This window comes from Faecalicatena contorta, assembly GCF_022835095.1.
In the GTDB taxonomy this organism is placed as follows: Bacteria; Bacillota; Clostridia; order Lachnospirales; family Lachnospiraceae; genus Faecalicatena; species Faecalicatena contorta.
Window position 1 is genome coordinate 3,861,595 of the sequence record NZ_BQNQ01000001.1, and the last position, 57,671, is coordinate 3,919,265.

General features: G+C 47.3%; 52 protein-coding genes and 1 other RNA gene (2 of these 53 only partly in view). 6 read left to right on the forward strand and 47 right to left on the reverse strand.

Going from position 1 to position 57,671, the window contains the following annotated elements:
* The 16 genes from MWG26_RS17305 to MWG26_RS17380 form a co-directional block, all read right to left on the reverse strand.
* Nucleotides 1-281, reverse strand: the 5' portion of a protein-coding gene (locus MWG26_RS17305) for an MATE family efflux transporter (RefSeq protein ID WP_025656469.1). 1,141 nt of this gene lie to the left of the window's left edge; the window shows 281 of its 1,422 coding nt (coding positions 1-281); the start codon lies at nucleotides 279-281; its stop codon lies beyond the left edge, outside the window.
* Nucleotides 268-1,509: a GTPase HflX gene (gene hflX / locus MWG26_RS17310; RefSeq protein ID WP_025656468.1), complete on the reverse strand. Its 1,242-nt coding sequence runs from the start codon at nucleotides 1,507-1,509 to the stop codon at nucleotides 268-270. The genes MWG26_RS17305 and hflX overlap by 14 nt, the downstream gene beginning before the upstream one ends.
* A 55-nt stretch (nucleotides 1,510-1,564) precedes the next feature.
* A complete protein-coding gene (locus tag MWG26_RS17315) occupies nucleotides 1,565-1,978 on the reverse strand; it encodes an RrF2 family transcriptional regulator (RefSeq protein ID WP_025656467.1) in 414 nt (137 codons plus the stop codon).
* A 95-nt stretch (nucleotides 1,979-2,073) separates the two neighbouring features.
* On the reverse strand, nucleotides 2,074-2,640 hold the full coding sequence (gene mnmM, locus MWG26_RS17320; protein WP_025656466.1) for a tRNA 5-(aminomethyl)-2-thiouridylate-methyltransferase MnmM: 567 nt from the start codon (nucleotides 2,638-2,640) through the stop codon (nucleotides 2,074-2,076).
* 25 nt (nucleotides 2,641-2,665) lie between these two features.
* Nucleotides 2,666-3,256 (reverse strand): tetratricopeptide repeat protein, encoded by a 591-nt coding sequence (locus tag MWG26_RS17325; RefSeq protein ID WP_025656465.1) that lies wholly within the window; start codon nucleotides 3,254-3,256, stop codon nucleotides 2,666-2,668.
* A gap of 11 nt (nucleotides 3,257-3,267) precedes the next feature.
* Nucleotides 3,268-5,127, reverse strand: coding sequence for a heavy metal translocating P-type ATPase (locus tag MWG26_RS17330; RefSeq protein WP_117440871.1), 1,860 nt, complete (start codon nucleotides 5,125-5,127; stop codon nucleotides 3,268-3,270).
* Between the two features lie 32 nt (nucleotides 5,128-5,159).
* Nucleotides 5,160-5,519 carry an ArsR/SmtB family transcription factor gene (locus MWG26_RS17335; protein ID WP_025656464.1) on the reverse strand — a complete coding sequence of 120 codons (360 nt, stop codon included), beginning with the start codon at nucleotides 5,517-5,519 and terminating at the stop codon, nucleotides 5,160-5,162.
* A gap of 195 nt (nucleotides 5,520-5,714) precedes the next feature.
* A complete protein-coding gene (locus MWG26_RS17340) occupies nucleotides 5,715-8,180 on the reverse strand; it encodes a heavy metal translocating P-type ATPase (RefSeq protein WP_117440872.1) in 2,466 nt (821 codons plus the stop codon).
* Between the two features lie 362 nt (nucleotides 8,181-8,542).
* A complete protein-coding gene (locus MWG26_RS17345; protein ID WP_044927099.1) occupies nucleotides 8,543-9,274 on the reverse strand; it encodes a GTP pyrophosphokinase in 732 nt (243 codons plus the stop codon).
* Between the two features lie 1,007 nt (nucleotides 9,275-10,281).
* Nucleotides 10,282-11,337 carry a PTS sugar transporter subunit IIC gene (locus tag MWG26_RS17350; protein ID WP_025656462.1) on the reverse strand — a complete coding sequence of 352 codons (1,056 nt, stop codon included), beginning with the start codon at nucleotides 11,335-11,337 and terminating at the stop codon, nucleotides 10,282-10,284.
* 291 nt (nucleotides 11,338-11,628) lie between these two features.
* Entirely contained in the window at nucleotides 11,629-12,363 is a 735-nt protein-coding gene (locus MWG26_RS17355; RefSeq protein ID WP_240285819.1) for an amino acid ABC transporter ATP-binding protein, read from the reverse strand.
* 39 nt (nucleotides 12,364-12,402) lie between these two features.
* Nucleotides 12,403-13,068 (reverse strand): amino acid ABC transporter permease, encoded by a 666-nt coding sequence (locus MWG26_RS17360; RefSeq protein WP_117441245.1) that lies wholly within the window; start codon nucleotides 13,066-13,068, stop codon nucleotides 12,403-12,405.
* 12 nt (nucleotides 13,069-13,080) lie between these two features.
* The gene (locus MWG26_RS17365; RefSeq protein ID WP_025656459.1) at nucleotides 13,081-13,740 is read right to left on the reverse strand and encodes an amino acid ABC transporter permease; all 660 of its coding nucleotides are present in this window, start codon (nucleotides 13,738-13,740) and stop codon (nucleotides 13,081-13,083) included.
* Between the two features lie 95 nt (nucleotides 13,741-13,835).
* On the reverse strand, nucleotides 13,836-14,702 hold the full coding sequence (locus MWG26_RS17370; RefSeq protein ID WP_025656458.1) for an ABC transporter substrate-binding protein: 867 nt from the start codon (nucleotides 14,700-14,702) through the stop codon (nucleotides 13,836-13,838).
* Between the two features lie 45 nt (nucleotides 14,703-14,747).
* Complete coding sequence (locus tag MWG26_RS17375) at nucleotides 14,748-15,920, reverse strand: M24 family metallopeptidase (protein ID WP_025656457.1); 1,173 nt, start codon at nucleotides 15,918-15,920, stop codon at nucleotides 14,748-14,750.
* 45 nt (nucleotides 15,921-15,965) lie between these two features.
* The gene (locus tag MWG26_RS17380) at nucleotides 15,966-16,667 is read right to left on the reverse strand and encodes an asparaginase (RefSeq protein WP_025656456.1); all 702 of its coding nucleotides are present in this window, start codon (nucleotides 16,665-16,667) and stop codon (nucleotides 15,966-15,968) included.
* A 157-nt stretch (nucleotides 16,668-16,824) separates the two neighbouring features.
* On the opposite strand from MWG26_RS17380, the gene MWG26_RS17385 reads away from it, so the two are divergent.
* Nucleotides 16,825-17,793, forward strand: coding sequence for an AraC family transcriptional regulator (locus MWG26_RS17385; protein ID WP_025656455.1), 969 nt, complete (start codon nucleotides 16,825-16,827; stop codon nucleotides 17,791-17,793).
* A gap of 163 nt (nucleotides 17,794-17,956) precedes the next feature.
* On the opposite strand, the gene MWG26_RS17390 is transcribed toward MWG26_RS17385, so the two are convergent.
* Both MWG26_RS17390 and MWG26_RS17395 read right to left on the reverse strand, forming a co-directional pair.
* Nucleotides 17,957-18,916, reverse strand: coding sequence for an aminopeptidase (locus MWG26_RS17390; RefSeq protein WP_240285820.1), 960 nt, complete (start codon nucleotides 18,914-18,916; stop codon nucleotides 17,957-17,959).
* Between the two features lie 103 nt (nucleotides 18,917-19,019).
* Complete coding sequence (locus tag MWG26_RS17395; protein WP_055154935.1) at nucleotides 19,020-19,964, reverse strand: DUF1177 domain-containing protein; 945 nt, start codon at nucleotides 19,962-19,964, stop codon at nucleotides 19,020-19,022.
* Between the two features lie 97 nt (nucleotides 19,965-20,061).
* Between MWG26_RS17395 and MWG26_RS17400 the strand changes: the two genes are divergently transcribed.
* A complete protein-coding gene (locus MWG26_RS17400; RefSeq protein ID WP_025656453.1) occupies nucleotides 20,062-21,213 on the forward strand; it encodes a PucR family transcriptional regulator in 1,152 nt (383 codons plus the stop codon).
* A 10-nt stretch (nucleotides 21,214-21,223) separates the two neighbouring features.
* Here MWG26_RS17400 and MWG26_RS17405 read toward each other — a convergent pair whose 3' ends face one another.
* Nucleotides 21,224-22,909 carry an OPT/YSL family transporter gene (locus tag MWG26_RS17405; protein WP_044927087.1) on the reverse strand — a complete coding sequence of 562 codons (1,686 nt, stop codon included), beginning with the start codon at nucleotides 22,907-22,909 and terminating at the stop codon, nucleotides 21,224-21,226.
* Nucleotides 22,910-23,207: 298 nt separating this feature from the next.
* Here MWG26_RS17405 and MWG26_RS17410 point away from each other — a divergent pair, with 298 nt between their 5' ends.
* Complete coding sequence (locus tag MWG26_RS17410; protein ID WP_025656451.1) at nucleotides 23,208-24,263, forward strand: S-methyl thiohydantoin desulfurase domain-containing protein; 1,056 nt, start codon at nucleotides 23,208-23,210, stop codon at nucleotides 24,261-24,263.
* Between the two features lie 877 nt (nucleotides 24,264-25,140).
* On the opposite strand, the gene rd is transcribed toward MWG26_RS17410, so the two are convergent.
* Nucleotides 25,141-25,302, reverse strand: a complete 162-nt coding sequence (gene rd, locus MWG26_RS17415) for a rubredoxin (protein ID WP_025656450.1) — start codon at nucleotides 25,300-25,302, stop codon at nucleotides 25,141-25,143.
* A gap of 236 nt (nucleotides 25,303-25,538) precedes the next feature.
* Here rd and MWG26_RS17420 point away from each other — a divergent pair, with 236 nt between their 5' ends.
* A complete protein-coding gene (locus tag MWG26_RS17420) occupies nucleotides 25,539-25,805 on the forward strand; it encodes a hypothetical protein (protein ID WP_025656449.1) in 267 nt (88 codons plus the stop codon).
* A gap of 479 nt (nucleotides 25,806-26,284) precedes the next feature.
* Here MWG26_RS17420 and MWG26_RS17425 read toward each other — a convergent pair whose 3' ends face one another.
* The 4 genes from MWG26_RS17425 to MWG26_RS17440 form a co-directional block, all read right to left on the reverse strand.
* Complete coding sequence (locus MWG26_RS17425) at nucleotides 26,285-27,706, reverse strand: ABC transporter permease (protein ID WP_025656448.1); 1,422 nt, start codon at nucleotides 27,704-27,706, stop codon at nucleotides 26,285-26,287.
* Nucleotides 27,675-29,201: a COG1361 S-layer family protein gene (locus tag MWG26_RS17430; protein ID WP_025656447.1), complete on the reverse strand. Its 1,527-nt coding sequence runs from the start codon at nucleotides 29,199-29,201 to the stop codon at nucleotides 27,675-27,677. The genes MWG26_RS17425 and MWG26_RS17430 overlap by 32 nt, the downstream gene beginning before the upstream one ends.
* Nucleotides 29,188-29,910, reverse strand: a complete 723-nt coding sequence (locus tag MWG26_RS17435) for an ABC transporter ATP-binding protein (RefSeq protein ID WP_025656446.1) — start codon at nucleotides 29,908-29,910, stop codon at nucleotides 29,188-29,190. Before MWG26_RS17435 ends, MWG26_RS17430 begins: the two co-directional genes overlap by 14 nt.
* Before the next feature lie 250 nt (nucleotides 29,911-30,160).
* Nucleotides 30,161-30,415 (reverse strand): hypothetical protein, encoded by a 255-nt coding sequence (locus MWG26_RS17440; RefSeq protein WP_025656445.1) that lies wholly within the window; start codon nucleotides 30,413-30,415, stop codon nucleotides 30,161-30,163.
* A 107-nt stretch (nucleotides 30,416-30,522) separates the two neighbouring features.
* Here MWG26_RS17440 and MWG26_RS23065 point away from each other — a divergent pair, with 107 nt between their 5' ends.
* A complete protein-coding gene (locus MWG26_RS23065) occupies nucleotides 30,523-30,741 on the forward strand; it encodes a helix-turn-helix domain-containing protein (protein ID WP_081733133.1) in 219 nt (72 codons plus the stop codon).
* Between the two features lie 296 nt (nucleotides 30,742-31,037).
* Here MWG26_RS23065 and ung read toward each other — a convergent pair whose 3' ends face one another.
* The 10 genes from ung to MWG26_RS17495 all read right to left on the reverse strand — a co-directional run bounded on the left by ung (nucleotide 31,038) and on the right by MWG26_RS17495 (nucleotide 43,465).
* Nucleotides 31,038-31,706, reverse strand: a complete 669-nt coding sequence (gene ung, locus MWG26_RS17450) for a uracil-DNA glycosylase (protein ID WP_025656443.1) — start codon at nucleotides 31,704-31,706, stop codon at nucleotides 31,038-31,040.
* 73 nt (nucleotides 31,707-31,779) lie between these two features.
* Nucleotides 31,780-32,541 carry an imidazole glycerol phosphate synthase subunit HisF gene (gene hisF, locus MWG26_RS17455; protein WP_025656442.1) on the reverse strand — a complete coding sequence of 254 codons (762 nt, stop codon included), beginning with the start codon at nucleotides 32,539-32,541 and terminating at the stop codon, nucleotides 31,780-31,782.
* Complete coding sequence (gene hisH / locus MWG26_RS17460; protein ID WP_025656441.1) at nucleotides 32,541-33,161, reverse strand: imidazole glycerol phosphate synthase subunit HisH; 621 nt, start codon at nucleotides 33,159-33,161, stop codon at nucleotides 32,541-32,543. The genes hisF and hisH overlap by 1 nt, the downstream gene beginning before the upstream one ends.
* Nucleotides 33,162-33,176: 15 nt before the next feature.
* Entirely contained in the window at nucleotides 33,177-34,589 is a 1,413-nt protein-coding gene (locus tag MWG26_RS17465) for an alanine/glycine:cation symporter family protein (protein WP_025656440.1), read from the reverse strand.
* A gap of 378 nt (nucleotides 34,590-34,967) precedes the next feature.
* A complete protein-coding gene (locus MWG26_RS17470) occupies nucleotides 34,968-36,479 on the reverse strand; it encodes a sensor histidine kinase (RefSeq protein WP_025656439.1) in 1,512 nt (503 codons plus the stop codon).
* Nucleotides 36,476-37,156 (reverse strand): response regulator transcription factor, encoded by a 681-nt coding sequence (locus MWG26_RS17475; RefSeq protein WP_025656438.1) that lies wholly within the window; start codon nucleotides 37,154-37,156, stop codon nucleotides 36,476-36,478. The genes MWG26_RS17470 and MWG26_RS17475 overlap by 4 nt, the downstream gene beginning before the upstream one ends.
* Before the next feature lie 129 nt (nucleotides 37,157-37,285).
* Nucleotides 37,286-40,372: an ABC transporter permease gene (locus MWG26_RS17480; protein WP_025656437.1), complete on the reverse strand. Its 3,087-nt coding sequence runs from the start codon at nucleotides 40,370-40,372 to the stop codon at nucleotides 37,286-37,288.
* 9 nt (nucleotides 40,373-40,381) lie between these two features.
* The gene (locus tag MWG26_RS17485) at nucleotides 40,382-41,086 is read right to left on the reverse strand and encodes an ABC transporter ATP-binding protein (protein WP_025656436.1); all 705 of its coding nucleotides are present in this window, start codon (nucleotides 41,084-41,086) and stop codon (nucleotides 40,382-40,384) included.
* Between the two features lie 235 nt (nucleotides 41,087-41,321).
* Nucleotides 41,322-42,566 carry an MFS transporter gene (locus MWG26_RS17490; RefSeq protein ID WP_025656435.1) on the reverse strand — a complete coding sequence of 415 codons (1,245 nt, stop codon included), beginning with the start codon at nucleotides 42,564-42,566 and terminating at the stop codon, nucleotides 41,322-41,324.
* 77 nt (nucleotides 42,567-42,643) lie between these two features.
* On the reverse strand, nucleotides 42,644-43,465 hold the full coding sequence (locus MWG26_RS17495; protein ID WP_025656434.1) for a zinc dependent phospholipase C family protein: 822 nt from the start codon (nucleotides 43,463-43,465) through the stop codon (nucleotides 42,644-42,646).
* 978 nt (nucleotides 43,466-44,443) lie between these two features.
* On the opposite strand from MWG26_RS17495, the gene ssrA reads away from it, so the two are divergent.
* Nucleotides 44,444-44,788: a transfer-messenger RNA gene (ssrA, locus tag MWG26_RS17500) on the forward strand.
* A gap of 140 nt (nucleotides 44,789-44,928) precedes the next feature.
* Here ssrA and MWG26_RS17505 read toward each other — a convergent pair.
* From MWG26_RS17505 to MWG26_RS17565, 13 genes are all read right to left on the reverse strand, one after another.
* Nucleotides 44,929-45,144, reverse strand: coding sequence for a type II toxin-antitoxin system RelE family toxin (locus MWG26_RS17505; protein WP_025656433.1), 216 nt, complete (start codon nucleotides 45,142-45,144; stop codon nucleotides 44,929-44,931).
* Nucleotides 45,141-45,353, reverse strand: a complete 213-nt coding sequence (locus MWG26_RS17510; protein WP_025656432.1) for a hypothetical protein — start codon at nucleotides 45,351-45,353, stop codon at nucleotides 45,141-45,143. Before MWG26_RS17510 ends, MWG26_RS17505 begins: the two co-directional genes overlap by 4 nt.
* A gap of 121 nt (nucleotides 45,354-45,474) precedes the next feature.
* Nucleotides 45,475-46,437 carry a Gfo/Idh/MocA family protein gene (locus MWG26_RS17515; protein ID WP_117441244.1) on the reverse strand — a complete coding sequence of 321 codons (963 nt, stop codon included), beginning with the start codon at nucleotides 46,435-46,437 and terminating at the stop codon, nucleotides 45,475-45,477.
* A gap of 32 nt (nucleotides 46,438-46,469) precedes the next feature.
* Nucleotides 46,470-47,336 carry an alpha/beta hydrolase gene (locus tag MWG26_RS17520; RefSeq protein ID WP_025656430.1) on the reverse strand — a complete coding sequence of 289 codons (867 nt, stop codon included), beginning with the start codon at nucleotides 47,334-47,336 and terminating at the stop codon, nucleotides 46,470-46,472.
* Between the two features lie 15 nt (nucleotides 47,337-47,351).
* Nucleotides 47,352-49,043, reverse strand: a complete 1,692-nt coding sequence (locus tag MWG26_RS17525) for an alpha-amylase family protein (RefSeq protein WP_117441243.1) — start codon at nucleotides 49,041-49,043, stop codon at nucleotides 47,352-47,354.
* Entirely contained in the window at nucleotides 49,040-49,981 is a 942-nt protein-coding gene (locus MWG26_RS17530; protein WP_025656429.1) for a nucleoside/nucleotide kinase family protein, read from the reverse strand. Before MWG26_RS17530 ends, MWG26_RS17525 begins: the two co-directional genes overlap by 4 nt.
* Before the next feature lie 60 nt (nucleotides 49,982-50,041).
* Nucleotides 50,042-50,650 carry a YesL family protein gene (locus MWG26_RS17535; RefSeq protein WP_117441242.1) on the reverse strand — a complete coding sequence of 203 codons (609 nt, stop codon included), beginning with the start codon at nucleotides 50,648-50,650 and terminating at the stop codon, nucleotides 50,042-50,044.
* Between the two features lie 21 nt (nucleotides 50,651-50,671).
* Entirely contained in the window at nucleotides 50,672-51,553 is an 882-nt protein-coding gene (locus MWG26_RS17540; RefSeq protein WP_025656426.1) for a polysaccharide deacetylase family protein, read from the reverse strand.
* 68 nt (nucleotides 51,554-51,621) lie between these two features.
* A complete protein-coding gene (locus MWG26_RS17545; RefSeq protein WP_025656425.1) occupies nucleotides 51,622-53,100 on the reverse strand; it encodes a CE1 family esterase in 1,479 nt (492 codons plus the stop codon).
* Between the two features lie 79 nt (nucleotides 53,101-53,179).
* On the reverse strand, nucleotides 53,180-54,052 hold the full coding sequence (locus tag MWG26_RS17550; RefSeq protein ID WP_025656424.1) for an alpha/beta hydrolase: 873 nt from the start codon (nucleotides 54,050-54,052) through the stop codon (nucleotides 53,180-53,182).
* Nucleotides 54,053-54,069: 17 nt separating this feature from the next.
* Nucleotides 54,070-55,425, reverse strand: a complete 1,356-nt coding sequence (locus MWG26_RS17555) for an MATE family efflux transporter (protein WP_025656423.1) — start codon at nucleotides 55,423-55,425, stop codon at nucleotides 54,070-54,072.
* The gene (locus MWG26_RS17560; RefSeq protein ID WP_025656422.1) at nucleotides 55,422-56,942 is read right to left on the reverse strand and encodes a serine hydrolase domain-containing protein; all 1,521 of its coding nucleotides are present in this window, start codon (nucleotides 56,940-56,942) and stop codon (nucleotides 55,422-55,424) included. Before MWG26_RS17560 ends, MWG26_RS17555 begins: the two co-directional genes overlap by 4 nt.
* Nucleotides 56,929-57,671, reverse strand: the 3' portion of a protein-coding gene (locus MWG26_RS17565; RefSeq protein ID WP_025656421.1) for an MFS transporter. Its footprint extends 460 nt past the window's final position; the window shows 743 of its 1,203 coding nt (coding positions 461-1,203); the start codon falls outside the window, past its right edge; it ends in the stop codon at nucleotides 56,929-56,931. The genes MWG26_RS17560 and MWG26_RS17565 overlap by 14 nt, the downstream gene beginning before the upstream one ends.

Below are 57,671 nucleotides of genomic sequence, written 5' to 3' on the forward strand. Positions count from 1 at the left end.
CCAGCTCCCATTTCCAGATTATAGTTCGAAGCGCTTCCTATTCCCAGCAGAAGCGCTGTCGCCGTCGCAATTGTTGTAACAGGAAATGCGATATTTGTTGCGGCATTTCCCAGCATACCGACTCCCTGGCCGATAAATATTTGATCTACTATATTATATAGTGCACTTACCAGCATACTGATGACTGCCGGTACGGCAAACTTTCCAATCAGTCTGCCAATAGGTTCTGTACCCAGCGGATTTTGATTTTTGTCCGCGGCGCTCTTCTCATATTTTTCCATAAATCTCCTTTGTAACGTAGGCCTTTACCGAAATCCCCTCCGCCACATATTCTTCCTCCAGAAGCTGGCCATGCCTTCGGATCAGCTGTATTTTCCCGGCTTCCTCAAAAGGATACATTTTTTCGATATAAATTTGGCCGCTGCGTATGATTTCTAAAAGTGCTGTTTTCAGTTCCTCAAGCCCCTGCCCGGTCTTTGCGGATGTCCTGATCGAATACTGTGCCTGGAAATCCCTGAAACTGCCTGCTTCCTCCAATTTGTCCTGCTTGTTAAACAGTGTGATCACCGGTTTGCCTTCCACGCCCAGCTGGCGCAGCGTCTCATATACCACGTACATCTGGCTGTCCATCTGTGGATTGGAGGCATCCACTACATGTATGATAATGTCTGCATATTTTGCTTCCTCAAGCGTGCTCTTAAACGCCTCTATCAAATGGTGGGGCAGCTTCCGGATAAAACCAACCGTATCCGTCAGCAGAATCTCCTGCTTTCCCTCCAGCTCCAGTACACGCGTTGTCGTGTCCAGTGTCGAGAAAAGCATTGCATCCGCCAGGATTCCGGCCCCAGTCAGCGCATTTTCTATACTGCTCTTTCCGGCGGATGTATAGCCCACCAGAGCGGCGATCTTCTTCTGTGACGCCTTCCGCTGGGTGCGTATCAATTCTCTGTGCTGTTCCACTTCACAGAGCTCTTTCTTAAGCCGGCTGATCCGTTCCCGAATCAGTCGCCTGTCCATCTCCAGCTTCTTTTCTCCGGGGCCGCGTGTTCCAATCCCCCCGCCAAGCCGTGACAGGGAATCTCTGAGGCCAACCAGACGCGCAGCCCGATATTTCAGCTGCGCCAGCTCCACCTGGATCTTCCCCTCGCTGCTGACCGCCCTGGCTGCAAAGATATCCAAGATAAGAAGCGTCCGGTCAATCACCTTGCACTCCAGCTCCCGTTCCAAATTGTGGAGCTGCACGGACGTGAGTTCGTCATCACATACGATACCGGTTGCTTCGGTCTCCCACAGAACTTCTTTCAATTCCAGAAGCTTTCCCTTCCCCACATATGTGACCGGATGCACTGCCTCGCGTTTTTGGATCACACGCCCGGCCACTTCCGCCCCCGCGGTCTTCGCCAGTTCTGCCAGTTCATCCAGCGATTCCTCCGTCCGCTCATTCTCATAGAGCTGAATGCCTACAAGAATCATGGATTCCTTTTGTTCCTCAATTTCATATAACGCCATATTGTAATCCCATCAAAGGGGTCTGACCCCTTTGCCCTTCATTTTCAGAATATTCTCAAGTTTTAAAGATCTGTTTGTCCAGATCCGCTATTGTAATCTGCCGCAGACGCCTGCGGCACTGCTGGTCTAAGTCTTTATACAAATCTTCCATGACACCCGCCATGCCGGAAGCTATCAGACATTTCATCTCCGAGCTGCCGCTCTTCCATCCTGATGTTACAAAGGAAAATTCCAGCGCATCTGCGATTGTACAAAGGTCTGTTTCCTCACTATTTTTCACAAAAAGGTATCCACCGTCTATTCCTTCTTTTGTCTCCACCAGTCCGGATTTTTTTAGTTTTACCATAATCTTTCGTATCCTTGCGGCATTCGTACAAATATTTTCTGCCAGCCCTTCACTCGAATATACAGTTCCTTTATGATTTAAAAAAACAAGTGCATGCACTGCGATAGAAAATTCACTGGTCATCTCTCTCTCCTGTTTCACTGATAATTTCTGCTGATTTTCATATTATAAATCTTTTCCCTGGATATTTCACCTGTTTTATGCACTATGATATGAATTTATTTCAGCCTGATGAGAAAGACAGGAATCGGCGGGTCATTCTGCCTGTTGTAAAACTGATGAACGATTACAAGCCACTTTCTTGGATCCACGCCTTTCAGGTAATCGAGAACGGCTTCTTTCTCCTCATATCCCGAATCCTTCCCGCTGTATATGCAGAGGCTCATCACGCCCTCTGCCTTCAGAAGCTTCATTCCCTCCTCGACTGCAAGTATGCTTGTCTCTGCTTTTGTGGAGATCCGGTGATCCCCGCCAGGAAGATATCCCAAATTAAAAACGATGGCAGATACGTCTTCTTTCACGTAATCTCCCATCTTTTCATGTCCGTCCCGGATCAGGCAGGCCCTGGATCCCAATCCCAGCCTTTCCAGTCTCTCTGCTGTATGTGCCAATGCCTCCTGCTGGATATCAAACGCATACACCTTTCCTGTGCTTCCTGCCAGCCGGCACAGAAACTCTGTGTCGTTCCCATTCCCGGCCGTAGCATCGACACAGACATCTCCCGGTTCAATATACATCTCCAGAAACCGATGACAGTACTCCGTTATCTGATAACTATATTTCATACCCTTCTCCTATTGTTCATGTTCTCTATCTGGTGCTGAGAAAAGCTGCCTCTTTCTGTGCATCCTGGTCATCAGGATACTCGCTGACATACTCCTGTATTTTAATCTTCGCATTCTCCCAGTCATGTAACTTTTCATAACATACGACTTCATTAAACTTCATTTCCCGGATCACCTCTGCATCGTCCGTCTCTTGCGCCCCCGCTGTATCCCCAGCCAACTTAATTCCCTCACCAAATGCGTCCAATGCCCCCTGCGGGTCATTCAAATGCATAGAACAGACTCCTATAAAATTATAAAGAACCGCTGTTGCTTTTCCGTCATGATCCAATACCTTCTGAAATGCATCCCTGGCCTTCTCATAATCCTGAAGCTCATAACGTGCCATCCCGAGTCCACGGTAGGCTTCAGCCACATCTATCTTTTCCGCTTCTTCCTTCTTTGAAGAACCGGCTGCCTGCTCAGATAAACGGATCGCCTTCTCAAAAGAACCGGCTGCCTCCTCATACTGATGTTCCTGCAAATGCGCGGTACCCTCGGACACATAGTCCATTCCGCCGCTGCACCCTGTCAGCAGAAAAACAGCCAGCACAGCGTATATTATAACTTTTCTCATATATGCTCCTTTTATTCCGGATATTTTAATACCCAGAATGAATTCAATATATTAATCAACATCACAGCCATATCCGCAATAATGGCATTCTGCATCGTCACATAGCCAAGCGCCGCCAAAAATAAGAGAATAACCTTCATGCCTATGGCAAACACCAAATTTTGTTTTACTGCGCGGATCGTGCCCTTTGAAATCTTAATCGCATTCACAATCCTAGAGGGTTCATCTTCCATAAGGATAATATCTGCAGCCTCCAATGCGGCATCCGCTCCCAAACCGCCCATGGCAATCCCGATATCTGCCAGCGCCAGCCCTGGTGCATCGTTAATACCATCGCCGACAAATGCGAGTTTTTCCGATTCCATCTGGCTTTCCATAAACTCTTTCACCTGCTCTACCTTATCTTCCGGCATCAGGTTCGCATAAACATACTCAATCCCCAGTTGTTTTGCTGCATCATCCGCCACTCTCTGGTTATCTCCGGTGAGCATGACTGACTCAATCTGGTGTTTCTGCAGCCAGCGGATCGTCCATTTTGCATCCGGACGGATCACATCTGCAATCAGAATATATCCTTCATATTCCCCATCCACAGCCACATGCACTGCTGTGCCGATCTCCTGTACCGGCTGATAGAAGAAGCCCCGCTGGTTCATAAACTTGGAACTCCCAATGTATACCTGCCTGCCGTCAATCTGTGCACAGACGCCAAAGCCGGAGGACTCCTGGATAGACTCCACCCTGCTGCTGTCGATCGACTTGCCGTAGGCAGCTCTCAGAGACACCGCAATCGGATGGTTGGAATAGGACTCCCCGTAGGCAGTAATTTCCAATAGGTCAGCGTCCTCCATATGCTTCGGACAGATAGCCTTCACATGGAAAATACCTTCCGTCAGCGTACCAGTCTTATCAAAAACAAACGTCTCTGTTTTCGAAAGCGCCTCCAGATAGTTGCTCCCTTTGATCAGCACTCCCTGACGGGATGCTGCACCGATTCCTCCGAGAAATGCAAGAGGTACCGAGACAAGCAGGCCGCATGGACATGCCGCTACCAAAAAAATAAGTCCCCGGTAAAGCCAGGTCTCCTGATCCGCTCCCTGCAGCATCAAGGGCGGAAGAATCATAACAAGTACACCGATCAGCGTAACCACCGGCGTATAAAAACGGGAAAATTTGTCTGCAAAACTTTCACTCTGTGCCTTATTATTGTTGGCATTCTCCACCAGTTCCAGAATCCTGGATGCAGTAGAATCTTCATATACCTTGGACACTCTGGCCTCCAACACGCCGCTGATGTTAATGCTGCCACTGTAAAGCCGGTCCCCGATCTTCACTTCTCTTGGCTCCGACTCCCCCGTAAGGGCTTTTGTATCCACCATGCTCATTCCCTGCGTGATAACCGCATCCACCGGGATCCGTTCTCCCGGCTTAATTACAATAATTTGCCTGAGCCGCAGTTCCCGGGGATGTACCTTTTCCTCTTTGCCACGTATCTTACGGTTCGCATATTCCGGACGTATATCCATAAACTTCGCAATAGACTTCTTTGTTGCGGACAGAGAAATGACTTCTATTGTCCTGCCAAACTGGAAGAACAGGATTGCGCCGACTGCTTCCGTATGTTTGCCGATTGCTAAAGCGCCGACAGTCGCAAGGATCATCAGCAGATTCTCATCAAAAATATGTAATCTTTTTACGTTCTTCAATATGTCCCAGAATATTCCCAGTGACATAACCAGATATGGGAGCAGGAACAAAAGCAATTCTGTCCTCCCCGTCATATCCCAGTGCCTGACCGAAAACAATGCATTGATGTATAATAGCAGGCCGATTCCGATTTCAATGCATTTCTTTCTAACTTCCCTTGCCATCTTGGCCCCCTTATTTTCCTTTCTCCATGATTCTATTCTCTGATATGTTCCAATCCCTGGTTCATAATAGTCTTGATATGACCGTCAGCAAGAGAATAGAACACCGTCTTCCCTTCCCTGCGGTTCGTAACCAGCTTCATCTGCTTCAATACCCTGAGCTGGTGTGAGATCGCTGACTGCGTCATACTCAGTGACTGTGCAAGATCGCACACACACATCTCTGACTGCCACAGCATACATAAAATTTTAATCCTGGTAGAGTCTCCAAACACTTTAAAAAAATCTGCCAGATCCTGAAGCTCCTCCGGTCCCGGCATGTTCTCCTGGACCTTCTTTACAATATCTTCGTGTACATGCATGAAATCACAATGTTCCACTTCCATTTTTCCCATATACCGAATCTCCCTTCATGTGAACAACCGTTCAGATATTATTATACGAAAAATACGCTGCCGGGTCAAGCAATGCAGGCCCGTCTGTCCTTTATATCATTCCCATTTTTCTGGATACTTATAAAAAAGAAACGCATACTCAACGGTCTGCGTTTCTTTCTTAAGTTTTATTATTTATTTCCCGGAACGTTCGTGTTACAGCTTCTTATAAAGCACTCTCACAGAATTCAAAATGCAGAGCACCGCCACTCCCGTATCCGCAAAAACTGCCATCCACATGTTGGCGAGGCCTGCAAGGCCCAGTATCATAACCAGGATTTTGATAGCCAGGGCAAACACTACGTTCTGCCGCGCTATGGATCCTGTTGTCCTTGCAATCTGGAGTGACTGGGGAATTGCCTCCATAGATGAAGTCATAAATACCACATCCGCCGCCTCTATGGCCGCATCTGCCCCGCTTCCCATCGCGGCGCCTACGTCAGCCCCCGCAAGAACCGGTGCATCATTAATCCCGTCACCAACAAACATTACGCTGCCATGGGCCTCGCGAATACGCTTCAATTCTTCCACCTTATTCTCAGGAAGCAGTTTTGCATGGATTTCATCGATTCCGGTCTCTCTCCCCACCGTCTCGGCGCTCTTTCTGGCGTCTCCCGTCAACATAGCGGTAAGAATTCCCATCCGTTTCATAGCAGCCACCGCCGGTTTCGCGTCTGTCTTGATCGTATCCGCAATCACAAGTTGCCCTGCATACACTCCATTCAGCGCCAGCAGTACTTCCGTACCGTATGAGGCATCTGAATACTGGCCTAACTCCACGTCATATGCTTCCAGCAATTTTCTATTGCCGCATAGTACAATTCCTTCGTCCAACTGCGCCCTTACCCCTTTCCCAGAAATCTCTTCCACGGATAAAGGGTGCTGCAGGCCGATTGTTTTCTCCTCAGCCGCAGTTACGATACTCACAGCAATCGGATGTGTGGATGTCATCTCGCAGCTGCCCGCAAGAGCCAGCAGCCTTTCTTCGTCAAATCCGGCCGCCGGCACCACATTCTGAAGGACAAAGTTTCCTTCCGTAATGGTTCCGGTTTTATCCATAACAATGGACTTTACACCCTGCAGAGCCTCAATGGCGACCCCGCCCTTAAAAAGAATGCCTTTTTTGGAACCTGCACCGATTCCAGAGAAGAATGCCAGCGGTACGCTAAGTACAAGTGCACAGGGACAGCTAATCACAAGAAATGTAAGCGCTGTATATACCCAGTAGTTCCAGTCCCCTGTTATCAGGGAAGGAATCACTGCCGTTGCGATTGCAAGAGCCACTACGAAAGGAGTATACACTCTTGAGAACCTGGTAATAAACCGGTCAATCTTCGGTTTGCTTGCCGCCGCATTTTCCACAGAATCCAGAATTCTGGTGACCATGGAATCCTCCAAAATCTTATCAGCACGTATTTTCAAGAGCCCCGATGTATTTACACACCCCGATGTAACCGCATCCCCGGCCTTGGCTGCGACAGGGACGGGCTCTCCTGTCACCGGTGACGTATCAATCCGGCTTTCCCCCTCTACGATGGTGCCATCCAGAGGAATCCTGTCACCGGGCCGCACCAGAAGGATATCACCTATGCACGCTTCCTCCGCAGGAATCACCAGAATCTCTTTCCCAGCCACCTTGTTGACTACTTCCGGCCGCATGTCAACTGCATCCATAATCTGGCTGCGGCTTCTGGAGACTGCGATTTCCTCAAACAGTTCCCCCACGCGGTAGAAAAGCATAACTCCGACAGCCTCCGGGTATTCGCTAATCAGAAATGCCCCCAGCGTCGCAATGCTCATAAGGAAATTTTCATCAAACACATGGCCTTTGCCCAGGTTTTTTGCTGCAGTAAACAGCACAGCCCTTCCCAGTACGAGATACCCGGCTAGAAACAGGATCAACGAGAGATTTCCACTTACCGTTTCTGTCAGTATCCCTCCTGCCATAAAAACAGCTCCAATGCCGATCTCCCAGAAATCCTTCTTATTCTCACTGAATTTCCCCTTAGATGCGGTTTGCTGCCGGGTCGGTTTTCTATCTCTTTTCAAGACAGTAACTTCATTCTCTATGGAAGAACAGATTTCCTGAAATACCGGAAGCAGTTCCTCCTCCGTATTGGTAACCACCTGCAGCTGCTTTGTTGCAAAAATAATGTTTGCAAAATCAACCTGAGGCAGCTCCTGTATTTTCCGTTCTATTTTAGCTGCACAATTTGCACATCCCAGGTTTTCCAGAATATAAACCTGCTTCTGTACATGGTCAAATGCATGATTCACCTCACGCTGTTCCAGCGCATCATGACTATGTCCGTCACCGCTGTGTCCGCTGTTTTCATGGCTGTGTCCGTCACTGCCGTGTCCACTGCTTCCATGAGTATGTCCGCAGCTGCAGTTTTCGCCGTGATGATGCTCATCCTGTCCATGGCTGCTGTGGTGATCATGATGACAGCCGCATACTTCTCCATGTTCATGTTTGTGCTTATGCTGATGCTCCTGTGCTTCCTCGTGCTGATGTCCTCTTAGATCCCCGTAACAATGTTCTTTTCCGGAATTGTGATCATACCCACATCCGCAAGCCGTATTCTCTGGATACGTCTTTTTATTCAAAGCCTGTTGTGCCATAGTCGTACCTCCAATGCTTATACATATGAATACCTGTTCATATGTTCATATAATCACACTCAGCACAAAATGTCAATACCTATCTATAAAAATTTAAAAAATTTCCCTGTCAAATACCTAAACACTTCTATTTTTATGCCACAGTCCTTATCAAGCCGGCAGTGCTTTTTAATAAATAAAAAGCCAACATGTTGACCAACGCCGGCAAACACAGCGGTGCAGCCTGCACTCCCGTATATTCCGGCATTGTTCAACATGTGGCTTTTATTATATTGAGATACTGTTACGCGTCAGCTCCACGTCCATGGAATCCTGCTTCAGATCTCTGCAGCGGTCTGATACCGTCGCCTAGAATCCCCTATTTATCGTCCAATGATCTCATTACTTTTTTCACTTCTTCTCCCCCCAATGACATTAGCCGTAATGTCATCGAGCCGCTCTTTCTCTTGCTCGCTGCTTTCCTCTACAAGGCATGCCTGAATCGCCTCATTCAGAGAAAGCATCTTATCATCAAGTTCAGCAACCATCTGTGCACATTCCCGGAGATCCCGGCTAATATAGTCCGGCGCATTCCCTTCGAACTTATAATAAATCTTATGCTCCAGACTTGCCCAGAAATCCATAGCAATTGTCCGGATCTGTATCTCAACTTTGGTATCCACGACACTGTCAGATAAGAAAATGGGCACTGAAACCAGCATATGATAGCTCTTATAGCCGCTCTCCTTCGGGTTCTTTATATAATCTTTAATCGAAAGAACCTTCAGATCGCTTTGATTCCCGATCATCTCGGCCAGACGGTAAATATCAGATGTAAAAGAACAGATCAGACGAACCCCCGCAATATCATTAATATATTTAACCATATTCTCAATAGATGTCTCATGTCCATACCGTTTTAGCTTCTTTACGATACTCTCCGGAGTTTTAATACGTGTCTTAATATGTTCTATCGGATTATACTGATGTACATGCTGAAATTCATCGTTCAGAATCTCCAGCTTTGTCCCAACTTCTTTCAGCGCAGCATTATATAAAAAAATAACCGTTTTCCAGCTATCTACATCTTCATAATTTTTGATAGCATCGTGCATCTGCAGTTCTCCTCTCAATTTGGAAAATCCCCCTTTCCCAATCCTTTCTAGTATATCATAAAACAGACTTCGTGTCAGCCAGTTCATTTTTTTTTAACAAATCGGGATTTAGTCGGCAAGCTTTAGACTTGTCGACGGACGGGGACGCTTCATGACAGGGAGGCCGGGGAGGCGCTGGGGCTGTATATGCCGTTGCGATATGCACCCGTGCTGCTAAGTGATTCTAGAACACCCGATGCCGGATAGGCGGGTACGCTGAACACATCACGGGAAATCTGATGATTTCCCGCGCTGGGTTCATCAAAAACTTGATTTGGAGATCAAGTTTTTCCCCGCCTATCCGGCATCGGCTGTTCAAGAATCACTAAGCGCACTCCAGCATATCGCAACGGCATATACAGCCCCAGCACCTCCCCGGCCTCCCTGTCATAAAGCTGGCTCATCCAATCGGCAGGAAAGCTCGCCAACCGGGTGGGATCCCGGACCAGGGCAGCGGATGTGGATTGGCTATGCGTATCTTTTCATCTTCAAGATGTGTATTGAATTATTTTGATACTGGAACCGTATCCCAACATAAAAGTCCCGCCAATTTAATACCATACGCTGCCCCCGTTTGAGGCCCCACCTTAGGAACGAGTCCTTTTCCTACCGGTTGGATGCGCCAGCTCCATGAAGGGATAGCTGAAAGCCTCCCGGAGAACATCCATGTCCTTTCAAAAACGCTCAAAGCGGATCTTAGAAATTCTTGGTGGGAAACAGCCCGGAAAATGGAGAGATTTTTGGATTCCGAATCCAAAAATCAGCTGACCCAGCGCGAGAAATCATCGGATTTCGCGTGATGTGTCAGTGGTGCTCCATTTTCAGGGCTGTTTCCCGCCTAGAATTTCTTAGGTCCGCGGCCGCGTTTTTGAAAGGACATGGATGTTCTCCGGGAGGTTTTCGGCTATCCCTTTATGGAGCGCCCCCATCCGCGCCGAGACTAAAGCTCGTCACTAAATCCCGATTTCTTATAGTTCCAGCTTCATATCCCCAAATTTAATCCATTTTCGTTTCCGCATGAATTCGGATATGCCCAGCGTCACAAGCGCTGGAAGCAGGATCTGTATTACAAGTATTTTAATCAATACCATCATGGGGGGTTCCGTCTGTGTCATCACCTGCCAGGTCATGATCTGCCCCACAAGCCCTGCTGTTCCCATTCCCGATCCGGTTGCGTTGTTTGTCATATGCAGTACCATAGTCCCCACCGGCCCGAGCACCGCGCTGGATAATATGGCCGGCAGCCAGATAATTGGCTTCCTTACAATATTAGGTACCTGCAGCATAGATGTTCCAATGCCCTGTGCGAGCAGTCCGCCGATTTTATTCTCCCGGTAACTTGCTACGGCAAAACCAACCATGTTGCAGCAACAACCTATCGTAGCGGCACCTGCTGCCAATCCCGAAAGATTCAGTATAATTCCTAACGCCGCAGAACTGATCGGCAGAGTTAGGATCATCCCCATAAGCACGGATACTACGATTCCCATAAGGAATGGCTGCTGCTCAGTCCCCCAGTTAATCAGTGAGCCCAGCCAGTTCATAAACCTGGATATCGGAGGACCCAAAAACAGCCCTACTGCGGAGCCTGTCCCAATGCACACCAGCGGGGTCAGTATAATATCCAGCTTCGTCTTTCCAGAAATTAGAATACCAAATTCAATCGCTATGTAAGCCGCAACAAAAGCCCCCAGAGGCTCACCTGGTCCTGCAAAGACCATGGCGCCGTCCTGTATCACTTGTCCAGCCAGAAGTTTTCCTGCAAAAGCGCCCACCATACCTGCCGTAGCCGCCGATACCGTCACCAGCTGGCCGGCATCCAGCTTCCTGGCCACGCCAACTCCGATTCCGGCCCCCGTCAAAGCAGCCGCCACCTTCCCTACCGCATAAACCAGGTCTCCCCCAGTCCCGCCCATAAAAGTGCCGATCTGCTGAATTATTGTTCCTATAATTAAAGTAGCAAAAAGCCCCTGGGCCATCCCGCTGAGCCCGTCTATGAAAATCCTGTCAAGCAGCTTCTTCATCCGAAAATCCCTCCTGCACATACACTTGTCTTGTCATTCCCCGCTATTCTACCACAAATCCCCCCTCCCGTCCATAACCTCTGTAAATACTCCACAGTCATGTAAGCCTCTGTGTTACAGTTACCCCCTGCGGGCGCGCACAGTAACAATCCTCAAAATCACAAACACCGTCTTAGATAGAAAACCCTTTCTCCGCTCCAAATAGATATCCGCACTGTCGGAAGTCCCTAGTATGTTCAAAAAAAGAATGAGGGTCAGCCCTTTTTAGATAAGGGGGCTGACCCTCATAATTCACTCCCCGATAAACTGAAGGAATTTGGCGATCCGTTCATTTTCTTTTCTTACAATAGAGAAGAAGTTTTCTGCAGTTTCGTCTGCAGCCGCGATTCCTTTATCCATAAAGATGATCCTGCTTGCAACATGTCTTGCAAACTGCATTTCATGCGTTACACATAACATACAGACCCCTTCCCCTGCAAGTGTCTCGAGTATCTTGAGCACCTCGCTGGTCATCTCCGGATCCAATGCGGACGTTACCTCGTCCAGAAGAAGCGCCTTCGGATTCATCATCAGCGCCCTTGCTATCGCAATCCTTTGCTGCTCGCCGCCGGAAAGTTCATTGTGCATGGCTTGTGCTTTTGATTCCAGGCCAACCTTTTTCAGATAAAGATTCGCTTTCTCCTCTGCTTCCTTTTTATTCATCTTCAGGAGCTTCACCGGGCTCATGGTCAGATTCTGCATGACGTTTAAGTGCGGAAACAACACGGTTCTCTGAAAGACCATGCCGCAGTCCAGACGTATCTGCCGCAGATTCTTTTTCTCTTTTACTGACAACCCGTTTACGAAGATATCTCCGCTGTCAATCGTTTCTAAAGCGTTAATGCATCTCAAAAGGGTACTTTTCCCCGTGCCGCTGGGACCGAGCAGAACGGTTACGCCCTCCTGGTTAAAATCGACGCTAAAGTCTTTCAAAACGGTCAGGTCACCAAAGCTTTTGGTAACGCTCTTTACTTCAATCATAGACATTTTTTATGTCACCTCTCTTATCCTGGTAGCAGTACTGTTTTAATAGTGGAACGATAATTTCTTCTCCAGACTCTTTGCCAGCCTGGACAGCGGACTGGATATTACGTAATAGATCAGAAATACAATTCCATAGATCAGGAATGGCTTTAAGGTACGAAGAGCCAAATTCTGTCCCAGTTTTGTCAGATCCATGATACCTATCAGTGCAACGAGTGAAGAACACTGTAATTGTGATATATAGAGTGTAATGGCCTGAGGCACAAGAAGTCTCAGGGCCTGTCTGGAAATTACATTTATAAAAGTCGATATTCTGCTGTGCCCCAATGCCATTCCTGCCTCCCACTGCCCTTCCGGTATCGCGGACACGCTGTTGTGTACCAGAACAGCCATAAATGCCGCTGTATTCAAAGACAGCGCCAGTATTGCAGCCGGAAACGGATCCAGCATGATCCCCCCGATCATCGGCAGGCCATAAAACACCAAAAACAGCTGTGTAACAAGGGGCGAATTCCGCAGAGGCTCAATTACTACCAGGGGCAGTACGCTCACTACTTTATTCCTGGAACACCGGATCAGCCCGAGGATCACTCCCACGATAGTTCCAATCAGCAGGGACATGAATGTAATATATAGGGTAACTCTTGCAGCCCGAAGGAACTGCATGGCATCATTGCCGGTCAGATTTGCATAATCATAAAATGACATCTCAGTCCCTCCTTATAATACAATATGGATTTTTCTATCGATGAGCTTCGCAATAAATGAAATGATATATGTAAAAATGCAATAACATAGTAATATCATCAGATAAATCTCGAAGGGCCTCGAAGTCCTGCCAACAATAATTTTAGCCGCTCCCATGGTCTCCACTACCGTAATAGAGAAACAGACCGAAGAGGTCAGGACTAGATTGATAAAGTTATTTACAAGAGACTTAAAAGCAAGCCGGAAAGAGATTGGAAGTACAAAATACAAGAGTGTCTGCATTTTTGTATACCCTAGCGCCTCGGAACATTCGAAGTACTCTTTCTTAACAGCCAAAAGACCTGCCCTTATGATTTCGCAATTCTGGGCACTTGTGTTGATCCCCAGGGCGATGATTGCCGTCGCCATCGCATCCGTCTGGATTCCAAGTGCCGGAAGTCCGTAGAAAAAGAAGAAAAGCTGAACCAGAAATGGAGTATTCCTTAGAATATCCACATAGACCGTCGCTATGATGCGCAGAATACGGCTCTTTGACTGTTTAAACAGTGCCATTAGCGTTCCCAGCACGAGCCCGATCAAGAGGCACCAGGCTACAATAATTACGGTCATCTTCATTCCGTCCAGCAGCATATCCCCATATACATTGAGAAAATTAAAGTTTAATTTATACATTTTAAGCACCCTCACCTCCTCATTCTATTCGTACACTTTATTCATGCAAGAATGCCCGCCCAATACAGGCGGGCATCTTCCATGCAGCTCGTTTGTTACCATAGATAATTTAACTCTGCCGGTTTGGTTCCCCACCATTTCTCATACGTCTCTGTCTGCCATCCAGAACTGATCTGCCATGATACAAACATGTCCAGATAGCGGGCAAATTCTATATCCCCCTTCCTGCATGCTGCGCAGATCGGATCTGATGTATACATTTTCTCCTGTGCTTCCAGCTTATTGTTCTGGGATGCCGCATATTCTACTACTGTATTATCTTCGAAAGCCGCATCCGCTTTTCCCTGTTCGACCTGAAGGACAGAATCCGTAAAATTATCTACATAAAGAATGTTCGCCTCCGGAGCATTTTCTGTTACCAATGCCTCACCGGTCGACCCCCGGTTAACCGATACCGTTACATCCGGGCTGTTCAGATCTTCCAGTGTATGCAGGTCTGATCCTGCTGCCGTCAGCATCTTGATACCGGCGCGGAGATATGGGATCGAAAAATCAACAGACTGTGCACGTTCCAGATTGCCTGTTACATTTGCAAACAGGACATCAACACGCCCCGATGTTAATGCCGGAAGCCTCGTTTCTGCATCTACATTTACTATTTCCACTTCAACCCCGAGTACTTCACCAAGCCGGTTGGCCCAATCTACATCGTATCCCATTTCTTTTCCACTGTCGTCGGTGAATCCGATTGGCGCTCCATTTAAAGAACATCCTACAACAAGTTTCCCTTTTTCCAGGATCGAATCCAAGGTTGCGCTTCCGCTGCCGCCTTCTTCCCCGGATGCCGCTGCATCACTGGATTTTCCGGATTCTTTCTTAGGTGAGCTGCATCCAGCAGCCATGCCTGCGATTAATCCAGCCGTTAACATCATTGCTATCACTTTTTTCATTCCCTTTCCCATAACTTCTCCTCCATTCTTTAACAATCTTTGGTTTCACTGAATCTTCTACTTTTGAATCCACTGGGGGCTGTCGGTCAGCTTTCTGGCTCCCGTATCCGTGATCAGGTATCCGTCTTCCATCCTCATTCCTGACACATCTGACTCGAACAGCGGGATGTCCACCGAGATTATCATATCTTTCTCAATAACGGTTCTGCTGGACGGTCCGAATATAGGTGGTTCAAACTCAATCACACCGACACTGTGAAGTCCGGAGTACATAAAGTTTTTTTCATATCCCGCCTCCTTCATCACCTGTCTTCCTATCGCCTCCACGCAGCTTCCAATTTTTCCCGGGATCAGATTCTCTGCGCACAGGTTTTGCGCCTTAGTCATCGCTTTTACTGCCTTCTCCGCCTTTTCACCCGGATTCCCCACCAGAACAGTTCTCCCGCAGGCTCCATGATATCCTTCATACCTTGGAGCGAGCGTAATCACCACAATATCATTTTCTTCAATTACCCTGGTCGTCGTCCGTGCAAGAACATGAGCCGCATTAGGTCCTGATGAGACAATCGGGTCGATTCCATAACCCTCACAGCCCTTTTTCCGCATAACATACTCGGCTTCGGCTGCAATCTCCCTTTCTGTAATGCCCGGTCTCACTGCCGCAATCGCCGCGTGCATCCCCTCGTTAGTGATCTCGTATGCCCTGCATATGACAGCGATTTCATCTGGGGATTTTATGCCTCTTAAAGGCGCCAGAAACGGATCTGTGTCCACCAGTTCTGCATCAGGATATGCCCGCAGCAGGGCTTCATACAATTCTGCCCCCATATGTACCTTTGCTGCCAGCCCGATCCTTTTCGGCTCTCTTCCTGTATACTGCCGGATGATCTCCTGCAGTGACTCTACCTCTGAAAACGGGTAATCTTCATCCTCCGCCGCCAGTTCAGTCAACACCTTTACCCCACCGGCAACAGCTCTCTCCCCTGCATACCCGTCCGTCTCCGGCCCCGTTAAGATCACGGGCTCTCTGCCCGCCACAAACATAACCAACACCGGCTCAAAGTGTGTCTGAAGGTCTGTATAATATCTCGCATATGCATTGCCATAGGTTGCTCTGTCATCGCTGTATGCCAGAATGATGTCCAGTTTTTGGTCCCGCATAACAGCCTGCACTTTTTCCCACCTCCGCGGGTACTCTGTCCTCGGAATCCTGATTAACTCGTCCTGCATGTTACATCTCCTTTTCATTTTTTCTCCGTGCTTCTTTCTCTGCACTTATTTTTCAAATAACTTGAAGACTGCTTTCCGGTGTCCCACCATCTCCTTATTGTCATTTACGATCGCTGACGGATATAATCCCTCAAGCTTTTCCGCAACCTCCCGGTTGTTATAACCAAGCTCTTCGAACACTCTGAGGACCGCGGCTGCAAATTCATCATGACTGCCATCCATGATTTTTACAACGGCCCCCACTCCAAGCGAACGGATCCCGATTACGTATACCCCCAGAGCGCCGCTTTTTCCAAGCAGGTCACTGCTGGATGCCAGAACAGAACATACGATGTCCTTTCCTGCAATCATATGAGGATATTTATGAATCATATTTACATTTTTGATCACCGCCGTCCGCAGTACCGAATCCGGAATCAGTTCCGGGCACACCAGCCGCAGATAGGATGTCGCTATCGAGTGGAACGGCACGGCATATACCGGAACACCGCAGCCATCCACACCTGTTTTAATATCCTCCTGGGCCACATCCGTCATCATGGAGATAATCCCCAGGATTTCCTGCTGTGTCCGGCTCTCCCGCTTCCAGTATCCGGTTACCTCTTCCCCAAGCTCTCTGGCCAGCAGCATCATACCCAGATGTTTACCGAAGCAATTGTGGTATATTTTTCGAGGCGGCATATGATTCTCTATCAGGCGGTTCCGCTCCGAGATCCGGTTTGGATATTGTGATACAATGGATAACACCAATAAATCCGAGAAAAACAGTTAATTGTGCACAATATTCGTTCTTTTTCATGAAATTCTCTATCCATTTCCTTTAATTATACTCATATTGCCCGGGATGTCATTATTTTATCTTGTGCAAAAATGTCACTATCTTGGCTTGGAGGAGGAATTTCAAATGATAAACAAGATAAATCAAAAAGCGCAGAATCTCGTAGACTTTCCGCAGTATCAGGATACTTTGGCTGAAACACAGACTGGATCTGCCTTTATTCAGTACAATCTTGATGTCACACCCGATTCGCAATGGTTCATCGCACACACGAACCCAAAGGCCAGGGCACGTCTGCCATACGTGCAGGAGGTCGGGGAGTTCGTAACGGGAAAAAATTACATGACAACCCGGCAGGGCTTACAGTCTTATCTGCTGAAAATCACGATGGATGGAAAAGGCTATATCAACTTCGACGGGAAACATTATACACTTTCCCCCGGACAGTTTTTCTGGATTGACTGCAGGAAGCTGAATTATTATGCCATCGATCCGGACACTCCGCACTGGAATGTGATCTGGATGCATTTCTGGGGAAACTCGACGCATGACTATTACGATAGCTTCATGGAGCTAAATAACAACAGCCCGATCGGAACCATGAGAAACAACGATGCCATCCAGCTGCTGCGGAAATTAATCGGTTACTACAGCACAAACATCTACAATGATTACCAGACCGACATAAAAGCCGCGTCCATCATCACAACATTGATGACCTGCTGCATGGAGTCTGCCATACACGATAAAACAATGTCCCTCAAGAAGCAGCCCCCCAAATTTGTTCCGCAGGCTCAGGAGTATATTACAGAACATTTTAACGAACGGATTACCCTGGACTCTTTAGCAGAAGAATTCTTCGTTAACAAATTTTATCTGCAGAAACAGTTCCGGCTCTATGTCGGAAGCACCCCGGGTGAATTCCAACGCAGTATCCGGATCGACAAGGCGAAAGAGCTGCTGCGTGTCACCACAATGTCCATCAACGACATATCGGAACACTTAGGCTTCGAAAGCGTCGGATATTTTATCCGCTGCTTTAAGAAAGAAGACGGGAAGACTCCGCTGCAATACCGGCGGGAGTGGGGTGTCTAAAAAGAACCCGGACGGAGCCCGCTGCCACATAAACTGTAAACCAGCGGCCACACCTGGAGCCGGCCGCCGCAATTCTTTTTTTGTTTCTCCCATCGGAATTATCGCACGAACACAAAAGAGGCTGACGCACTATATAGTGCGTCAGCCTCTTTTCAAACATACTCTAGCGCAGGAACACGCCTTTTTTCATGATTAGTTCATCGTCCAGGTACAAATCGGGTTCCAGGATGATTCCATCCATATGGCAGTCCGCCTTATTGGTGCCGCCAAATGAAGTATTGCTGCCGAAAGCAATATGAACAGTTCCATACACTTTCTCATCCTCCAAAATATTTCCGCAGAGGACAGCTGCATGATTTGTTCCTATCCCCAGTTCCGCTGTAATGCCGTTTTCAGGTTTTGCAAACAGGATCTGCAATGCCCCGCCGTCTCCTTCCAGGCTTTTCAGCCGGCCCTTTTCGATTGTTACGGCCAGTGGTTCCTCAAGTACTCCCATTGCTTCCATTGAGCCGTCGATGACCATGTTTCCGTTCACACCGTCTTCCAGCGGAGCAATGTATGCCTCCCCTGAGGGAAGATTGCCTGCCTCGCCGGGATTGCGGTAAACGCCTGTACTGGGGACACCATTTCTTCCCTTCAGATTCAGGGTCAGAACATGTCCGTCCTTTTCGATCCTGGCCGTGGATGCCTCTGTGAGCATCTGGGCGTAACGCTTCGTATCTGCTTCTACTTTTCGAAAGTCCGCAGTCATCGCGCCTTTTGAAAACATTTCCTCTGTAATCCCTGGCATAGTGCCAATTCTCGCACCGGCCTTTGCAGCGCTGATCCTGGCATTGGTGTGTGTCATAGAATGCTCTGTAATGCAGATCACCACATCCGATGCACACATGGCCGCTGCTATAGCTGCAGGCGGCTCTTCTCCGGAAACGCTCCGATTCTTCATGCACATAAAAAGTGCCTCGCAGTTCATACATAAGGCGGTCTCATACACCTGGTATCCCAGATCATACTTATCCTGATCCGCGACCACCAGCACCTGCTCGCCCTCTTTTACATCCATACAGGCCATAAGGAGATTCTCTGCGCTTTCCCTGATATCCATCTCCGTTTTTCCCGTCTTCATTTCAGTTTCCTTCTTTCTGCTGCATTTTATTAACAGTTATTCTGCTTGCTTCAATTACGCTGGATAATTTCATAGTGTACGGCTGCAGCTTACTTATTTATGTTTATTCCCGGCCGTCTCCCAAAGTCTGCAGTTTTTTCATGGATCCGTATAGTTTCTGAATACGCGCAAATTCCTCTTCATCATAAAATCTGCACTGTTTTCTGCCATATGACTTCGCTGCCTCAATCACAAACCGGGTCGTCATTTCCACATCCGCACCATGCGTGGCGCCAGTGCCGCATCCCGGTACCGCAGTCTCCGTTGTGATTGCAACTCCAACCACAGGAACATCCGTGGCAACAGCCGGCTGAAGCACGCTGTTAAGGTGATAGAGGTCATTTCCGTAAGGTGTGATGTCCTGCGTGGTAATCGGAAATACATAAGGTGCTTTTCCCGTCGTTATCTCCACAATGTCCAGCAAGTCCTCGCTGATTCTGAGGATATACCCCTCCTTTACGGTTGGAGATATTGCAAAACCCTTATGGTTAATCACACGGTTCCCCTTGGTCGTATCGACTGTCAGGATCGCATCCATATCCTCTGTAATCTCTTCGTCATTGCACTGCTGCATGCTGACCGGTGAATCCATGAAGTCCACTGGTTCATGTGGTTCGGTCGGCGCATCCGCACATACGTGTGTCACGAGAACCACATCTCCCTCCAGCGTATCCCCCTTTTTCTGCATGTCCAGAAGCTTGGCTGCGGCAGTAAGTACGGTCAGTGCGCCGTCACCGTCAGACACGAAACCGATCCGTTCGGGACGCGCACCAAGGCCGCCCAGCCTGCCGATAATCCCAAGGGTCGGCGCATCGCCGCCGCTTCTTTTTCCATTGCTTCCATGCACACATACCTTGACCACATCCGTTTTCCCTTTGTCTCCGTAGATCGGATATGCCTCCACATCCGCATCCTTCTGGATGCTTCTCAAGTATTCCTCTACTCTTCTGCCATCTGCATTGATATCATCCAGAATATCATAGAGTTCCAGCATCTGCTTAAAAACCATTTTCTCATCCTCGCAATTTCTTATATTGATTCTTCACATTGATTTGTGAAATCTTCTGTTATATAATTTGTTAAAACACACCCGGAGGTTTTTCATTATGAGCGTTATTACTGTATCTGACGTTCTGCACCTGCCCTCTCTGTCCGGCGCCAGGATTAAAGCCGGTATGGACGGGCTGGACAGGCCGGTAGAATATGTCAGTGTTTTTGATAATTACATCAGCGAAACAGACTTTGCATCGCTTGACACCAAATCCAGGAATTCCTTTTTTATGACAGCTTTCTATCACGGCAAAGACGATCCCCAGTACATCCTCTATGCCCTGAAGTATTTTCATGCCATTCACACCGCAGCGCTCTGCATTATTGACGAAAATATGGACGAACTGCCTGAAGAAGCTTATGCTTATGCCAATCAGTGCGAACTGCCTATATTATTTATCGACAAGGATGTCCCTTATTCCATTATTATTTCCGAGATAACGGAACAGCTGCTCTTTTACAAAAACCTGAACAGCCAGGAGGAGATCCTTGCCCAGCTGGCTGACAGGGAGCTGTCTGACAATAGAAAAGCAATGCTTATCCAGCGGCTGAATCCTTACTTTGCCAAAAATGTATTATGTTTTTACTGCCGCGTGGAGGCAGGCATGCCACTGCCCCGTCCGGCTCTGGCCGAAAAATTCAGCCGGGACGTTTTGTTTTTTGCCGCGGGTTACCGGGGAGGCATTTTGATTATCCGCTCTTTTAAGGATAATTCTCCACATGCGATTGATAAATATATCTCACAGACTGCGGCAGCCATCTTTGAAAGCTATCCCGAATGTATGGCGGGCATCAGCAGCTGCTGTCCTCTTTACAGCCTGGGGGATGCCATTTCACAGGCATACCACGCCGCTTCTTCCTGCCCGTACCAGCCAGGCAAAGTCATATATTTCCGGGCTCTTGGAGTACTACGCCTCTTTTTAAAGCTGGAAGGCCACCCTGCCATAGATGAATTTTATATGGAGACAGCGCAGCCTATTTTAGATTATGATGAAAGATACCATTCTCATCTGATGCATACCATTCACGATTTTATTGAGAATGATATGGACTATACCAAAACAAGCAAGGCGCTCTTTGTCCATGAAAACACCATACGCTATCGGATCAACAAAGTAAAAAATATGATCCCCTACGGGCAGAGCGATACCGATTTTCTTCAGACTCTTTACATACTGTATATCATCCGTAAGTTAAAGGATTATTAACGCAGTCCCGCTATTTGGATTTGAATGCTCCCAGCATGGAGTTGGCAAAATCATGCAGCGCACATCCGACCAGGGAGCCCGCGCCAAGAATCATCAGTATATCATCGTTTTTCGGATTCTTCTTAATTACAATAATACGGATGATAGTGGCAATGATGACGGTCAATCCATATATGGTTCCGCCTACTAGGATACCGGTGGCAAACAGGATTCCAACCTGGTGGTTTCCTCCCGTGATCTGAATGATGGCCCCCGGAATTGCCCAGATCGCCAGCCATTTCAATACCTCAATTGAGGAACCCGCTTCAATCGTGGAAGCATATGTAGCGTTAATCGGCGGGAACAGCCCCTGTGAGAAGTATGTTTTTGCAAAAATAGCAACAATAACAAATGCCACTGCAAAACCAAGCAGCTCTGAAAAATACTGCTGTTTTCTGCCTGCCTTCTCTATCTCCGGATTCTTTCCGCTTCCTCTCAGTATATAGCCCGCTTTTAGGTCATTACCCATGTCAGAGAAACACGGTCCTGTTGCCGCGGTAAAACCTGCCAGTACAGCCAGAGGGAGCTTTGGAAAACCGATCAGCATCCCCAGAATTAAAAAGATGAGGGCCGTGGCGAATCCTGGAAACCATCCGGAATACATAGCGGATACCCCGACGATCAGTTCGGATACAAGCGCCGCTACCGCTGCAAATATAATCCATAAGATAAACATGCCCGGCTTCATCTCATACCACAGCCCCGATACAATTGCAAGTCCCAGGGCAATCACCAGATAAGCGATAAATCCTTTTCCAAGAGCACTCCGCATATCTTTGATCGAAGTTCCAAACTGGGATGCCGCTGAAGTCTCTTTATCCACTTTCTTAAACAGCATTCTGCCGCACTGGATCAGGGATATGATACCTGCCCCAATCATGATGCCATGCCCCATATAATTCAAAGCAACATGATCTGCCGCAACAAATCCTTTTCCAAAAATATCCTGTGCAATGACAAATTCATGTCCGAACACGGTAAATGCAAACGCATTGCTTTCAATTATTCCCACGATCAGGGCGCCTACACCGAATGCTCCGATAGCCAGTACGCTTCCCACCCATGCAACGCCGAATAAATCCATAGGTATTCCGGCCATAGCCCCTGCCCATCCGGCAACAGCGCCGACCACAAGCAGCCCGGCACGTTTTCCCTTTCTGACAGTTGCAAGAATCGTTTCAGCCGTAGCAATTCCAGGAGGCCACGGTGCATCAGCCGGAAACATCGGCGATCCGAATGACTTGTACAAAATTGTAGCATCCACAATTGTTGCAAGTGTTACACCGATCAGCATCGGATACATGAATTCCGTGTATCCCATAATATAAGGAACACCGATCGTCAGCAGCATACAGTTTGCCGCCGAGAATGTTGCCCCTGATGTCGATGTCTGTACCAGGTTCTGGCAATGGATATTCTTAAATTTTTTCAAAAGCCGGATGGGAATCTGACTGATCAGAACTGCAAGCAGCGCTCCCACCACAGAAGTATCCGGGGCTACCCCCGTATGTGTCAGTACCTGCATTCCCACGATAGCTCCCAGCACACTGGCTACGACGGCTATAATAAAAATGCCCGGTTCCATTAATTTTGGCATTTCTTTGGAGTACTGCTCCAGTATCTCTTCAGAGCTGCCATTTTCTCTGTTGTCACTCATTGTTCTCTCCTTTCCCTTTTGCACGATTTACACCGGGTAGCGTGTAAACATAGTAATAATTATACAATTTTTCTTATTTTTATGCTTTGTTGATTTCTACAATAATTTGATATTTATTTTTGTAGGATTCAGGGATTGACGATTTTTTCATACGGCTTATGATGTAAATATACTTTATTCTGCAGCTAGGCTGCAGACCCGCCCGCACGGGCATGTGTTACGGGGTGCCCTTTGGGTATACCTTGTTCCGCAGCCTTTGATTGTCCAAAATACAAATGAAATAAAAGGAGAAATACCTATGATATTTGACAAAGAATCCATACAGGATCTGCTGATTGGCAGCCTTCTGCTCGGAGGCGGTGGCGGCGGCTGCCCCAAAGAGGGGGAGGAACGCGCACTATCTGCACTGAAACTTGGAAACGTAGAATTGATTACCATTGATGAATTAAAAGAGCGAAGCAGGGACGGCTGTATCGTTACGATTTCCGGAGTTGGTTCTCCTGCTTCGGACACTGCATATTATTCAGACGATGTATATCCCAGGATCCTGGAGCTGCTGGGCACACAATCCGAAACCCCGATTGCAGGATTTATTTCCTGTGAACTAGGGGCTTCCTCCTCGTTTGAGCCATTTATCCCCGCCGCACTCTCAGGGCTCCCCATCATTGACGCCCCCTGCGACGGCCGCGCGCACCCGCTCGGAGTCATGGGCTCTCTTGGCCTGGAGAGCTCCGGACAGACCGTCATCCAGGCTGCTGCAGGCGGAAGACCGGAAAATAAGACATATACCGAATTAACAGTAAAAGGTTCTGTCGAAAATACGGCCTCACTGGTTAGAAATGCGGCTCATCTGGCAGGAGGAGCAGTCGCCGTAGCGCGCAACCCCGTTTCCATTCCCTACCTGGAGACCCACGCCGCAGCCGGCGCGTACGCCCAGGCTTTAAAGCTGGGCCGCGCGTACCGCACCGCGGCTTCACCCGCCCTGGCCATTGAAGCCGCCCTCCGCCAGTTAAACGGCAGAATCCTCTGCACCGGAATCGTAGAAGACTGTGCCCTCGAAACCCGCAATGCCCTGGATTACGGAACCTTCCGTATCTCCACTGCCTCTATTCCGTGCCAGATTGGTTTCTGCAACGAATATATGTACGCAGCCATCGGTTCGGAAAGGCTTGCCGTCTTCCCCGACCTCATCACAACAATCGAAACCAACACAGGTAGAATCATCGCCTCCGCAGACATAAAAGAGGGAATGGAACTGACCGTAATCAGCGCGCCAAGAAGTGAGCTGAAACTTGGAGCGGGACTGCTAAACAAACAGAACTATCTTCCATTAGAGGGGGTTTTGGGGGAGTGATTTTTATTTAGAAGGGGGCGCTGTGCGGAAGTGGAAGATGCCTCTCCTGGATGCATTATTAGGGCATAAGCGCCGCTAATCAAAATCGGAACCGGCATGGTGAACACCGCGGACACTTGCGAGAATTCTGATGAATTCTCACTGCGGGTCTGCTTGCTTCCAGGCCTTGTGGGCCTGGAATCAGTTCACATGCCGGTTCCGATTTTGATGAAGCGGCGCTAATGCCCTAAAAGACGCATCCAGGAGAGGCATCTTCCACTTCCGCACAGCTGGTCGCATCCAAACTGTAGTAAAAACACTCTCTAAGGGGGACAGCCTGGCGGGGGCTGCGGATTGGACAGAACTGGTGAAACGTTAATTGTGCCAGGAGATTTTGTGTGTATATAGAACAGTTATCATAATTTAATGTTAACTATGACAAGATGAGTTTTGTATTGTAGTCAAAATCCACACAAGACTTTATTACTACACCTTAATATTACGCACTGATCAGACTTACCTATCTCCTGGTCACATCATACCTTCCCCCCCCTACCGTGCAGCACTCCCCTGCCGCCGGCCGCAGCACAGCCTGAGGGAATCGGGATGTTTTGATGCTGTCCGCGGAGGCTTATGCTGATTTTGGAAGCCTCTAGCGGGTCGTAGAATTGCTTACTGCGAAAAAGCCGCATCTTATGGAGGATAATTGATCTCTAAATCAATTATCCAGAGCGTCTGAGCTTAGAAAGCATCGGCTTTCTAAGTGAATACGCTCGGTTCCATAAGATGCGGCTTTTTCGCAGTTAGCAATTCTAGACTAAGCGGCCGGTTTCCAAAATCAGCATAAGCCTCCGCGGACAGCATCAAAACATCCCGATTTCCTCAGGCGGCCCCCCCCTTAAGCCTCCACCACAAAGACATCTTTGCCAAGTCCGCACCAGGGGCACACCCAGTCGTCCGGCAGGTCTTCAAATGCTGTTCCAGGCTCGATCCCGCTATCCGGGTCTCCCTCCTCTGGATCATATACATAGCCGCATGGTTCACATACATATCTTTTCATCTGAACTTCCTCCTGTCCTTAACATCATAGTATCATAATACTTCTATAAGTATTTTCTTCCAGCACCAGTTTTATACCCCAATTCATCACCCTTTCCAAAAACCCCCGCAAATTAAAGTAAAATATTACTATTCACAGCCTATGTGCCGTGCATAGTAACAGTAAAATCTTAACATTTACATCCCATCTTCCAAATGCTATACTAATAGTTATCCAAAAAAGAAAGAGGTCAAACTATGTTCCGTCTATGGGGAAAAGAAATTAAAGACAATAAAATGCTCCGCGACACCGTCATCTGCGACGAGACAGATGACACCCGCACCCACAAAATTTTCAACGCACTCGACGCTATCTGTTACGAATTCGATCTAAGCAAGCCCATCTGGCTGGACACCACAATAGCCGAATTCAAACGCCACGCCAAAGCCCGCTTCTACCAGGACAACTTCGTAGACTCCATAGATTTCGACTACCTCGAAATCCAAATCATCGAAGAAGACTAATACATCGAATAATAAGCAGCCTGCTGTTATACGCTGAGGCTTGTGGAGTAGTGCTTCCGAAAATTCAGCTCAACAGCAAGTTAATTATTTTTCGATTTACTAGATTCTCCCCTAAAGCCACTCCGCTTCAAAAGAATCCCATCCGCTCCTCCCGCCAGGATGCACCCAGCTGTATGCCCCGCCAGACAGGATACGCTGCGGGATACGGACATAAGAGGTTCTGTAGGCTTTGGAGCAGCTGTTAGCAGGAGTTAAAGGAAAAAGAAGGAAAACCGGGGTAAAACTTGTAATTCCGAATTACAAGTTTTCCTGGCCCCAGCGCGTGAAGCCATCAAGGCTTCACGTGATGTGGCCAGGTTGCCCCGGTTTTCCTTCTTTTTTCCTTTACTTCTGCTTACAGCCGCCTCCAGTTTACAGAACCTCTTATGTCCGTATCCCGCAGCGTATCCTGCCTGGCGGGGGCATACAGCGTCCCTCCTCTACTCATTGCGGATAGCCGCCAGGGGACTCAGCCTCATTGCTCTCAGCGCCGGGAAGTACCCTGCCGCCATCCCCACGAACACCGCGAACACCAGAGAAGCCATTACCAGCCACGGCGGTATATAGGAAATATTTCCGTCTATACCCATGGCGCTTCCATTACCCGTAAGGAAGTTTATAACAAAAGACATAATAAAGCTGAGTATATTACCGGCTACACCTCCGATAAAGCCGATAAATGCAGCTTCCATTAGAAACATCTGCTTGATATTTTTGAGTCCGCATCCCAGAACTTTTATAACACCGATTTCTTTTGTCCTCTCATAAATGGACATCATCATTGTGTTTGCAATTCCGATGGCAGCGACCAATAGGGAGACTGCGCCGATACCTCCAAGCACTGCCTGAACCATAGCAAACTGTTTTTTCATACTTTCCATATATTCTGCATTCGTTGTTACCTGGAATCCCATGTTCCTGATTACGGATGACAATGCATCCACATCGTCGATATCTTCCGCCTGCACTGCCGCAGAGGAATACACAAACTGCTTATACGGCTTGCCCGACTTGGTACTTGGCTGTCCGGGTATCACGCGTCCCCTGAATTCACGTTTGAGCAGATCTTCCAGCTTATTGATATCACAGTAGACATAGTAATAATTAGCATTGTAACTTTCCATATCTCCCGCCACAACACCGCTTGCCTTTACCACATGCTTTTTCGGAGGAAGCTTGGAAGTCTGTGAACCGCTTCCATCATTTTCTCCCACGCCTGATGCGCCCATACTGTTGTTCTGGCTCTGAAAATATCCGTCCTGATCTAGGATCAGGAACATCTGGTCATTTGCCAGATCAACGTCCGGAACTTTTCCTGTTTCCCAGTACCCTTTCCCGGTTGACTTTTCATAGAATGAGGTCAGCACACCATTTCCAAATACCAGTTCCAGGCTGGAACTGTTTGGGTCCGGAAGCCTTCCGCCCTTAGCAAGTTCGATATTCTGCTTTTCCAGAGCTTCAGGGCTCATTCCCTTTAGCTGAAGATAACCCATATATTTTCCCTTCAGCGCAATTGCACTGAGCTCCAGTACTGGATCCGCACTCTTTACATGTTCCAGCTGCCTTAGCTGTTGGATTACATCGTCAGTTATATATTTATTAGGTTCCTCCTGATCGCCAGAGCTGCCCCTCATGCTGACATACATCCCGCTTTCGCTCTGTTTTCCGGTTACAGTCAGGCTCGTCATACCTCCCGACTGCTCCACCTCACGGTACATCGACTCCTGCATTCCGAGCCCAAGCGATATCATAACTACAATGGATGCTGTTCCGATCACAACTCCCAGGATGGTCAGAAAAGTACGCAGTTTTCTGCGCTTGAGGTTACCACTACTCATCCTCAGTAAATCGATCCACCTCATCCACCAAGTCCTCCTCTTCTACAGACTCCTTCTTTTTCTTTCTTTTCTTCATGACGATGATAATAACTATGACAGCTGCAACAACCACTGCAGCGATTATCACAGGTATCAGCGGAAACCCTTTCTCTTCCGGCATTTCCGCCATTGTTGTTACATCCATCGGCGCTTGTTCCGGGGTGATCTGCAGTGAAAATTCCTTTTCTACTGTAGAAGCCTTTCCCGCATCATCTTCGTAGGAAACAATCATCTTAAACTTCTGATTACCCGCTGTTTCCTGCATGGCGGTCACGATTCCGTCTATTGAGCCGGTTGCTCCGGAATCTACATTTCCTACAAATACTTCTTTTGCTTCAATTCCTTCCCCTTCAAACTTCACTTTTACATTGTACAGCTTAATTCGTCCTGTATTATAAAGGCTGCACGTAATATTAGCCTCTTCTCCAACTGCCACGGCCTCCGGTGCAATTTCCAGCTCACTGAATTCAAATCTTGCCGCCTGTTTCACAGGAATAGCCAGGCTGGAAGAGCCCTCATACTGTGTTGCACTGCTGTCTTCATACTTCATAGACATGGAAATACTGTACGGCTTCTGTACCAAATCTGCCCTGGCGTTTAGGTCGATAGAAATGTCCTGGGTTCCTCCTGCAGGAATGCTGTCCAGATAAATCGTGCTGGATCCGGAGGAAGGCAGAAATGCCGGCGCCTCTGCGGCTCCTTCTGTCCCGGAGGACGGCGCCTGCAGGTCAAACAGCATATTGGATACCGCTGTTCTTGTAGATGTATTTTTCAGATGTACAATCAGCTTGAAATCGCTTCCGGCATTCACAGCGCCTGGCTCTGTATTAAAACCTGTTACAATAACACGCGGAACGGAATTATTTCCGGAAGGTGCTTCACCACCGCCTCCCCCGCTTGTAATCACAGGTTCATTATTAGAAATGCCGCCGTTGTCCTGAGGCTCCTCCGGGGTATTCGGCTCGTCCTTAGGTTCTTCTTTTGGATCGTCTTTCGGGTCCTCCGCGGGTTTCTTCTTTTCCAGTGTTTTTACGTAAACATACTTTGTTGTCTCATACTGCTGCTTTCCATCATTGCAGGTTATCTGAAACGTAAGTTTGTAATTCTTTTCACCGGCATCTGCACGTACCGTCAGATTATCCAGCTTTGTTTCCACGGTCTCGCCCACTGGGATATCTACTGGAGGAAATTCATTATTCACATTTGTTATCTCAAAAGGCCATGCAGAAGCATCATCAATAATGGGCGCTATTTTAACATTCTTCGCATCCGCGGTGCCCTCATTCTTAAGTTGTATCAACAGTTCCTGCTTTTTGTCTCCTTCCGTATAAACCGGGGTCTCCTGTGATTTCCCAATTGACAATACTATATCTGGTATCGGTCCGGTTTCATCTGCTGCCCGCACCCCAACCGGCAGTATCATAGCAGCTAGCAGCGCAAGACTCATTGCGATTCCTGCAGTTTTCTTAAACAGTTTCATGTTCCTTGTCCTCCCTCTTTTTACGGTTGTCTTCTATTTTTACGATCTTCCCATCGATTATATGGAAAATTCTGTCTGCATATGTAGCCAGATGGTTATCATGCGTTACCATAACCAGCGTTTTCTTCTGCTCCCTGACTACCCTCTGCATTAAGGTCATGACCTCTTCCGACGTATGCGAATCCAGATTGCCGGTTGGTTCGTCGGCAAATATAATCTTTGGATCCACAACCAGCGCGCGGGCAACGCCAACTCTCTGCTGCTGCCCTCCTGACATCTGGTTCGGCAGATGCCTCTTATGCTTTTTCAGATTCACCAAGTCCAGCATCTTGTCAGCCTTCTTCAGGCGGCTCGCCCGTCCCTCCCCACGGAAACTCAGTGGTAATGCAACATTCTCAAGTGCATTCATCGTTCCGATCAGATGGAATGACTGGAATATGAATCCGACGTTTTCACGCCTGAACTTTACCAAGCCGTCCTCATTCAGCGTCTCCATGTGCTGTCCGCTGATTATGACCTCACCTTTGGTTGGCTTTTCCAACCCGGCAAGCATATTCAGAAGAGTGGATTTGCCTGAGCCGGAGGTCCCTACAATCGCGCAGAATTCACCTTCATATATCTCAAAGTCCACACCGTTGAGAGCACGTACCACAGAATCGCCCACGCGGTACAGTTTGTATAAGTTTTTAATCTCGATGACCTTATCCACAGTGCCCCTCCTTTATCCCAATATTTTCAACTTACATCATACTTATGAAATCAAAATATTTCTATGTAGAATTTGTTAATATTTTCTTAATATTATCCACATTAGATCTTTTTCAATAAATGATAGATTTTAATAGCATTTTAAACAAAACCGCGTAAGTTTTTGCGCTTTCATTTGTTTAGTTAATGAAGGAGCTAATCTCCTCACCTTTTTAGCTCCTTTCCCACCACATACGTTAAGCCCGGATCCATTAGGTATCCGGGCTGTTTTTTTCAATAATATTTATTTTTTCTTTTATCTTCTGATATATCTCATCTTCATCTAAGTTTATTTTCCCCTCTGAATTGATATACTCAGAAAAGAAGTCGGGTGTAATCCTGAAAAATTCGTTCTGTGATTCCGGTGGCAGATCGGATATAAACCTGTCGTAAAATTCGAAATCATCCATCATAATAAAATCCCAAAACCGTTTCTGCTGCTCTTCTGTCATAGTGCGTTTATCCATCTTGACCGCCCCCCATCCCTCTCTTGTGGTTTTATTATATTCGTAATTGCGAAGATATTCAAGTATAAGAATTTGAATTATGCTTATCCTAAAAAAGAGGTGGTGCCATGATTGATTACTCTCCATTCTGGAAAACTCTGGACAATTCTAAAGAAAATTGGTATACACTGACTACAAAATACCATTTATCCAGCAGCACTCTATACCGTTTAAAGCACGGTCAGGACATAAGCATGAAAACAATAAACGACCTTTGCCGAATACTCAACTGCGATATTCAGGACATAGCAAGGTATCTTCCCTCAGAAACTGATCAGGAGCTCTGACAAAGTATCCGCCGATAGCGTAGTGAAGCATCCACGCCCTTTCCGGCGGCATTCATATGCGTATGAGTCCCACAAAACAAAAACCACATCAGATTGGATGGCATTACCGGCATTCCCCTGCAATTCTGCCGAATTGAGCGGCTCAGGCCGGCTAAAGCTCTGCTTTGATAAACAGAGTTCAGCCTTCCAATTCAATGTGGTTTTTATCTTGTAAGACTTAATAAGCAGCCCGAAGCTGGCCGGGGACAGGTGCGATCCCTGCATGCACTAATAGCCTCCTGATCCCGGAGTCCTCCTTACTCTATCTGCCAGTCGACAGGTTCCACTCCATGGCTGCGCAGAAATTCATTGGTCTGGCTAAAAGGCCGGCTTCCGAAGAATCCTCTGAACGCAGAGAGGGGACTTGGATGCGGCGCCTGCAGGATCAGATGCTGCGGATTATTCAGCATGATCTTCTTGCGCTGTGCTGGGCTTCCCCACAGTATGAATACGATCGGTCTGTCCTGGCCGTTCAGGGCCATGATTGCTGCATCCGTGAATTCCTCCCATCCGATACCGCGATGGGAATTTGCCTGATGGGCGCGAACCGTAAGTACGGTATTCAGCATCAGGACTCCCTGCTGTGCCCACTTTGTCAGACAGCCATGGCTGGGGATAGTGCATCCCAGATCGTCATGCAGTTCCTGGTATATGTTGACCAGGGACGGCGGGACTTCCACGCCTTTTTTTACGGAAAAGCAGAGGCCGTGGGCCTGCCCGTCATTGTGGTAGGGATCCTGCCCCAAAATTACCACTTTGACATCCTTCAGAGGAGTCAGATGAAATGCATTAAAAATATCATTTGCAGGCGGAAATATCTTCCGGGTTCTGTACTCCTGATTTACTGTCTCAAATAATTTTTTATAGTAAGGTTTTTTGAATTCCTCCGCTAAAGCTTCATACCAATCGCCATTTAATCCAGACATATTTATTCACTCCTAAACTTACATTTTTATCTAGTATAATCCACCCGGTTATTTCACAGAGTGAGGCTGTGTCTTAAAGCCGTACTGAGACACCCTCTTTCTGCAGGTATTCTTTTACTTCTTTTATCTCCAGCTCTTTATAATGGAAGAGGGATGCCGCCAACGCCGCATCGGCTTTTCCGACCGTCAGAGCTTCCTTAAAATGTTCCAGCGTCCCCGCTCCACCGGAAGCGATCACAGGAATGGATACCTGCTCCGCCACGGCACGTGTAAGCTCCAGATCGTATCCAGCTTTTGTACCGTCGCAGTCCATACTGGTCAGAAGAATCTCACCGGCACCCAGACCGTCTGCTTTTTTTGCCCACTCCAGAGCATCCATCCCGGTGTCAATCCGGCCGCCGTTTTTATAGATGTTCCAGCCGCTGCCGTCCGCACGCCGTTTCGCGTCAATCGCCACGACCACACACTGGCTGCCAAATTTTATGGCCGCATCATGTATCAGTTTTGGATTATTGATAGCAGAAGAATTGATAGAGATCTTATCTGCGCCTTCTCTGAGCAATGCCCGAAAATCGTCCACAGTACGGATTCCTCCGCCTACGGTGAACGGGATAAACACGCACTGCGCCACCTTACGTACCATGTCCACCACGGTTTCCCTCGCGTCAGAAGAAGCCGTAATATCCAAAAATACCAGTTCATCCGCACCTGCTTTATCGTATGCCTTTGCAATCTCCACCGGATCACCGGCATCGCGCAGATCCACAAAGTTGACGCCCTTCACTACTCTGCCGGCGTTGACATCCAGACAGGGAATAATTCTTTTTGTAAACATTACACTTCCTCCCGGTTGAGTTCTACAAAGTTTTTCAGTATCCTCAGACCCACTTCACTGCTCTTTTCCGGATGAAACTGGCAGCCAAATATATTGTCCTTTTCAACCGAAGCATGGATATGGGTGCTGTATTCTGTGGACGCTTTCACAATCGACTCGTCCTTCGCCTTCAAATAGTATGAATGTACAAAATAGACATAAGACTGTTCCTCTATACCGCGAAACAGTCTTCCCCCGTGCTCCAGGTGCAGAGAATTCCATCCCATATGCGGTATCTTCAGGCCCTCCTGATCCGGGATCTTTAATATCTCGCCTTCCAACAGGCCAAGACCCTCGGCTCCCGGCGCTTCATCACTTCTCTCGAACAAAAGCTGCAGTCCGAGGCAGATCCCCAGAAAAGGGGTTCCCTTTGCCGCAACACGGCGGATTACCTCATCCAGACCGGCACGCTTCAGATTCTCCATGGCATCGCCAAATGCCCCTACACCGGGAAGAATTACCTTTTCTGCCTTTAGTATCCGCTCCGGATCACCGGTAACTTCGACTTCCTGTCCCAGTAGCAAAAGCGCCTTCTCTACACTTTTGATGTTTCCCGCATCATAATCAATCATTGCTATCATAATATGTAAACTCCTCTACTCTTTCCCTGACTTTTTGCTTTTCCCGGTCTTCACTACAGGCACCTGTGTTTTATCCACCGCATCCAGGTTGTTTATATACTTTCTTGTCTCCTTCACGATTACCGGAGACAGTAAAAGGACTGCAATCAGGTTCGGTATGGCCATCAGCGCATTCAGTGTATCTGCAATCAGCCAGACCAGATTCAGGGATACAACCGGCGCGATTGCCGCTACGATTATATAAAGGAGCCGGTAAGGAATTAATCCCTTTTTACCTGCAAAATACTCTACGCAGCGCTCTCCGTAGTAAGCCCAGCCCAGGATCGTGGAATATGCAAATGAAATAATCCCGACTACCAGAATAATCGGCCCTACATAAGGAATCTGGGCAAACGCTTTGGATGTCAGTATCCCGCCATTGGCTATTTCGTTTGCATTGATTGCCGGATTCTTCATAATCGTTGATACCAGTACCAGCCCAGTCATCAGACAGACTACTACTGTATCCCAGAATGTACCGGTGGAAGATACCAGTGCCTGGCGCACAGGATTTCTCGTCTGAGCCGCCGCCGCTGCAATTGGAGCGGATCCCATACCAGATTCATTGGAAAACAACCCTCTGGCCACTCCATACTGCATAGCAAGGCGGATTCCGCCGCCCACCAGTCCGCCGGCAGCCGCCCCGGGTGTAAACGCAAGTTTGCAGATGGTTGTTACGGCCGGAATGATATAGTCATAATTAATCCCCAGAATAATCAGACAGCCAATCACATAAAACACCGCCATAAAAGGAACCAGCTTTTCGCATACTCTGGCAATGCTCTTAATTCCGCCGAATATAACAATTGCCGTCATAAATGCGGTAATAAGCCCAATAATCCATGGCTGGATTCCAAGGTTTTCCTCACAGATTGCAGCGATGGCGTTCACCTGTGTCGCGCATCCGATCCCAAAGGATGCAAAACCTGCCAGAAAAGCAAAAATTAATCCCAGCCAGCGCATGTTCAGCCCACGCTCCAGGGCATACATTGCGCCTCCCTGCATTCTTCCATCTTCCGTTTTAACACGGTATTTCACCGCTATCAGGGATTCCCCATACTTTGTGGCTATACCGAACACTCCGGTCAGCCAGCACCAGAGAACTGCTCCCGGGCCCCCAAGCGCCACGGCAGTTCCCACGCCAATGATATTTCCCGTACCGATGGTAGAAGCAAGCGCTGTCGTCAGCGCCCCAAACTGACTGACCTCGCCTTCGGCATTCGGGTCTTTTGTAACCGATAATTTAATTCCTTTCGAAATTGTCTTTCTTTGAATAAAGCCTGTACGGATCGTTAAAAATAAATGCGTACCAAACAGCAGGGCGATCATACCCCAGCCCCATACTTTGGAATTCACATATTGGACCGCTTCGTTTACTACATCAAACATGATTTTCTCCTCTCTCATCCTCCCAATGACATTCCGAAATGAAAAAAGAAAACACACCCGGCCGTATGTCCCCGCCGGCGGGACCGCTGTAAACAGCGGTATCTGTAAAGAGTAAGGCATACATAATACCGACCGTTGCCAGTTGGCACAATGTATGCCTTAATAGTAGCTATTTTACAGCATTTTACATCGCTTTTCAAGTTTTTCAGCTATGGAGCCCGATTAAATACCGTCTATGTGTTACTATTCACGGCCCAGGGGCCGCACATAGTAACGGCATCTGCCCATTTAAGCCGCCTACGGCGAGGGGTGCTATGCGCCAGTGGCGCATGTTAAGCACGGACCGAAGCGGAGCAAAGACTAGATGCCCCGAGACCATCACTTCATCAGCTCCGGAACCGGAGGTTTTGCCCCCTCTGCGCATTCCATATCCAGCTCAAACCAGAATTCGACGCCATTTTCAAAATTATTTACGCCGTAGTCCTGGTGGAAGGACTCCATTATAGCTTTTACGATAGACAGGCCGATTCCATTCCCGCCGTATTCCCGGGTATGAGCCTTGTCCACTTTATAAAACTTATCCCACAGCTTATGCAGATCTTCTTCCGGTATGGGGTTACCGCTGTTGAATACAGATACTCTTACCGTTCCTCCCCTGGATATTACCCGGATTTCGATACGCTTTTCGTTTTCCACATGATGGATCGCATTGGTCAAATAATTTCTGACTACCTGTTCTGTCTTGAATTCATCTGCCCAGACATATACCTTCTCATCCGCTATAAAGTCTACGGAAGCCTCGACCTGCTGAATCAGTATCTCGCAGCTTGAAAGTACTCCCTGTATCAGCCCGACAATATCAAAACGTTCGAATTCCAGTTCCTGAGAGCCGAATTCCAGTTGGTTCAGAATCAGAAGATTTTTCACCATCTGGTTCATCTTCGCGGCTTCATCCATGATGACATCACAGTAGAACTCCCGGCTTTCCGGATCTTCGTTGACCCCTTCTTTCAGCCCTTCCGCATATCCCTGGATCAGCGCGATCGGTGTCTTCAGCTCATGGGAAACATTTCCCAGGAACTCATTGCGCATGTCCTCCAGTCTGTCCTTCTGCTCTATGTCCTTCTGCAGCTGATTATTGGCACTCTTCAGTTCTGATATCGTCTTCTCCAGACGGGAGGACATAATATTAAAATTCCTGCCCAGCACACCAATCTCATTATCACCGCCGCTTGTATATTTTGCCTCAAAATCCAGCCTCGCCATGCGCTGGGACAGTACTGCCAGCTCTTTGATCGGCTCCGTAATCTTCCGGGAGAAAAAGCATACGAGAATTCCGCCCAGTATAACTGCAATCACTCCCATATACACCAGAAACTTATTGGCCAGGCTGGCGCTCTCTCTGATACTCTCCAAAGGACTCTGCATAATAAAAAGAGAGCCATCTGAAAATTCGCCCCAAATTTCAAGATATTCCGTCTGATTCGTAAAATCCTTCGTCTTGCAGATCTGATAGTAATCCGTATTTTTCAAAACCTTTTTTGAGTTCTGGTTTTTATCGAACAAGTAGGACAGCAGCTTGATATAGAGAGGGCCGTTTCCGTCCCACACGGTAGAAAATACAACTGTCCCGTCGTTTTGTATAACAAGCGCCGCGATATTGGTCCGCTCTGTCTGACGTACAAGTTTTTCATTCACCGACTTTGATTTAATCTCCCCGCTGCGGATTTCCTTGTCAATGGAATTATAAACACTTAACAGATCTGCCTGCTTGTGCACCGTGTAATACTGTGCCAGGAATCCTGAATTCACTGCAAAGAGCAGGATAAGTATAAATATAATCAACCCGACAAAGATAACCATCATCTGCCGTCTTATTGATTGTTTCATCCTTCTACCTCGAACTTATATCCCATGCCCCAGATAGTCTTAATGTAGTCGCCCTTCTCCCCCAGCTTGCTCCTCAGCTTCTTCACATGGGTATCTATGGTGCGCGCATCTCCAAAATAATCGTAATTCCACACATTATTCAGTATCTTCTCTCTTGACAGGGCAATCCCCTGATTCTCCACAAAATAGGACAAAAGTTCAAACTCTTTGTAGCTTAAATCTATGGTTTTGTCCCCGATCTTTACAATATGCGCAACCCTGTCAATCACGATCCCGCCGGCATCCATGACATCACCGGAGTCTGTGCTCTGTGTTCTTCGGAGGATGGCTTCTACCCTGGCCACCAGGATCTTGGGGCTGAATGGTTTGGATATATATTCGTCCACTCCCAGATCAAACCCCTGGAGTTCGTCACGCTCATCCGAGCGGGCCGTCAGCATGATGATCGGAACCTTGGAATGCTCCCGGATCTCCCGGCATACCTGCCATCCATCCATCTTCGGCATCATGACATCCAGAATCACCAGCGAGATATCCTTATCTTCATAAAATAAATCCATGGCCTCCATGCCGTCGCCTGCCTCAAGTACCATATATCCTTCTCTCGTCAGGAAATCCTTCACAAGCTTGCGCATCCTGCTTTCATCATCCACAACTAAAACTTTGATTTTCTCCATTTTAATCGTCTCCTATCTGTTCTTTTTCCTGTTTTTTCCCGTTCTTATTCCTTTTTGTATCATAACAGGTAAATTTGATGGAACTGTGAATTTACGGGATTTTCGGGCACTTTTCCCCGGTATCCGCTTTTATTCCACACTCTTCAGCGATTCCACCATATCGATCCGTTTCAGTTTGAAATACATTACTCCGTTTACAAAGAGAGAGAATCCCATGGTAATCAGAAAACTGTATACAAAGCTGCTAAAGTCAATATTTCTTCCGAACATGGCAGAATCAATCTCCACAGTCACAATGACAAACTGATGCAGTATCCTTCCAAGCAATATGCCCACTGCGGAGCCGACTATCGTCAGGATTATATTTTCACGGTAAACATAAGCCGATACCTCGTTGTCAAAGAACCCGAGAACTTTCAGCGTAGCCAGTTCCCGCTTCCGTTCTGTAATATTGATATTATTCAGATTATACAGAACCACAAAGGCCAGCATTCCCGCAGATATAACAAGCACTACCAGGACAATATCCAGGCTGCCCAGCATGTCATCCAGCTGCTGCTGCATATTGTTCGTATAACTGATGCTCAGAGCGCCTTTTGTCTCCAGAATGGACTCCCCAACTTTTTCAAGTTCATCCATCCTGCCCTCTTTCATCGTGTAATAGATGGAGTTATACTCCGGAGCATCTCCATACAGTTGTTTGTAAAGGTCCGGTGTCAAATAAATATAATGTCCGATATAGTTTTCACATATCTGCGCGATTTTAACCTGAAGTTCACCCTTCACATCGTCTTTTATGCTGACCGTATCACCCACGCCTGCATCCAGCATCTTTGCCGTTTTTTCGGATATAATCGCCCCGGTATTGTCCAGCTTATAGTGTTCATCGGTAATCCGGTTTTTAAAAATAACAAATTTGGAGAACTCATCCAAATCCTTCGGCACATTCAAATAAACATCTCTTGTTGTCTTTCCATGTGTGACCTCGACCTGCTGAAGGAAGTTCTCTGCAGTGTCATCCACCCGTTTATCGGATGCCAGTTTATCATACGTTTCTTCTTTTTCTTCCGCAGAAGCGTCCTCTTCTAATATAACATTTCCATCGTAAAGCTGGATCTCTCCATACTGGAGCACCGCAATGTCAAAGATTGAATCCTTCAGCCCAAATCCGACCAGAAGCAGAGCCATACAGCCTCCGATTCCGAATACGGTCATGAAAAACCGTTTCTTATATCTGATCAGATTCCGCACAGTCGCCTTCCAGATAAAGCTTAGCCGTTTCCACAAAAACGGAATCCTCTCCATAAACACCCGCTTCCCCTGCTTTGGTGTGGGCGGGCGCATCAGCTCCGCCGCCTGTTCCCTTAACTCATGAAAACAGGAGAAAATCGTGGCAAGCAGTGTGCATGCCAGGGCCGCAAGTGATGCCGCCAGCCCGTAATACATGTTGTATGGGGTCAGTACGGTATCAATATGCTGATACATAATTCCATAGGCTGTAATGATAATATAAGGCAGTATTTTCTCTCCGACCAGTATTCCAAATGCACTGCCGCTCACGGTTGCAAGACATGCATATCCGATATACTTGCCCGCAATGGAGTGTCTTTCATAGCCGAGCGCCTTTAATGTTCCGATCTGGGTTCTCTGCTCTTCCACCATACGCGTCATGGTAGTCAGGCTGATCAGTGCCGCCACAAGGAAGAACAGCACCGGAAACACCTCCCCGATGGCCTTCATACGGTCTGCATTTTCCCCGTAGCTTGTATATTCGGTCAGAGTGCTTCTGTCATAAATATACCACTTGGCATGCTCAATCTTGCTGATATCCTTCTCGGCATCCTTGATTTTCTTCTCGCCGTCTTTTATCTTCGTGTCTGCTTCAGATTTTGCATCATCGTACTCTGCCTGTGCATCGTTCAGTTCCTGCTCTTTTGATGCAAGTTCGCTCTCTCCTGCCGCAAGGTCAGACTGTGCCTGTTCTATCTGTGCCCAGCCGTCATTGATCTGCTGCTGGCCGGAATCCAGCTGCCCCCTCGCCTCGTCGAGTTGGGCGCGGGCCGCCTCAATCTGTGCATCCCCTTCCGTAATCTGGGCGTACATCACCTGCAGAGTATTTTGGGTCTGCTCGTCGGTCAGCCCGCTTGATGCAAGTGCGTCATACTGGGCCTTCACCTGGTTCAGTTCCTCTACCTTGCCATTCAGCACTTCGACCTGAGCGTTCAGGTCCTCGTAACCCTGGTTGACCTCATCTTGTTTCTGGATCAGCTGGGTGCGTGAATCCTCCAGCTGTGCATAGCCGTTGGATATCTCTGCCTTTGCATTCTCCAGCTGGTTTCTGCCGTCATCCAGCTTTGCTTTTGCATCGTTTAACTTATGATCTGCCTCGGTTTTCGCATCTTCCAGCTCTTTTTTTGCATCGTCCAGCTTATCCTCAGCCTCATCTACAATCTCCTGATACCGGGCGTCCTCTCTCGTTTTACGGATCTTCTCCACTTCATCTATAACAGTGTCTATATGGTCATCATATTCATCCGTGAACGCAGTCAGCTCTTTTGCCCCGTCCACAGCAGCATACATCTCGGTATACACATCCAGGTCAAAGCTGTCCGGTAAAACGCTGACAAACCCGCTGACAGAACCGGTGCCGATCGTGCTGCTGCCGCGATGGAAAGAGATATAGCACGGGCTGCTGACCGTTCCCACAATGGTGTAAGTATCCGTCTTCAGTGTATCGGTGATCTTATCCTCTGTCCCCGATAAAAACGTAATCTTATCGCCGACCTCATATCCGCTCCCCGTCAGAAAATCTACATCTGCAACACACTCGTCCGATGCTTCTGGCAGCCGCCCTTCTTCCACTACCAGTTTATTCATGGACGGAAGCAGCGAAGATATATGTACCACCTTTTTGCTGTCATTTACAGAGCAAAGAGCATCTGTCGAGTAGCCTGCTTCCACGTACTCAATACCGTCCACCTTCTCCAACGCTTTCAGGTCATCTTCCGTTAGCCCAAGGGTGCTGATCACCTTAATATCCATCAGGTTCTGTCTGTCAAAATATGCGTCCCCTGAAAGACGCATATCCGGTTCCGCAGAGCGGATGCCCGAGAAAAACGCAACCCCGATTGCCACAATGAAGAATATCGATAGAAACCGGCCCAGGCTTCTGCGGATCTCCATGTAAAAATCTTTTCTAAGTGCTTTCCTGCTCATATGCATGCCCTACCATTCTATTTGGTCAATTGATACCGGATTCGGATTCTGCTCCATGCCGGATACTTTTCCGTTCTTAATGCGGATCAGCCGGTCTGCCATCGGCGCCAGCGCTGAATTATGTGTGATGACGATGACCGTCATGCCTCTCTCCCTGCACATGTCCTGGAGCAGTTTTAAGATTGATTTGCCCGTATTATAGTCCAGAGCACCGGTTGGCTCATCGCACAGCAGAAGCTTTGGATTCTTGGCCAGGGCCCTGGCGATGGATACACGCTGCTGCTCTCCCCCAGACAGCTGTGCCGGGAAATTGTCCAGCCGGTCTCCCAGCCCAACTTCCTCCAACACCTCCCTGGCATCCAGAGGATTTTTGCAGATCTGAAGCGCAAGCTCTACATTCTCCAACGCCGTCAGATTGGGAACCAGATTATAGAACTGAAACACGAATCCAATATCATTGCGGCGGTAGCTGGTCAGCTGCCTTGCATTACAGCTCGTGATATCCGCTCCGTCCACCGTGATCTTTCCTCCTGTGGCAGTGTCCATACCACCCAGGATATTCAGTACCGTTGTCTTACCGGCGCCGCTGGGGCCCACGATAATGACAAATTCTCCCTTCTCAATCGCAAAATCTATTCCGTCCACCGCACGGATCTCAACTTCTCCCATCTTATAAATCTTAGTAATATTCTCTAATTTTACAAAATCCTTCATCTTAGCATCTCCTCGTCAGCTGCATATTCCTGATGCGGCTGTGTGGCCGCACTCACACCCCGGAGACAGGTAATCCCGCATTCAGGCCTGCCCAGTCTGTTTAACATTATATCACGTTCATATGAGAAAATGATGGAATTCTTACTAATTTCACAATTAATTTATTGCTAAGATTTTATGGTAAAAGCAACGGGCTGCCTGTCATAATCAGGCAGCCCGCTGCTTTTTCGGATATCTATTTTACAGCTTTTGCAGCTTTCACGGCCTTTCTGAAAAGGATGAATCCCACAAGGAAAAAAACAGACAGCGCGCTGACTCCTATATTTACATTGCCGGTAATCTGACTCAACACGGATACGAATGCCGTGCCGAAGATGGAGGCGCCCTTTCCACAGATATCATAAATTCCGAAATATTCACCGGACTTTTCTGCCGGGATAATCTTAGCGAAATAAGATCGTGAAAGCGCCTGGATCGTACCCTGGAACATTCCCACCAGAACCGCCAGTATCCAGAAATCAAGCTGAGTATCTAAACCGTATGCATACAGCGCTATACAAAAATAGGCGGCAATACATATCGTAATAATTGTTGTGGAAGCCAGCTTTTTTGACAGCCTGCTGAAGATAAGAACGCAGGGAAATGCGACGATCTGTGTCAGCAGCAGCGCAAGCAGCAATCCCGTACTATCCAGACCGAGTGCCTGCCCGTAGGCAGTGGCCATATCAATGACTGTATACACTCCATCTATATAGAAGAAAAAGGCCAGCAAAAAGAACAGGACATGCTTTTCCCTGGCAATTTCTTTAAAAGTGCCGCCAAGGCGTCTGAAACTGTTCCGGACCACATGCTGCGTCGTCTCCACAAAATACTTCTGCTTATAGGAACGCAGGAGCGGTACTGCCGACAGCAGCCACCAGACAGATGTAATCAGAAATGCGATTACCATGGATGTCTGCATGCCAATCCCCAGTTTTCCACCGCCCAGCACTACTCCCAGGCTGGCGACAAAAGGAATACAGCTTCCGATATAGCCCCAGGCAAACCCCTGGGAAGATACGACATCCATCCTTTCAGGTTCGGTAACGTCCGTCAGCATGGCATCATAGAAGATCAGGCTGGAAGAATATCCCGTTTTTGTCAGCACAAATACTCCCAGAAACCAAATCCAGGAAGACAAAAAGCCCAGGACGATACAGCCGATCACGCCCACTCCAAGGAATACTGAGAATATCACTTTCTTATAATTCTTCGTATCCGCAACCGCCCCCAGTGTCGGCCCAAGAACTGCTACAAACAGGGTGCAGATGGAGGTTGCATATCCCCAGTACGCCAGATAATTGACAGAAGATATTCCCGCAATATCTGCCAGATGGTTGAAGTAGATTGGAAATATGGTGGCTACCAGCATGGTAAATGCGGAGTTGCCCACATCATATAAAACCCATTTCTTCTCCAAGGCTGTCATTTTAAATTTCATAGATTTCCCCCTTTTATTACTTTCTCTCACTCATATTTATAACTGCTCATTCCGTGTATATCCGTTTGCCCCTGATCCTACAGCGGCAGTTCCTTCCAGTCTTCACCTGCGCCGAATGTCTCATGGAATCTTACCGGAAGCTCCGCATCCTGGAACAGGACTTTTTGGAACTTAATGATCAAGTCTGCAGCCAGCGGCACAGCTCCCGCATATAGTTTTTTCAGCAGCAGACAATAATTTTCACACTGCGGATTTGCCTCCTCACTCATAACCATTCCGTGCATAGAATCGTATTTTCCCATTACCTTCATAGCACCAAAAACCAGTTTTCTCTTTTTCTGTCCGGGCGCAAGCAGGAGCTTATGGTAAGTAATCATGGAGCTCAGCGCCTTTTTTACGGTATCAGCAGACAGATCCTCAAAAAATGGCGCGATTACCTTTGCATTTTCCATCGTAGGGTGAATGTGTTTTGCAGAAAAATACGTCACCGGATTAATATGGTCTCCGGTCAGGAGATACCGGTCAAATTCCATCTCGATCTCGGAATGGCTGATCCCGCTGACCTGTATCATCTTTTCAATGTACTTATGGCACTCACTGTCCAGTGCAAAATGGCAGATAAACCCATACATATAAGCCCTGGCCGCCGCACTGTCATCGGTTTTTGAGATAATCTCAGCGGCATGGCTGAAAAACTGATCCGCCATCTTATCATGCAGCGCGTATCCCTGCCCGCTCACCGGATTGGACTTCAAGGCTTTGTAATAAAACAAAATATCCGGTCCGTGAAGGCCGATATCAAATAATTCCCTGTTGTTCTCCACCGCTTTTTCAAGCGGCCTGGGAAGGGCACTAATAACATCCTTTCCAAATCTATAGTGTGCATACGTTGTTGGCATAGCAAAAACCTCTTTTCCTATTAATTTTTATGTATTCCCCCTCCGGCAAAAACATTCCACATCCCGCGCGCGGCGAAGACCGGTGCACTTCAGGCTTTTACCATTCGTCTAATCTCCCGGTAAATATAAATAGTCCTGCTTTATAACGTCCGCAGAATATCAATTATGGAATGCCCTTGGATATATATTATCACAGAAATCGGGGAAAGAAACCAGTATATCATAGAAAAATTTATGTAAAATTTCAATAGCAGCGTATTTCCTGTATGATTAGGCGGCATTTACATTCTTTTCCATATACTGAATACTACAGAAATAACCTACCGTGCAAAATAAGGGGTATATGAAATGAGACCTAAAACAAAACCGCATAGTGTATTAAATTATTTTGATACTGGAACCGTATCCCATTGCTTTTGTACACCTACCGGGGACATAAAAATACCACCAATTCTATATCCATACGCTGCCCCCGTTTAAGGTTCCTCCTTAGAAACGAGCCTTTACCTGCCGGTTGGATGCGCCAGCTCCATGAAGGGATAGCTGAAAGCCTCCCGGAGAACATCCATGTCCTTTCAAAAACGCTCAAAGCGGACCTTAGAAATTCTTGGTGGGAAACAGCCCGGAAAATGGAGAGATTTTTGGATTCCGAATCCAAAAATCAGCTGACCCAGCGCGAGAAATCATCGGATTTCTCGTGATGTGTCAGTGGTGCTCCATTTTCAGGGCTGTTTCCCGCCTAGAATTTCTTAGGCCCGTGGCCGCGTTTTTGAAAGGACATGGATGTTCTCCGGGAGGTTTTCGGCTATCCCTTTATGGAGCGTCTCCATACGCGCCGAGACTAAAGCCCGTCGCTAAATCCCGATTTGAAAAAAATGTAAACTTTTCTGAATGCCTTGACTTTGAAGCTTCTTTTTTATAGAATAGATATGCGGCAGAATATACATGAACTTTCTTTTCTGCCCACATCTAATACAGGGGCTTGTACTGGTTTCGACAGGGATCTTGAAGATGGAGAAGCTATCCGCAGGCAGATGCGTCAAATCGCAAACTTAAAATTAAACGCTAACGATAATTTCGAATTAGCTGCAGCCTAAATGCTGCATGTCAGCCCCGGGGCACCCGCACCCTGGGAATCTGGCACCGACTATGTGGGAAACGATATCAGCAAAGCTTTGAGCTGTTAGGCGTATCATGAAGCTACTGAAACCGTAAGGGTGTTAGTTCCCGTACGGCAGAGGGAATGAAAAAGAACTGACTATGATAGTAGAAGTACATGGGATAGGTTTTTGGACGCGGGTTCGATTCCCGCCAGGTCCACTATTATGGGGAACAGCGAATATTCGTCTGTTCCCCATTTATTTACCGTTCCAACCTCCCCGTTAATCTCATCGAATTGTGTGAAATTAAAGAGTGTAATTCTACATTAGTACCTCAATAGACTTTACACTCTTTTTTGTGGATTAGTATTTTTTATAGATATCTCCTCTATTGTCGATGTTTTCAATGTTAATGATTTTTACTTCTTTGTTGATAGAATAAATCACACGTACATTTCCTATCCGCATACGATATAGGTCATATCCTTTTAATTTTTTGATGTCTGTGCCATCCGGCAATATCGATACCGCTTTAAACTTCACGGCAGATTTTTCAAAAGTGATTTTATATTCACTCATACGCCTAATTCCTGTTTCACGTCACCAAGCGTAAATGTCTGACCGTCATTTTCTCTTTCGGCTTGTGCGATCATTTGCAAGTCCCATTCGTCCGGCTCTATCTCTTCGCCGGCATATGCTTTTAATGACTCAAGCATATCAACGATAAAAACAAGCCTATTGTCTGGTACATCATTGATTAATTGTATAATCCTGTCTTTGTTGCTCATGCTATCACATCCTTTTTTGATACATATTTATTACTATATGTATTATATCATATGTGAAAGTGTAAAGTCTATTCGATTATCAGTGTACCTTATCAATAATCAAATACAAACGTCAGGTTTCTTAATATCTCATCCCCCACCCCTTCCTCATATCATCCATCATCCTCAAAACATCCACCGTCTCTTCATGGGGCAATTCCGGACATTCTTTCCACCCGTTTTGGATTGCCCTGCAGCAGCTTTCCACTTCATATTCCAGTCCCGTAATCTGCACAGGCGGGAGCTTCTGCCCTATCAACCGGTCTCTCTGGTCATACGCCACTACCTTCTCAGGGTTATTGACATTTGTTATTTCCATATATCCCTTTTCTCCGAACAGCACACCCTTCCGGTTAAACACGGAACCAATGCCGCTGTGAAGCACAGCCATTTTTCCGCCCTCAAATTCCAAAGTAATGCTGTCCGACATGTCAACTCCCTTCTCATGTAAGACGCATGACGCTTGAACCTTTTCGATTTTAGTGCCAAATATCATCCTTGCAAAATGAATCAGATAGATCCCCAGATCCAAGAGTGCGCCCCCGGCAAGCCGGGGATCTGTCAGCCTTTGGACTCCCAGCAGCGGATAGCCTAAATTGGCCGTCAGTGATTGGATTTCTCCAATGGTTCCCTCACCAATCATGCTCTCTATCATTTTTCTTGAAGGCATGTATCTTGTCCACATTGCTTCTGTAACAAAGCAGCCCTTTTTATCAGCCATTTCAAACACTTCCTCTGCCTGCACCGCATTTACCGTAAATGGTTTTTCACACAACACATGTTTTCCATGTTCCAGACATAGTTTTGTATGCTCATAATGAAGTGTATGCGGCGTAGCAATATAGATTAGATCGATGGCCGGATCATTTACCATACTTTCATACCCGTCATAGGCTTTTTCAATCTTGTATTCCTGCGCAAATTTATGCGCGCGCCCTTCTTCTCTGGATGCAGCTCCATAAACGCATGCCGAATCCATCTCCGATATTGTTGCAGCCATCTTCCGGGCAATGGAACCTGTTCCTAAAATGCCGATCTTTAACATGCCTTCCCCTTTCTTTTATCTGACAAACTCTCTCAAAATAAATACGGCAGAAAGTGATATAGATAATGGTACACTGCCTCATAGGCATGCACCTCCCCCTCCGCCAGCAGATAGTGAAAATTCCCCTTATGCAGGTTTTCATGCTCCACAAAAGTATCCGGATATTTCCTCATGGCGTTTACCTGGTTATTCAGTGCTTCATATGCGATATCTTTTGTTCCTGTCGCGGTATATATGAAGTATTCATCGGCGCCATATCCCGACCGGACGGCATGTTTATGCAGTAAGGCTGCTGTTTCCTCCGGTTTCGTCAAACCACCCTGCCCCTCAACTTCCCAGCAATCCCCGCTAAGAGGCACATAGTAGGCAAAATAATCCATATTCCTGGTAAACGCATACCATGTTGTCGCAGCGCCCATCGAAAACCCACAGAATCCCCGGTGCATTCTGGAAGCCCGGAAGGCCTCTTTGGTGATGTCGTCGGCATAGGTGTTGCATGCCCCTTCAACCGCCGGCAGCAAATCCTCTATTAATTCCGTCTGGAAGAATTGGACGTGACCGCGTTCCACCTCCCGCACCGGCTCTCCTATCCGGCCTGTTTTTTCCTTATAAAATGATGGAAAAACGACGATAAGAGGATCGATTTTCTTTGAATCAATCACGTAATCCAGCATATTTTTTATCTTGCAGCAGTCCAGCCATGCATCGGGATTACCTCCCCCGCCGTGCATCACATAGAGGATATTGTACTTTTTGCTCCAATCCATTTCATCATAGCCATAGGGCAGATACATATTCGCATATTTTTCCCTTGATTCCCCCTCTTGATTCGTAGTCAGATACTCGATCCTTTTTATGGTCCCTCTCCGGTTTACATCATGGTATGTATACTTCTCCATTACACTCCCGCCTCTCTATTCTTCCAGAATTTCCCCAGTTGGGGCCGTTCCTTTTATTTCGTAGGACATGTCCCACAGATCCGCCTTTAACACCGCAGTATAGCCCGCTTTCTTCCACTCAAATGTCATGCGGCTCCCCTGTACGTCAACAGATATCTCGGAATCAAAGGAAAAAGCCGGAAAACATGTTCTGAAGCGCAGCATATCAAGCTGTTTCCTGACGACTTCCTTGCACAGCGCCTGCTCCATCTGTACGGTTGATAAATTGGTTCTGTTAATTTCCTTATGACCGGCCGCACCGGCTTTCTTCACTGCCTCATGGTCGTTCTTCCCTGCAAACAGGTCAAGGTACCAAATCTGCGGCTTACCGGGCATAAACAGCTGCAGCGCGCGGGCCATGAGCATTTTCCTGTCGTTTTCCCCTAATGCGCTGTAATAGGTGGAATTTACCTGATAATATATGTTTTTCTGCCCATGAAGGTCTTTTACCATACCGCCTCTAGCAACTACAACGTCAATCAGCTTTTGGATGCGCTCTTCCGGAATCAGCCCTTTTAGATCCAGCAGCGGTATTCCATCATGGCATCCAAGCATATTTACTGTTTTTATTTTCTTTTGAGTGATCTCATCCGCCCATGTTTTCAAGGCCGTGCCGTCCGCATTCTCCAAGGCGTCGATGATCAGGCCCGGAAGAAAGAAATCATAGGTCAAATACCCCTTTGAGGATATCACTTCATAATTCTTTTCCCCATAGCTTGCATGAATCTCAGGCAAAAGTGACAGGCCATGTTTATCTGCCAATTCCTGCACCTTTTCTAAAACGTCCCATGTGCCGGGTTCGTTTAAGAAGTTTTTCTCCCCCGGTTCCTTTGGGGCGTAGGCAAACGCATCAAGCCTTATGATTTTTGCACCGTATCCGGAAAGCTTTTTTAAAACCGCATCGTAAAAATCCCATACCAGCGGTGACTTAATATTTAAGTCCATCTGGCCCAGATATTTTCTATTGGATTCCAGGTACTCCACAACCGCCTCCTTATATGGGGCGTACTTTCCAAATTCAATTTCTCCGGGTTTCTTTCCCGTCTCAAGCCCTTCCTGAACCATATGCGCGATTTCATCTGCCGCATAATACTGCGTGCCGGCCGCCCTCATGACATCCTGCGCATCTAAAGCAGGATACCTGACCTCCTGATAAAAAGTGTTCCAATAAGGGACATTTTTTCCATCCGGAAAACAAACCATCAGAATCGGAAGGCCCGGCTTTCTAAAAAACATATTCTTAATGTACTCGTCCTTTGGCTGGATATAACCTTCCGGCGTCATCTCTCCATACCCATCCCAAAACTGGTTCCAGTCAATGAAGAAATCCCGGTAGCCTGAATTCTCTCCGTTTTTAAGAATATCCTGAAATTGTTCTGAAAGTACGGAGGCATGGTTGAGAATAAAATCCAGTTTCAGGTCTACGCCCAACTGACCAAGCTCTTCGAGATCCTCACGTTTTGCGAGCTGATCATTCAGGTCGTAACTAATCACAGAAAATCCCCTGTCCAGGTCCGTATGAAACAGACTTGGAAGAATATAAAAGGAACGAAATGTATCTTCAAATTCCGGTTTTCTTAAAATACCGATGATATCTGCCAGCGTCCCGCCCATGCTGTCCGGATAAGCATTCAGCATGGGGGCGTTATTTGTACTTATTTTCTTCATCTTTCTCCTGCCCTCAATTCTTCATAGGTTATCAGACTTCCGGGTTTAGAAATGATAATTTTCGCCTTATGCGCCTGTGCGCCCAGCATCTGCTGCTCAATTTCCAAAACCCGCATTGTAAACGGACTGTCGGTCTTACCGTCCCTGTTTCTGCTGCGCCTGTGGGCGAGCGTCTCTTCCGGCGTACTGTTTAATAGAACAGGAATATCAACGCCCTCATAATAGTCACTGTTTCCGTGGGTCCATTCAATTACTAAGACATGGATAGCTCTGAAATCAACTTTTTCATACCATAAGTCGCACTCTGTTCTCCCCATTCTCTTCAGCCAGATATTTTCTGCACCCATTTTAAACAACCTTACAATCTCCGATATCTCGTCAAAATCAATCTCATTCTTTGTTCCAAGATACCCTTTCAATCCCAAAACTGCTCCGTCCAGATACGTCTTGAACCAAGGGTACTGATCGAGATATTCCTGATTCGCATCATCGTCTTTTTCCTGAAGACTACGAAGCACAGAATATACCTCCTCATCCAGCATATCTGCACTGGCCAGTGCCTTTACACCCGACTGTCTGAATATACGGAGCCGCTCCGCGTCGTTATATTTGGGGATGCGCCTCGGATAATTATCTCCGGAAAGCGTATAACTGCCAATCCCCAGCTGGTTCAAATACCAGGAAAGCAGCGATGCAATCTCTGATTTACCAACCCCGGAACCACCGCAGACTGAGATAACCGCCTTACCACTTTTACTGCTTTTTATGACATCCGGAAGTATTTTCAGCAGTTCTGCAAAAATAACTTTTGACTTGCTGATATGGTCCGGTCCGATGCATACCTGATCTCCGGGCATGTCTCCGTGTGGAATGTCCGTCCCTGCCTCTGGAAGGTTCCCATTTTCTGCATTCTTCAAAATCTCTAAAATATGATCCATAATATCCTCCCTACAACTATTTTGTTTACCCGCTGATATAATTAAGAACTATATAGTTTCCTATTCAAATTTCCTGAAAACCATAACAAGCAGATGGCTTTTTATGCTCAGTACCAATGCCCCTGCTATGAGCCAAATAAAAACCGCATACAGATACCATATAAAGCACGCGCAGACCACTGCGATATTGCACAGCAGAAGAAGCAGGCTGACGCCAAACTTCCCGGTCCCGATCATCAGGGCACACTTTAAGACATGCAGTGTGCCGGCGTTAAACCGGGCCAGCAATGCAAAGGAATACTCACCTATGATTGCAGCCATAAGCGTAACAACCACAATGACCGACAACAGTACATAGGAGAGCAGTCCCAGGTTCAGATGCCAGACGATATACCAGTCAACCGCTAAAACAGCCGCCGCAGTCAGCATTATGAGTTCCAGCAGAATTCCCTGTTTCAGATTCTCCTTAAATGATTTCACAAAAGACTGCATCACATTCGGCGATTCCTTTCTGGCTATCTTCATGGCAGTATAATGCTTCGCTGTCAACGCCGGGCCGATCGTAATAATCGGGATTGAAAAAACGAGCGTAAATAAAAGTAACTGCAGATAATCAAAAAATGTATCCAACAGCTGCATTGCCTTATTCTCCGTACTAAAAAATCCCATATCCTTCTCCTTTAAGCCGCTCTACATTTCCACCGGCGGAATCAGTTTGGCAGTCTGTCCCGCCGGAACTTCGATATACTCTTTTGTAAATGTCCCGCCCAGGCTGACACAGACTGCAGAAGGATTATATACCGTCTTTCCATCCACTGAAAAAACCAGCCTTCGGTATGCCTGTACATATTCCCTGATCTCGCCGTTTGACGCATACCACACGTCTTCGTGCCCGGCCATATTTTCTATAAAGTTTTCCATATGCCCCCAGTTATCGTTCTGGTCGAATTCATAGCTGTGTCCCCACACATAAAACAGCTTTGCTGGAGTCAGAAGGTTAAAGTACATTCTATCGGATAAAAACTCCTCTGCCAGATCCCATATTTTTTCATCGTCGTGATGGCAGGTCGGATTCCAGGTAAGAAAATTCTCAGGAATATCAAATCTATGAGTGGAATCAATCGTCCGTGCATATGTAATTCCCGAAGCTTCGACAGCCTTTATCACCATTTCATCATAAGCGCCGAATGCATAGGCATAACCGGTCACTGTATTCTTATTCAGGATCTCAAGTTCTTTTCTGCTTTCCAGTATTTCTTCCACGCACCTTGCAGTATCCATGCCTGTCAGGCACTCATGATACTGGCCATGGGCCGCTGTCTCATGCCCCTTATAGAGTACTGCCGCTTCCTGCGCGTCCACCTTCACATGGGGCACTTCTTTTTTTCCTGCGGCAACTGTGCCGTTTCTCCCAAACAGGCCTGGATTCAGATTAAACGTTGCCTTTACATGATGTTGATTGAACAATTCAACCAGTCTTCTGTCCTGTGTGATTCCGTCGTCGTAGCTCAGTGTGAACGCCTTTCTTTTTCCCTGCGGGAATAACATTCTGTCATTTACTTGTAAACTCATCTCCGCTCTCCTTTCCTCAGGCTGTCCGGTTTAATGTAACTGTTCAGGCTTGTCTGAACTGTTACGGTTTATTCCTTCAGCAGGTCTCTGATCAGCCTTGCCATATTTACCGATAGCAGCGCGTAATGGTCTGTCGCATACATCACCTGGCTGCATACCGAAACGTGCCGGTTGAGGATATCTTTCCAGAACCATTCCGCCGAAATATACAGCATGCCGTACCTTTCAATGGGCTCACACAGCATAGCGCGTACCCGGTTATCAACCGTACAGCCCATGCAGCCCCTGGCGATCTGGATGATCCTGCCGTCTTTTAATGCCATTTCCGCCCGGCCGTTTTCTTCTACATAAGAAGCCCCCATAATATCTGCAATAAATGATGCAGGAATCATGCAGTATTCTCCCCTTACTTTTGCCTGTCCCTGCAACCCGTGGTATTTCAGTTTTTGCCACATCACAGACTTTGCGGGCATTTTTATCTTTTTCCCATGAACCCAGGCGTATGCACAGTCCGGTGCGGCTGCAAAGCAATACCGGTCTCCCTCTCTCTTACAGATTGATTCCATATATTCGGTTGTTCCGTCTGCTTTTCTTTTTGAGCCGGAAAAGAGATAGTCCCATACAAGCTCAGCCTCGTCAAAGGTCTGTCCGTGATCCCGGTTCTTCACGTCGCGGAAGACATAATCCGCCTTCTTCCCCCTGTAAAAAGCAAAATTGTTTTCCCCTTCTATTTTTAGCTCCGGCAATTCCACGCATTCATTGATTCTCAGCCAGTATTCTCTGTTTTTAGCCACCACGTCTTCCACCGTGTCAGTGCTGCCCGGCGGCGACTGGTCGAATTCCATTCTGGCCTGCCAGACTGTGAGCGGACCGGCATCGTTCACCGGGTTGTCGTGTTCATCAAACAAAAGGCCAATGGTGCTTGGCCCCGCAGAACCCGCCATTGCCGCAAAGTGATCCCCATAATGTCTTGCCATCATCGCCGTCATTGCATTTCCAAGGGACATGCCCTGCATATAGATCCGTTCTTCATCAATATTGTATTTCTTTTTCATGATCTCCAGCAGCTCAAAGACCATCCTGACATCATTATTTTGGCTGATGTCATCCGGAAAATCATGCATATAGATCCCTTCCTCATTCGGCGCGGACAGCTCTTCAAATAATCTTCTTTCACACTCAATCTGCCAGAATCTGCGCCGGTGCGCATTTGGGTAAACCACAATAAATCCCTCTCTGTCCGCCACAAGCGACCATGAAGTATAGATGCACTGTGCCCACCCCGTCATAATCCCGCCGTGCATGGAAAAAACCAGGGGCGTCTTCCTGGAAGGATCATAACTGTCCGGTACATATTCATACCAGGTATCCTCCTCATCGTCGATCAGGCAGGCCTTCATTTCCTTAAGATTTGCCGGATAGACCTGGGAGTTGTTCCCATTCTCATTGACAACAATTTCGCTCTCCTTCAAACGTTCCGGCAGATACTCACGATTGTCGTCATCCGGGATTCCTGCCAGAAGCTTTATTTTTGTCGTTTCACTCATGCTTTATCTTTTTCCTTTCTCTTTTTTCTGCATACCTTGATTTTCAGCTTTCGCTGGAAACACGCCCATAGGGCATGAGTTACGAGATGCCCTTTTGGGTGTAGATTGGCATTTTCCGAAGCGGCAGCCATTCGTCCAGAGCTTTTTTCAGATATGGATCCCAGAAATTCCAGTCATGGGTATAGCCAGGCGCCTCCTCATAATGGAAGCTGACGCCCAGTTTAGCCAGGGCATTTCTGTCACGTCTCACAACGTCCCGGATAAAGTCATTTTCCCCTACAGCGATAAATATTTCCGGCAGCGCTGTCCCTTTTGCAAGGTGCCTTTTTACATATCCGCCCAGATCATACTCACTGTCTCTTAACCGGTCCGGATCTCCGAATGTGGCCTGCATTCTCCGCATTTCCAACGTCCGCACCTGTTCAATAAATGCATCCGTATCCACGCTGCATCCAATCCCGCCCGACAGATCCACGCAGGCCTGGTACAAATCCGGCCGTTTTAACCCAAGCGCCAGGGAACCGTTCCCGCCCATGGCCAGCCCCACTACGAAGTTATCTTCCCGTTTTGGAGAGGATGGAAACATCGTCTGGATGACCTTGGGAAGTTCCTCTGTCATAAAAGTAAAATATTTATAGCCATACTGTGTATCCATAAAAAAACTGTCATTTACCTGCGCCGTTACCGTCATCACACAGTTTTCTTGTGCATATCTTTCTATATTCGATTTCCGTACCACACAGGTATCATCGTCTCCGCCCCCGTGGAGCAGGTATACAGTCTGCAGTTTCATGCCCTCCCGGTATTCCCACTGCCGCCTGGCAGCCACACCTTCTTCCCGCTTCGGTTCCGTGAGCGGGTAATAGGTCATATCTTCCGATGGAAATGTGACCGTAACATTTGTGTGCAGGCTTAATATCTCTGATCGAAAGCTAAATCTCAATAATCCCATAATCTCTCCTTCCCTTTTTACCTGGCGCTGATATTTTTAATCCATTTTCCTCCGCGCAGCCTGTAAAAACATAATACGCATTTTAATATTTCATCAATCCTCAGCGCACAATAGGTCCAGAATGCAGGCGCTTTGAACATAACTCCAACGACATAGCCCAGAGGCACGCTGGCCGCCCATAAGAAAATAATGTCTGCCACCATGAGGAATCTTGTGTCCCCGCCGCCTCTTAAGACCCCTTTTGTAAGAATACTGTTTATGGATCTGAAGAAGACAATAAACGCAATCGCCCACATTAACTGACGGGCTATCATTTCTGTTGCCTTTGTAATGTTATAGCAGGAAATAATCGGCCCGGAGACAAGCAGTATCACGACTCCTGCCGCCACTCCCACTACAATGCCGAGCCCGACAAATGCATCGGCCTCTTCCCCGGCCCTTTTTGCATCTCCACTGCCCAGTGTATGCCCTACTACAATGCTGCTGGACTGTGCCACTCCCTGTGTCAGGACGCTGCTCATCTGCTGGATCACCGCCGTGATGGAGAATGCCGCTACAAACTGGGATCCGATGCGCCCGGTAATCATCGCTATTACGTTATTGCCAAATCCCTGTAATGTATCACTGATCATGACAGGAAGCGCAACTTTCATGAATTCTTTATTTAAATGTTTACTTTTAAGCAGAATATCTTTTACTTTGTATTGGATTGCCTTGTCAGCCAGCAGAAGGTACCCGAAGGTAATCCCAAATTCCAGTATTCTGGCAAGCAGTGTTCCCAAAGCGGCTCCCACAACCCCCATTGCCGGAAATCCCAGTTTGCCGAAAATGAAGATATAATTAAAACCAACATTTGCAAAAAATGCCAGGACGGCCGTATACAGTGGGATCTTCACCTGTCCCACGCTTCGCAGTATGTTAGAGCCGATCAGCGAAAGCCCGCAGAATAGGTAGCAGTATGCCGAATACCCAAAATATCTTATGCCTTCTGATATTACATCTGCATCCGCTATATACGTGCGCATAATCGCACCCGGGAAAAACAAGGTCGCAAAAGTAAAGAGCAAAGATATAACTACAGCAAACTTTAGTGCAATAGATATCGTCGTTTTCAACGCATTTCTATCCTGCATCCCCCAGAATCTTGCGGCAAGGATAGACGCTCCCTGCCCGAGCCCCATGCATGCAAATGTGAAGATATTGATAAACTGGTTCGCGAGGGATACCGCCGACAGCGCATTTTCCCCCAGGGTGCCTACCATAATATTGTCCATCATATTCACGCCGATCGTGATCAGGCACTGCAGGGTAATGGGCACCGCAAGCTTTACTGTTTTACGGTAGAAACTCTTATCCGATGTAAACAGTTTCATAGCTCTACACCCCGGGCTTCCCCTTTGTATACCAGCCAATTGTCTTCCTGATTTAACCGGTTTTTCATGGCGGTAATTTTCACCGTTCCGTTTTGTTTTTCAAACCTCATGATGGTCAGCGCCCAACTGCTCATCCAATGTATGGTGATCTCCAGGGTATATCCGTTGATGTACCGCGCTGTAGCGCTGTATGCCGTAAGATCCGGGAATACATTGTCTGTGTTCCTCAGTACAAGCTTCCCGTCAAAACCCGCCTCAAACCTGGCATAACCGTTCACTTCCAATATACAGCGGTCCTCTTTCATTTCCAGCCTGAATTCTTCCATCCTGCCTTTTCTGTCTTTTGCCCTGTATAAAGCAAACATGTCAGCACCTCCCGGAGGCGCAAGCCCCAGCCAGGGTGTTGGGTCCCCTTCTGTCACTATATACTTACCGCTCAAATCAAGGTCCGGGGTTATGTCATTCGGTCTGTCCGGCATAAACTCCATATGTTTTTCGATTTCCAATAACCGGTTATATTCCTCTTCATTTTCTTCTAAAGGCTCTTCTGCGATCTTCAGCAGCAGTTCTTCGTAAATCACATCCAATGTGCGCTGCGGCCCGTATGGCGCTATGGCTCCCTCATGGACTGCCACTGCGACCCGCTTCTTAGGCCACACGATTCCATATTGCCCCTGTGCTCCATCAAACCTGTACACGCCGGGTATGCTGCAGGCCCAAAGCTGATAGCCGTATCCGCATCTTCCGTCTTTTTGTTCCGGTGCGTATTCATTCCCAATCTGAACGGATAGGGCCTCTTTTATGTAATCGGGGTCGACCAGCTGCCTGCCGTTCCAGCTGCCTCCGTTCATGTACAGAAGCGCCAGCCTTAAGTTGTCTTCCGTTGTGGAAAATGTAGCCGGTTCGGCATCCAGGCCGTTAGGCCACTTCAACCACACGAACCGTTCCCCGTTGATTCCGATTTCATCAAACAGTCTTGGGGTAAGGTATTCCTTTAAATTCTGCCCCGTTTTCTTTTTTATCACTGCAGATAACATGCAGGCGCCGGACGTGTTATACATAAATCTTGTCCCCGGCTTATATTTCATAGGAGTCCGAAAATAGTCCCCGATCCAGTCTTCCCCTATTTCCGGATGGCGTGCATGTCCGTTGGTCATGGTAAGGACATCCCTGATTCTGATCTCTTTCATTAATTCTGAAACTTCAATATTTCTCTCTTTTATTTCTTCTGCAAAGATATCTGTCATTTTTTCTTCTAACGACAGCTTGTGTTCCATAAGCGCAATTCCGACCGCCGTTCCCGTATAGGTTTTCCCAAGAGAGTTATTGCCGTGGACCAGGTCTTTGCTATATGGCGACCAAAAACATTCTGCAAATACTTGCCCATTCCTGGCAGCCATAAATCCATGCATACTTGCCCATTCATTCGTGAGCTTTTCCAGGCACCGCCTTACCTGACTGCTTTCAATCCCTGCTCTTTCCGGCGATATTCTTTCCAATTCATCATGATTCGGCATAATTTTCTCCTTTCTTTGCCCTTTGATTCATACGTGGTGACGTTTTCCTTACCGTAAACAGGAAAAATACAAGCGCTCCCAGCAGCAAGATGCCGCAGATATCAAATATAGCTGTAAATCCCGCTGTCCCTGCAAACATCTGAACAACACATCCGCCAATCATCGGACCAACACCCTGACAGATATCTCCGCCCAGATAATATGTACTCGTGGCAACCCCGCTTTTTTCGGTCCCTACCGTATGAATGCAGCCTGCCTGGAGAGACGGCTGTGCCGCACCCTGTCCCAGTGACCTGACGGCCCCGGCCACCAAAATCAGCAGCAGCGTCCTGCTTCTTCCCAGCATAAACATAGCCGATGCCGTAAGCAGCAGGCCCGGCAGAACTGTAATGGCAATCCCCTTTTTATCCATCAGTTTGCCTGAGAACGGCCGGATGATAAACAGGACAATTGCACACACCGTAAAATAGATACTGATTCCCTTCACTCCGATCTCATCCGCATATAAGACTAAATACGATGCAACGATCCCGTTTGTAAACGAAAATGTACCCGCAACCAGTGTAAATGGAAGCGCCTTTACCGCAATAATATCACTGAACCCGATTTTTTTCTTTTCCGCTGCAGGCTTCTTCTCTTCATGGAAAAAGCATAAGATGACATACGCTATGACGGTCAATATTGCGGAAACCAAAAATGTTGCTTTCATTCCAACAATATCCGCTATCG

What these genes read in the sequence shown, in the direction of transcription:
- hflX (WP_025656468.1), bottom strand. Translation starts at nt 1,509, where the DNA reads ATGGCGTTATATGAAATTGAGGAACAAAAGGAATCCATGATTCTTGTA.
- MWG26_RS17315 (WP_025656467.1), bottom strand. Translation starts at nt 1,978, where the DNA reads ATGACCAGTGAATTTTCTATCGCAGTGCATGCACTTGTTTTTTTAAAT.
- mnmM (WP_025656466.1), bottom strand. Translation starts at nt 2,640, where the DNA reads ATGAAATATAGTTATCAGATAACGGAGTACTGTCATCGGTTTCTGGAG.
- MWG26_RS17325 (WP_025656465.1), bottom strand. Translation starts at nt 3,256, where the DNA reads ATGAGAAAAGTTATAATATACGCTGTGCTGGCTGTTTTTCTGCTGACA.
- MWG26_RS17330 (WP_117440871.1), bottom strand. Translation starts at nt 5,127, where the DNA reads ATGGCAAGGGAAGTTAGAAAGAAATGCATTGAAATCGGAATCGGCCTG.
- MWG26_RS17335 (WP_025656464.1), bottom strand. Translation starts at nt 5,519, where the DNA reads ATGGGAAAAATGGAAGTGGAACATTGTGATTTCATGCATGTACACGAA.
- MWG26_RS17340 (WP_117440872.1), bottom strand. Translation starts at nt 8,180, where the DNA reads ATGGCACAACAGGCTTTGAATAAAAAGACGTATCCAGAGAATACGGCT.
- MWG26_RS17345 (WP_044927099.1), bottom strand. Translation starts at nt 9,274, where the DNA reads ATGCACGATGCTATCAAAAATTATGAAGATGTAGATAGCTGGAAAACG.
- MWG26_RS17350 (WP_025656462.1), bottom strand. Translation starts at nt 11,337, where the DNA reads ATGAAGAAGCTGCTTGACAGGATTTTCATAGACGGGCTCAGCGGGATG.
- MWG26_RS17355 (WP_240285819.1), bottom strand. Translation starts at nt 12,363, where the DNA reads ATGTCTATGATTGAAGTAAAGAGCGTTACCAAAAGCTTTGGTGACCTG.
- MWG26_RS17360 (WP_117441245.1), bottom strand. Translation starts at nt 13,068, where the DNA reads ATGTCATTTTATGATTATGCAAATCTGACCGGCAATGATGCCATGCAG.
- MWG26_RS17365 (WP_025656459.1), bottom strand. Translation starts at nt 13,740, where the DNA reads ATGTATAAATTAAACTTTAATTTTCTCAATGTATATGGGGATATGCTG.
- MWG26_RS17370 (WP_025656458.1), bottom strand. Translation starts at nt 14,702, where the DNA reads ATGGGAAAGGGAATGAAAAAAGTGATAGCAATGATGTTAACGGCTGGA.
- MWG26_RS17375 (WP_025656457.1), bottom strand. Translation starts at nt 15,920, where the DNA reads ATGCAGGACGAGTTAATCAGGATTCCGAGGACAGAGTACCCGCGGAGG.
- MWG26_RS17385 (WP_025656455.1), top strand. Translation starts at nt 16,825, where the DNA reads ATGATAAACAAGATAAATCAAAAAGCGCAGAATCTCGTAGACTTTCCG.
- MWG26_RS17390 (WP_240285820.1), bottom strand. Translation starts at nt 18,916, where the DNA reads ATGAAGACGGGAAAAACGGAGATGGATATCAGGGAAAGCGCAGAGAAT.
- MWG26_RS17395 (WP_055154935.1), bottom strand. Translation starts at nt 19,964, where the DNA reads ATGGTTTTTAAGCAGATGCTGGAACTCTATGATATTCTGGATGATATC.
- MWG26_RS17400 (WP_025656453.1), top strand. Translation starts at nt 20,062, where the DNA reads ATGAGCGTTATTACTGTATCTGACGTTCTGCACCTGCCCTCTCTGTCC.
- MWG26_RS17405 (WP_044927087.1), bottom strand. Translation starts at nt 22,909, where the DNA reads ATGAGTGACAACAGAGAAAATGGCAGCTCTGAAGAGATACTGGAGCAG.
- MWG26_RS17410 (WP_025656451.1), top strand. Translation starts at nt 23,208, where the DNA reads ATGATATTTGACAAAGAATCCATACAGGATCTGCTGATTGGCAGCCTT.
- rd (WP_025656450.1), bottom strand. Translation starts at nt 25,302, where the DNA reads ATGAAAAGATATGTATGTGAACCATGCGGCTATGTATATGATCCAGAG.
- MWG26_RS17420 (WP_025656449.1), top strand. Translation starts at nt 25,539, where the DNA reads ATGTTCCGTCTATGGGGAAAAGAAATTAAAGACAATAAAATGCTCCGC.
- MWG26_RS17425 (WP_025656448.1), bottom strand. Translation starts at nt 27,706, where the DNA reads ATGAGGTGGATCGATTTACTGAGGATGAGTAGTGGTAACCTCAAGCGC.
- MWG26_RS17430 (WP_025656447.1), bottom strand. Translation starts at nt 29,201, where the DNA reads ATGAAACTGTTTAAGAAAACTGCAGGAATCGCAATGAGTCTTGCGCTG.
- MWG26_RS17440 (WP_025656445.1), bottom strand. Translation starts at nt 30,415, where the DNA reads ATGGATAAACGCACTATGACAGAAGAGCAGCAGAAACGGTTTTGGGAT.
- MWG26_RS23065 (WP_081733133.1), top strand. Translation starts at nt 30,523, where the DNA reads ATGATTGATTACTCTCCATTCTGGAAAACTCTGGACAATTCTAAAGAA.
- ung (WP_025656443.1), bottom strand. Translation starts at nt 31,706, where the DNA reads ATGTCTGGATTAAATGGCGATTGGTATGAAGCTTTAGCGGAGGAATTC.
- hisF (WP_025656442.1), bottom strand. Translation starts at nt 32,541, where the DNA reads ATGTTTACAAAAAGAATTATTCCCTGTCTGGATGTCAACGCCGGCAGA.
- hisH (WP_025656441.1), bottom strand. Translation starts at nt 33,161, where the DNA reads ATGATAGCAATGATTGATTATGATGCGGGAAACATCAAAAGTGTAGAG.
- MWG26_RS17465 (WP_025656440.1), bottom strand. Translation starts at nt 34,589, where the DNA reads ATGTTTGATGTAGTAAACGAAGCGGTCCAATATGTGAATTCCAAAGTA.
- MWG26_RS17470 (WP_025656439.1), bottom strand. Translation starts at nt 36,479, where the DNA reads ATGAAACAATCAATAAGACGGCAGATGATGGTTATCTTTGTCGGGTTG.
- MWG26_RS17475 (WP_025656438.1), bottom strand. Translation starts at nt 37,156, where the DNA reads ATGGAGAAAATCAAAGTTTTAGTTGTGGATGATGAAAGCAGGATGCGC.
- MWG26_RS17480 (WP_025656437.1), bottom strand. Translation starts at nt 40,372, where the DNA reads ATGAGCAGGAAAGCACTTAGAAAAGATTTTTACATGGAGATCCGCAGA.
- MWG26_RS17485 (WP_025656436.1), bottom strand. Translation starts at nt 41,086, where the DNA reads ATGAAGGATTTTGTAAAATTAGAGAATATTACTAAGATTTATAAGATG.
- MWG26_RS17490 (WP_025656435.1), bottom strand. Translation starts at nt 42,566, where the DNA reads ATGAAATTTAAAATGACAGCCTTGGAGAAGAAATGGGTTTTATATGAT.
- MWG26_RS17495 (WP_025656434.1), bottom strand. Translation starts at nt 43,465, where the DNA reads ATGCCAACAACGTATGCACACTATAGATTTGGAAAGGATGTTATTAGT.
- MWG26_RS17505 (WP_025656433.1), bottom strand. Translation starts at nt 45,144, where the DNA reads ATGAGTGAATATAAAATCACTTTTGAAAAATCTGCCGTGAAGTTTAAA.
- MWG26_RS17510 (WP_025656432.1), bottom strand. Translation starts at nt 45,353, where the DNA reads ATGAGCAACAAAGACAGGATTATACAATTAATCAATGATGTACCAGAC.
- MWG26_RS17515 (WP_117441244.1), bottom strand. Translation starts at nt 46,437, where the DNA reads ATGTTAAAGATCGGCATTTTAGGAACAGGTTCCATTGCCCGGAAGATG.
- MWG26_RS17520 (WP_025656430.1), bottom strand. Translation starts at nt 47,336, where the DNA reads ATGGAGAAGTATACATACCATGATGTAAACCGGAGAGGGACCATAAAA.
- MWG26_RS17525 (WP_117441243.1), bottom strand. Translation starts at nt 49,043, where the DNA reads ATGAAGAAAATAAGTACAAATAACGCCCCCATGCTGAATGCTTATCCG.
- MWG26_RS17530 (WP_025656429.1), bottom strand. Translation starts at nt 49,981, where the DNA reads ATGGATCATATTTTAGAGATTTTGAAGAATGCAGAAAATGGGAACCTT.
- MWG26_RS17535 (WP_117441242.1), bottom strand. Translation starts at nt 50,650, where the DNA reads ATGGGATTTTTTAGTACGGAGAATAAGGCAATGCAGCTGTTGGATACA.
- MWG26_RS17540 (WP_025656426.1), bottom strand. Translation starts at nt 51,553, where the DNA reads ATGAGTTTACAAGTAAATGACAGAATGTTATTCCCGCAGGGAAAAAGA.
- MWG26_RS17545 (WP_025656425.1), bottom strand. Translation starts at nt 53,100, where the DNA reads ATGAGTGAAACGACAAAAATAAAGCTTCTGGCAGGAATCCCGGATGAC.
- MWG26_RS17550 (WP_025656424.1), bottom strand. Translation starts at nt 54,052, where the DNA reads ATGGGATTATTGAGATTTAGCTTTCGATCAGAGATATTAAGCCTGCAC.
- MWG26_RS17555 (WP_025656423.1), bottom strand. Translation starts at nt 55,425, where the DNA reads ATGAAACTGTTTACATCGGATAAGAGTTTCTACCGTAAAACAGTAAAG.
- MWG26_RS17560 (WP_025656422.1), bottom strand. Translation starts at nt 56,942, where the DNA reads ATGCCGAATCATGATGAATTGGAAAGAATATCGCCGGAAAGAGCAGGG.